General features: G+C 46.6%; 49 protein-coding genes and 1 pseudogene. 20 read left to right on the top strand and 30 right to left on the bottom strand.

Annotated elements, in window-relative coordinates:
• The 4 genes and pseudogenes from DWZ67_RS20410 to DWZ67_RS10855 all read right to left on the bottom strand — a co-directional run.
• Positions 1-359 (bottom strand): annotated as a pseudogene (locus DWZ67_RS20410) (KamA family protein); the annotation flags it as partial.
• Between the two features lie 163 nt (positions 360-522).
• Positions 523-1,149 (bottom strand): hypothetical protein, encoded by a 627-nt coding sequence (locus DWZ67_RS10865; RefSeq protein WP_120138830.1) that lies wholly within the window; start codon positions 1,147-1,149, stop codon positions 523-525.
• Positions 1,150-1,235: 86 nt separating this feature from the next.
• Complete coding sequence (locus DWZ67_RS10860) at positions 1,236-2,624, bottom strand: alanine/glycine:cation symporter family protein (protein ID WP_005826443.1); 1,389 nt, start codon at positions 2,622-2,624, stop codon at positions 1,236-1,238.
• Positions 2,625-2,846: 222 nt separating this feature from the next.
• Positions 2,847-3,488 (bottom strand): helix-turn-helix domain-containing protein, encoded by a 642-nt coding sequence (locus tag DWZ67_RS10855; protein WP_035457939.1) that lies wholly within the window; start codon positions 3,486-3,488, stop codon positions 2,847-2,849.
• Between the two features lie 149 nt (positions 3,489-3,637).
• Here DWZ67_RS10855 and DWZ67_RS10850 point away from each other — a divergent pair, with 149 nt between their 5' ends.
• From DWZ67_RS10850 to DWZ67_RS10840, 3 genes are all read left to right on the top strand, one after another.
• Positions 3,638-3,814: a histone H1 gene (locus DWZ67_RS10850; protein WP_005826447.1), complete on the top strand. Its 177-nt coding sequence runs from the start codon at positions 3,638-3,640 to the stop codon at positions 3,812-3,814.
• Between the two features lie 94 nt (positions 3,815-3,908).
• A complete protein-coding gene (locus tag DWZ67_RS10845; protein WP_117703729.1) occupies positions 3,909-5,174 on the top strand; it encodes a putative DNA modification/repair radical SAM protein in 1,266 nt (421 codons plus the stop codon).
• The gene (locus DWZ67_RS10840) at positions 5,171-5,944 is read left to right on the top strand and encodes a TIGR03915 family putative DNA repair protein (protein ID WP_117749315.1); all 774 of its coding nucleotides are present in this window, start codon (positions 5,171-5,173) and stop codon (positions 5,942-5,944) included. Before DWZ67_RS10845 ends, DWZ67_RS10840 begins: the two co-directional genes overlap by 4 nt.
• A gap of 6 nt (positions 5,945-5,950) precedes the next feature.
• On the opposite strand, the gene DWZ67_RS10835 is transcribed toward DWZ67_RS10840, so the two are convergent.
• From DWZ67_RS10835 to DWZ67_RS10815, 5 genes are read right to left on the bottom strand one after another with little or no spacing between them, the layout of a single operon-like run.
• Positions 5,951-6,619: an MgtC/SapB family protein gene (locus DWZ67_RS10835; RefSeq protein ID WP_009036622.1), complete on the bottom strand. Its 669-nt coding sequence runs from the start codon at positions 6,617-6,619 to the stop codon at positions 5,951-5,953.
• Positions 6,620-6,644: 25 nt separating this feature from the next.
• Positions 6,645-7,625, bottom strand: coding sequence for a lytic transglycosylase domain-containing protein (locus DWZ67_RS10830; RefSeq protein WP_120138828.1), 981 nt, complete (start codon positions 7,623-7,625; stop codon positions 6,645-6,647).
• Positions 7,626-7,667: 42 nt separating this feature from the next.
• Positions 7,668-8,393, bottom strand: a complete 726-nt coding sequence (locus tag DWZ67_RS10825; RefSeq protein WP_120138826.1) for an SDR family NAD(P)-dependent oxidoreductase — start codon at positions 8,391-8,393, stop codon at positions 7,668-7,670.
• Between the two features lie 12 nt (positions 8,394-8,405).
• Entirely contained in the window at positions 8,406-8,816 is a 411-nt protein-coding gene (locus DWZ67_RS10820) for a secondary thiamine-phosphate synthase enzyme YjbQ (RefSeq protein WP_005826454.1), read from the bottom strand.
• A 23-nt stretch (positions 8,817-8,839) separates the two neighbouring features.
• Positions 8,840-10,711, bottom strand: coding sequence for a PAS domain-containing sensor histidine kinase (locus DWZ67_RS10815; protein WP_117878001.1), 1,872 nt, complete (start codon positions 10,709-10,711; stop codon positions 8,840-8,842).
• 212 nt (positions 10,712-10,923) lie between these two features.
• Between DWZ67_RS10815 and DWZ67_RS10805 the strand changes: the two genes are divergently transcribed.
• The 3 genes from DWZ67_RS10805 to DWZ67_RS10795 are packed head-to-tail and all read left to right on the top strand — an operon-like array spanning position 10,924 to position 12,366.
• Positions 10,924-11,670, top strand: a complete 747-nt coding sequence (locus DWZ67_RS10805; protein WP_009036626.1) for an SGNH/GDSL hydrolase family protein — start codon at positions 10,924-10,926, stop codon at positions 11,668-11,670.
• A gap of 22 nt (positions 11,671-11,692) precedes the next feature.
• Positions 11,693-12,157 (top strand): MaoC family dehydratase, encoded by a 465-nt coding sequence (locus tag DWZ67_RS10800; protein ID WP_120138824.1) that lies wholly within the window; start codon positions 11,693-11,695, stop codon positions 12,155-12,157.
• Positions 12,158-12,159: 2 nt separating this feature from the next.
• Positions 12,160-12,366 (top strand): hypothetical protein, encoded by a 207-nt coding sequence (locus tag DWZ67_RS10795; protein WP_009036627.1) that lies wholly within the window; start codon positions 12,160-12,162, stop codon positions 12,364-12,366.
• On the opposite strand, the gene DWZ67_RS10790 is transcribed toward DWZ67_RS10795, so the two are convergent.
• The 3 genes from DWZ67_RS10790 to DWZ67_RS10780 are packed head-to-tail and all read right to left on the bottom strand — an operon-like array spanning position 12,312 to position 13,444.
• Positions 12,312-12,668, bottom strand: coding sequence for a nitrous oxide-stimulated promoter family protein (locus DWZ67_RS10790; RefSeq protein ID WP_009036628.1), 357 nt, complete (start codon positions 12,666-12,668; stop codon positions 12,312-12,314). The two genes, DWZ67_RS10795 and DWZ67_RS10790, sit on opposite strands and share 55 nt — an antisense overlap.
• Before the next feature lie 2 nt (positions 12,669-12,670).
• Positions 12,671-12,949: a zinc ribbon domain-containing protein gene (locus DWZ67_RS10785; protein ID WP_005835861.1), complete on the bottom strand. Its 279-nt coding sequence runs from the start codon at positions 12,947-12,949 to the stop codon at positions 12,671-12,673.
• A gap of 36 nt (positions 12,950-12,985) precedes the next feature.
• On the bottom strand, positions 12,986-13,444 hold the full coding sequence (locus DWZ67_RS10780) for a GNAT family N-acetyltransferase (RefSeq protein WP_057089174.1): 459 nt from the start codon (positions 13,442-13,444) through the stop codon (positions 12,986-12,988).
• Positions 13,445-13,589: 145 nt separating this feature from the next.
• On the opposite strand from DWZ67_RS10780, the gene DWZ67_RS10770 reads away from it, so the two are divergent.
• The 3 genes from DWZ67_RS10770 to nfo are packed head-to-tail and all read left to right on the top strand — an operon-like array spanning position 13,590 to position 15,295.
• A complete protein-coding gene (locus tag DWZ67_RS10770; protein ID WP_005835865.1) occupies positions 13,590-14,072 on the top strand; it encodes a PepSY-like domain-containing protein in 483 nt (160 codons plus the stop codon).
• Between the two features lie 58 nt (positions 14,073-14,130).
• The gene (locus DWZ67_RS10765) at positions 14,131-14,448 is read left to right on the top strand and encodes an MGMT family protein (protein WP_005826471.1); all 318 of its coding nucleotides are present in this window, start codon (positions 14,131-14,133) and stop codon (positions 14,446-14,448) included.
• A 4-nt stretch (positions 14,449-14,452) separates the two neighbouring features.
• The gene (nfo, locus tag DWZ67_RS10760; RefSeq protein ID WP_057252739.1) at positions 14,453-15,295 is read left to right on the top strand and encodes a deoxyribonuclease IV; all 843 of its coding nucleotides are present in this window, start codon (positions 14,453-14,455) and stop codon (positions 15,293-15,295) included.
• A gap of 4 nt (positions 15,296-15,299) precedes the next feature.
• Here nfo and DWZ67_RS10755 read toward each other — a convergent pair whose 3' ends face one another.
• The 3 genes from DWZ67_RS10755 to DWZ67_RS10745 are packed head-to-tail and all read right to left on the bottom strand — an operon-like array spanning position 15,300 to position 17,839.
• On the bottom strand, positions 15,300-15,689 hold the full coding sequence (locus tag DWZ67_RS10755; protein ID WP_005826473.1) for a VOC family protein: 390 nt from the start codon (positions 15,687-15,689) through the stop codon (positions 15,300-15,302).
• Positions 15,690-15,701: 12 nt separating this feature from the next.
• Entirely contained in the window at positions 15,702-16,172 is a 471-nt protein-coding gene (locus DWZ67_RS10750) for a GNAT family N-acetyltransferase (RefSeq protein WP_035449481.1), read from the bottom strand.
• A 38-nt stretch (positions 16,173-16,210) separates the two neighbouring features.
• Complete coding sequence (locus DWZ67_RS10745; protein ID WP_165852470.1) at positions 16,211-17,839, bottom strand: RluA family pseudouridine synthase; 1,629 nt, start codon at positions 17,837-17,839, stop codon at positions 16,211-16,213.
• Positions 17,840-18,290: 451 nt separating this feature from the next.
• On the opposite strand from DWZ67_RS10745, the gene DWZ67_RS10735 reads away from it, so the two are divergent.
• Complete coding sequence (locus DWZ67_RS10735) at positions 18,291-19,886, top strand: sensor histidine kinase (protein ID WP_120138822.1); 1,596 nt, start codon at positions 18,291-18,293, stop codon at positions 19,884-19,886.
• A 58-nt stretch (positions 19,887-19,944) separates the two neighbouring features.
• A complete protein-coding gene (locus DWZ67_RS10730) occupies positions 19,945-20,802 on the top strand; it encodes an MBL fold metallo-hydrolase (protein ID WP_044467747.1) in 858 nt (285 codons plus the stop codon).
• A 90-nt stretch (positions 20,803-20,892) separates the two neighbouring features.
• Here DWZ67_RS10730 and aat read toward each other — a convergent pair whose 3' ends face one another.
• From aat to DWZ67_RS10680, 9 genes are all read right to left on the bottom strand, one after another.
• Positions 20,893-21,543: a leucyl/phenylalanyl-tRNA--protein transferase gene (gene aat, locus DWZ67_RS10725; protein ID WP_117749309.1), complete on the bottom strand. Its 651-nt coding sequence runs from the start codon at positions 21,541-21,543 to the stop codon at positions 20,893-20,895.
• Positions 21,544-21,547: 4 nt separating this feature from the next.
• Positions 21,548-23,788 (bottom strand): AAA family ATPase, encoded by a 2,241-nt coding sequence (locus DWZ67_RS10720; protein WP_117749308.1) that lies wholly within the window; start codon positions 23,786-23,788, stop codon positions 21,548-21,550.
• Positions 23,789-23,803: 15 nt separating this feature from the next.
• On the bottom strand, positions 23,804-24,115 hold the full coding sequence (locus DWZ67_RS10715; RefSeq protein WP_008663802.1) for an ATP-dependent Clp protease adaptor ClpS: 312 nt from the start codon (positions 24,113-24,115) through the stop codon (positions 23,804-23,806).
• Between the two features lie 31 nt (positions 24,116-24,146).
• On the bottom strand, positions 24,147-24,836 hold the full coding sequence (locus tag DWZ67_RS10710; protein ID WP_034528603.1) for a hypothetical protein: 690 nt from the start codon (positions 24,834-24,836) through the stop codon (positions 24,147-24,149).
• 42 nt (positions 24,837-24,878) lie between these two features.
• Positions 24,879-25,736 carry an SDR family NAD(P)-dependent oxidoreductase gene (locus tag DWZ67_RS10705; RefSeq protein WP_057252729.1) on the bottom strand — a complete coding sequence of 286 codons (858 nt, stop codon included), beginning with the start codon at positions 25,734-25,736 and terminating at the stop codon, positions 24,879-24,881.
• 67 nt (positions 25,737-25,803) lie between these two features.
• Positions 25,804-26,877, bottom strand: a complete 1,074-nt coding sequence (locus DWZ67_RS10700) for a YhcG family protein (protein WP_044467751.1) — start codon at positions 26,875-26,877, stop codon at positions 25,804-25,806.
• Between the two features lie 526 nt (positions 26,878-27,403).
• Positions 27,404-27,838, bottom strand: coding sequence for a DUF6078 family protein (locus DWZ67_RS10690; protein WP_008663796.1), 435 nt, complete (start codon positions 27,836-27,838; stop codon positions 27,404-27,406).
• Positions 27,839-27,998: 160 nt separating this feature from the next.
• A complete protein-coding gene (locus tag DWZ67_RS10685; RefSeq protein ID WP_005826499.1) occupies positions 27,999-28,478 on the bottom strand; it encodes a copper resistance protein NlpE N-terminal domain-containing protein in 480 nt (159 codons plus the stop codon).
• A 44-nt stretch (positions 28,479-28,522) separates the two neighbouring features.
• Positions 28,523-29,815, bottom strand: coding sequence for a hemolysin family protein (locus DWZ67_RS10680; protein WP_005826501.1), 1,293 nt, complete (start codon positions 29,813-29,815; stop codon positions 28,523-28,525).
• A 94-nt stretch (positions 29,816-29,909) separates the two neighbouring features.
• On the opposite strand from DWZ67_RS10680, the gene DWZ67_RS10675 reads away from it, so the two are divergent.
• Positions 29,910-30,722, top strand: a complete 813-nt coding sequence (locus DWZ67_RS10675) for an alpha/beta hydrolase (protein WP_005826503.1) — start codon at positions 29,910-29,912, stop codon at positions 30,720-30,722.
• Between the two features lie 8 nt (positions 30,723-30,730).
• Here the strand turns inward: DWZ67_RS10675 and DWZ67_RS10670 are convergent, their stop codons facing one another.
• Positions 30,731-31,636, bottom strand: coding sequence for a DUF4595 domain-containing protein (locus DWZ67_RS10670; RefSeq protein WP_005835902.1), 906 nt, complete (start codon positions 31,634-31,636; stop codon positions 30,731-30,733).
• Positions 31,637-31,649: 13 nt separating this feature from the next.
• Entirely contained in the window at positions 31,650-33,071 is a 1,422-nt protein-coding gene (locus DWZ67_RS10665) for a S41 family peptidase (protein WP_120138820.1), read from the bottom strand.
• A 184-nt stretch (positions 33,072-33,255) separates the two neighbouring features.
• On the opposite strand from DWZ67_RS10665, the gene DWZ67_RS10660 reads away from it, so the two are divergent.
• Together DWZ67_RS10660 and mnmA are read left to right on the top strand one after the other, a co-directional pair.
• The gene (locus DWZ67_RS10660; RefSeq protein WP_120138818.1) at positions 33,256-34,542 is read left to right on the top strand and encodes an O-acetylhomoserine aminocarboxypropyltransferase/cysteine synthase family protein; all 1,287 of its coding nucleotides are present in this window, start codon (positions 33,256-33,258) and stop codon (positions 34,540-34,542) included.
• A gap of 22 nt (positions 34,543-34,564) precedes the next feature.
• Positions 34,565-35,629: a tRNA 2-thiouridine(34) synthase MnmA gene (mnmA, locus tag DWZ67_RS10655; RefSeq protein WP_005835905.1), complete on the top strand. Its 1,065-nt coding sequence runs from the start codon at positions 34,565-34,567 to the stop codon at positions 35,627-35,629.
• Here mnmA and DWZ67_RS10650 read toward each other — a convergent pair.
• The 4 genes from DWZ67_RS10650 to DWZ67_RS10635 all read right to left on the bottom strand — a co-directional run bounded on the left by DWZ67_RS10650 (position 35,620) and on the right by DWZ67_RS10635 (position 39,810).
• The gene (locus DWZ67_RS10650) at positions 35,620-36,282 is read right to left on the bottom strand and encodes a response regulator transcription factor (RefSeq protein ID WP_005826511.1); all 663 of its coding nucleotides are present in this window, start codon (positions 36,280-36,282) and stop codon (positions 35,620-35,622) included. The two genes, mnmA and DWZ67_RS10650, sit on opposite strands and share 10 nt — an antisense overlap.
• A gap of 90 nt (positions 36,283-36,372) precedes the next feature.
• Positions 36,373-36,963, bottom strand: a complete 591-nt coding sequence (locus tag DWZ67_RS10645) for a DUF4251 domain-containing protein (RefSeq protein ID WP_005826513.1) — start codon at positions 36,961-36,963, stop codon at positions 36,373-36,375.
• Positions 36,964-37,029: 66 nt separating this feature from the next.
• Positions 37,030-38,466, bottom strand: a complete 1,437-nt coding sequence (nhaC, locus tag DWZ67_RS10640) for a Na+/H+ antiporter NhaC (protein ID WP_016273307.1) — start codon at positions 38,464-38,466, stop codon at positions 37,030-37,032.
• Positions 38,467-38,634: 168 nt separating this feature from the next.
• Positions 38,635-39,810 (bottom strand): MFS transporter, encoded by a 1,176-nt coding sequence (locus DWZ67_RS10635; protein ID WP_087332714.1) that lies wholly within the window; start codon positions 39,808-39,810, stop codon positions 38,635-38,637.
• Positions 39,811-40,217: 407 nt separating this feature from the next.
• On the opposite strand from DWZ67_RS10635, the gene DWZ67_RS10630 reads away from it, so the two are divergent.
• The 6 genes from DWZ67_RS10630 (at position 40,218) to DWZ67_RS10605 (ending at position 46,986) form a co-directional block, all read left to right on the top strand.
• Positions 40,218-41,918, top strand: coding sequence for a response regulator (locus tag DWZ67_RS10630; RefSeq protein WP_120138816.1), 1,701 nt, complete (start codon positions 40,218-40,220; stop codon positions 41,916-41,918).
• Between the two features lie 674 nt (positions 41,919-42,592).
• A complete protein-coding gene (locus DWZ67_RS10625; protein ID WP_120138814.1) occupies positions 42,593-42,796 on the top strand; it encodes a helix-turn-helix transcriptional regulator in 204 nt (67 codons plus the stop codon).
• A 2-nt stretch (positions 42,797-42,798) separates the two neighbouring features.
• Positions 42,799-43,470: a GIY-YIG nuclease family protein gene (locus tag DWZ67_RS10620; RefSeq protein ID WP_120138812.1), complete on the top strand. Its 672-nt coding sequence runs from the start codon at positions 42,799-42,801 to the stop codon at positions 43,468-43,470.
• Positions 43,471-43,484: 14 nt separating this feature from the next.
• Positions 43,485-45,407, top strand: a complete 1,923-nt coding sequence (locus DWZ67_RS10615) for a class I SAM-dependent DNA methyltransferase (RefSeq protein ID WP_120138810.1) — start codon at positions 43,485-43,487, stop codon at positions 45,405-45,407.
• A 2-nt stretch (positions 45,408-45,409) separates the two neighbouring features.
• The gene (locus DWZ67_RS10610) at positions 45,410-46,459 is read left to right on the top strand and encodes a Fic family protein (protein ID WP_317126635.1); all 1,050 of its coding nucleotides are present in this window, start codon (positions 45,410-45,412) and stop codon (positions 46,457-46,459) included.
• Positions 46,456-46,986, top strand: coding sequence for a restriction endonuclease subunit S (locus DWZ67_RS10605; protein WP_120138806.1), 531 nt, complete (start codon positions 46,456-46,458; stop codon positions 46,984-46,986). Before DWZ67_RS10610 ends, DWZ67_RS10605 begins: the two co-directional genes overlap by 4 nt.
• Positions 46,987-47,018: the final 32 nt, after the last annotated feature.

Raw genomic sequence — 47,018 nt, 5'->3', positions numbered from 1 at the left:
GGGGCGGGTTGGTGGAGGCGTTTGAACTGCTGGAACAAGTCGATGAACAGGTCCGTTTCCGTTTCCTCTTCCCATTGTCCCGTGAGGAAGGAATGCAGCATTGATAAAGTTGATATGGGCAGCTGTTCTCCGATGGAGAGCTCGTGTACTTCCTGCCCGTCAAATTCAATCAAGAGTCGAATTTGCTTACCGGCCTCGCTGTCCACTTCCGGATGTCCGGCAATGTACTCCGCCAGGTTGGCCTTGAAGGCTTCCGCATCGTCGCTTTGAACGGCGATGCTGACCAATTCAGGGAGTTCGTGCCGATAAAGTTGTTCCAGTTGTGATAGAGTGAGTGCAAGCATTTTCTTTTGTTTCATAAGCGGTTGTTTTTTTGAAGTTAATATTTATGATGGTTGACGCGGGGTGCGTCCTTGTGTTCCGTGAGGGGAAAATGATTTCATTTGCTAAAAATAACAAAAAAAAGCGGGAAATTTCTTTCCCGCCTTCTTGTTTCTAAAGTTCTTTAGAATTCTTTTTCTTTTATTTCTCTTCGTTGGCTTTCTGTTTCGGTTCCTTTTTGGCCAGCATCACTACGTTGTAAACGTACTCGGTCATCCATTGTTCCGAATATCCCAGACGCTCTTTGTACTGGCGTACTGCCGCTGCCGTCTTGTGTACATCGTCCTTTTTCCATACGGTTTTTGTACAGACGTCGTGTACGGTTTTTTCGGTCATGCTGCGCAGTGCTTCCTTGAAGATGGAAGGCATGCGGAATTTCCACTGCATCAGGTTTCCCATCAGCATCATCAAGTCATTGGAGAATCCTTGATACATAAAGAGATAACCTTGTACGTCGTTCTGCGTACGGCAGTGCTTCTTGACGGAAGTATCAATTTCCTTGAAGAAGTTTTCACTGATGCCGTAGTCCTGCATCAGCATCTTGCGCGAAGCGGCCTTTTCCGCTTGTCCCAGGCGGCCTCCCTGCGTGGGGATTTTGAACAGACGCTTGAAGTTGGCTACATCCGGCACAAAGCGGATATTGGTGATGCCCAGGTTGGCGGCTATTACAGACTGGAAGTAGACGCGTGTCAGTGACACGAAGTCTTCCACATTCTTCGAAGATACTTCTCCGGTATTCTTGTTGAATAGTTTGGCAAATAAACTCATATCAAATTACGAATTACTGATTACAAATTACAAGACCGCAGGTCATCCGGCGGTTCCGGCTGCAAAAGTACGAAATAAGTTGGTTATCACCAGCACTCTATGTCTTTTTCTACCTCTTTCAGGCGGTTCTTGGTGAAAACGGGGTCTTTGATACCGGCGCTTTTCTGTGCGCGGTAGTCTTCAAGCAGCCTGAAAGCGTATTTTCCGAGCAGGCTGATGGCGATAAGATTGCAGAGCGCCATGAGTCCCATAGTGACGTCGGCAAGGCTCCATGCCAGGTCGAGGGTGGCAACAGCACCGAACATGACCATGCCGCCCACCAGTATACGGTAGATGTTGAGCACCCATTTACGGTGGGTAAGGTAGCGCACATTGGCTTCTCCGTAATAATAATTTCCCAGAATGCTGCTGAATGCGAAGAAGAACAAGGCTACCGCAACGAAGATGGCTCCCAAAGGTCCTATCTCGTTGGTCAGCGCATGCTGGGTAAGCTGTACGCCGTTTGTGGAACCATCCAGTGGAGCACCGCTGAACAGAATGATGAAAGCGGTGCAGGTACATATAATCAGCGTATCGGTAAATACTCCCAGCGTCTGAATCAAGCCTTGCTTCACGGGGTGGCTGACGTGTGCGGTTGCCGCCACATTGGGGGCGGACCCCATACCGGCCTCGTTGCTGAACAGCCCGCGTTTGATGCCCTGCATCAGCGCCATGCCGACACCCCCTCCCAAAGCCTGCTCCCATCCGAAGGCGTGGCCGACAATGAGTGCCAGGACTCCCGGCAGCTCTTTGATGTTCAACAGAACGATGATAAGTGCCAGTGCAATGTATCCCAACGCCATGATGGGGACGATGATGCTGCTGACTTTGGCTATGCGCTGTACGCCTCCAAAGATGATTGTCAGCGTGAGTGCGGTGATGATGCCTCCCACAACGGCATGGTCGAACCCGAAAGCGCCTTCGAAAGCGGCACACAGTGTATTGCTCTGTACCGAGTTGAATGCAAATCCGAAGGTAATGGTGATAAGTACGGCAAACAGTGCCCCCATCCACGGCTGTTTCAGTCCCTTACGCATATAGTAGGCCGGGCCGCCGATAAAGGAGTCTTTGCCCTTTATCTTATACAATTGGGCCAGTGTAGATTCTACAAACGAGCTGGAAGCACCCAGGAGGGCAATCACCCACATCCAGAATACAGCGCCCGGACCGCCTACTGCAATGGCGGTGGCAACCCCTGCAAGATTGCCCGTACCTACACGGCTGGCAATGGAGATGGCAAATGCCTGGAACGATGAGATATGCTTTTCCTTGGCATCGCCTTTCCCGCCCGAGTCGCCCAGCAGACGTACCATTTCCTTTATCATCCGGAACTGTACAAAGCGGGTTCTCAGCGTAAACCATACGGCGCATCCCAACAGCAGGGCAACGAGGATGTAGGTCCAGAGCAGGTCGTTTATCAGATTTATTATTCCCATAATGTATATGTACAGTTATCTATTTGTAGTAAAAAAAACTCACACAAAACAAGTGCTACCCTCTGTCGTTACTTTAGGCTGCTTCTGTCGTTATTCAAGGCTACCTCTGTCGTTAACTGAGATAGATTTCTTGCAAGTCGGTGATAATCAACGTGGTATGAGCTCGTGTGCTGCGATTTGTACCATGGACAAATCTGGACAAACCTGACGGAATCTCCTTGCCTATTTCAGCTTGAAGTGAAATTTGTGTCCTTCAAACACCGGTTCCACTATGTCATAACGAACAAACTTTGCCAGCAGATGTTCGGCGGCGCGTCGGGAAAGATGCGCCAGGCGGCAGTAACGGTTCAGTGAAAGGCGGTCGTTTTCTTCCAGCAGATTGAGCAACAGTTGTTCCCGTTCGGTATATTCTATCAGTTCTCCTTTCGGACTTCCGCTTTGCTGCCAGACGCGCAGATGGACGGGAGTAGCCAGGATGTTTTCATCCTTGATGCGGAGATAGGCCAAGTATTTTCCTGTTTCGTCCTTGGCATATACCGGCTTCCGGTCACTTTCCTCGATTTGTACCACCAGCACACTGCGGCCTTCCACCAGATAGGTCTGCATGGTGTAGTTCACTTCGGGGCTGCAATAAAGTCCGGCAGCCGCTTCTATCATATATTGTTCTTCGTCCGAACGGACACCGGCAATTTTCCCGTTATCTTTCACTCCGATGAGCAGTTTTCCACCGTCTGTATTGGCAAAGGCTGAAAGGGTTTTGGCTATCTTGCGGGCGTCGGATATTTCGAACTTGAAATCCTGCTGTTGGTGCTCTCCTTCGGCTATGAGAGCGTGTATATATTCGGTGTCAGTAAGCGTTTTCATGCTTGCAAAAGTAGATAAAAAACGCGTAAGAGCCCCTTTTTGCGGCGATTTTACCGAATATTTCAAAAAAAATATCGTTTTTCTGCATTTATTTCAAGAAAGAATGTATTTTTGCCAGACATTATTAACGAAGTAATTTAAAAAGGATTATGAAAGAATTAGTTGAAAAAGTAGCTGCATTGTATGCAGACTTCTCAAAAGATGCAAACGCTCAGTTGGAAAACGGTAACAAGGCAGCAGGAACTCGCGCTCGTAAGGCTTCTTTGGAAATCGAAAAAGCTATGAAGGAATTCCGCAAAGCATCTTTGGAAGCTTCTAAGAAGTAAGAAAAAAAGCATATTTGATGCTGCGAAAGACTGCCACTACTGGCGGTCTTTTTTGTTTTTGAAAAGTATTATTGTTACTTTTGGCGCAGGTATTATGGATGAAAACGTTCTCAATAAATTGAAGATACTGGCAGAGTCGGCAAAGTATGACGTCTCTTGTTCCTCCAGTGGTACGGTGCGCTCCGGCAAGGCGGGTATGCTGGGGAACACTGTGGGCGGTTGGGGTATCTGTCACAGCTTTGCCGAGGACGGTCGGTGCATTTCCCTGCTTAAAGTGATGCTTACCAATTATTGCATCTACGACTGCGCCTACTGCATCAACCGCCGCAGCAACGACCTACCGCGTGCCACGCTGTCGGTGACCGAGCTTGTGGACCTCACCATGGAGTTTTATCGCCGCAACTACATCGAAGGGCTTTTCCTGAGCAGTGGGGTGGTGCGCAATCCCGATTACACGATGGAGCGTCTGGTGCGTGTCGCCAAGGACCTCCGTACTATCCATCGTTTCAACGGATATATCCATCTGAAAAGCATTCCCGGCGCCAGCCGCGAACTGGTGAACGAGGCGGGGCTTTATGCCGACCGTCTCAGCGTCAATGTAGAAATACCGAAAGAGGAGAATCTGAAACTGCTTGCGCCGGAGAAAGACCATAAGAGTGTATATGCGCCGATGCGCTACATCCAGCAAGGGGTGCTGGAAAGTTCGGAAGAACGCAAGAAACACCGCCACGCTCCCCGTTTCGCTCCTGCCGGACAAAGCACACAGATGATAGTAGGCGCTACCGCCGAGACGGACAAGGATATTCTGTATCTTTCGTCAGCTCTCTACAAGGGACCTACGATGCGGCGTGTCTACTATTCGGGCTATATTTCCGTCAATACCTACGATAAGCGCCTGCCGGCATTGAAACAGCCCCCTTTGGTGCGTGAAAACCGCCTTTACCAAGCCGATTGGCTGATGCGCTTCTATCAGTTCAAGGTGGAGGAAATAGTGGATGATGCCTATCCTGACCTTGATTTGGAGGTTGACCCCAAGCTGTCCTGGGCTTTGCGCCATCCCGAGCAGTTTCCGATTGATGTGAACAAGGCGGATTATGAGATGTTGCTCCGCGTGCCGGGCATCGGCGTGAAGTCGGCACGGCTGATAGTGGCTTCCCGGCGTTTCTCCAAGATAGGTTTCTACCAGTTGAAGAAGATAGGGGTGGTGATGAAGAAGGCGCAGTATTTCATTACCTGCTGTGAGTTGCCTATGCACACGGTCAACGAACTGACCCCGCAGGGGGTACGCAGTCTGCTGCTGCCCAAGCCTAACCGTAAGAAGGTGGATGAGAGACAGTTGGTACTTAATTTTGAGGAATGAATATTTTCCTGTATGACCATACGTTTGAAGGATTGCTGACTTCCGTGTTCGAAGCCTATTCCCGCCGTACCTTTCCCGATGCGCTGCTTTTGGAAGGAGAGCCGCTTCCTTTGTTCTACGACGGGCTGTTTACCGTGGTGACCGATGAGGAGAAGGCTGGTCGTGTCTGGCGGGGATTGCAGAAGAAGCTGTCGTCTACGGCACTTGCTTGTCTGGCCCAGTGCTGGCTGGCCGAGGAGCCGGAAACTCCCATGCTCCTTTTCCGCTATATCCGCAAGGCAATAGATGCTCCTCGTTCCATTGAAACAAACTTTGCCGACCCTGATGTGCTGGAGTTCTCCCGTATGTGGAAGCGGGTGGATTGGGAGCGTATACGCCTGCTTCAGTTTGTCCGCTTCCAGAAGGCTGCGGACGGTACTTTCTTTGCTGCCGTCGAGCCCGAGAAGAATGCCCTTCCCCTGGTGACGGGGCATTTCAAGGACCGTTTTGCCGACCAGCGTTGGCTGATTTATGACATCAGGCGAGCCTATGGGTACTATTACGACTTGAAAGAGGTGCGCCAGGTGACCTTTGGTGAGGACAGCCGCGAAGGACATCTTGTCACCGGCATGCTCGACGAAAGTCTGATGGACGGAGACGAACAGTTTTTCCAGTCTCTCTGGAAAACCTATTTCAAGGCAATCTGCATCAAGGAACGCCTCAATCCCCGGAAGCACAAGCAAGACATGCCCGTGCGCTATTGGAAATACCTGACGGAAAAACAGCAGTGATTCCCTTTATTCGATTTTCTCCACTGTCACCTCGGGAAATTCCTGCATCAGTTGCAGCAAATATCCCTCATCATAGCTTTTCTTGGATTTGATTACCATGGTCACTTGATAGTTGGTGTACTCTCCCTGCACTTGCCGGTCCAGGTTGTAGGACACCACCAGATAGTCTTTGGAGTTGAATCGCCGGGACACTTGCGGCAGTATCTCTTTGCTGGAAGTGGAAAAGGTTATCACGGAACTTTTCATGCCAATGCTTTTGAAAATAAGGCTCAACAGTTCGAGCCCCGCCAGAGTCAGCAGGGTGGCGGCAATACTGATGGTGTACATTCCTGCACCTACTGCCAATCCGATGCCTGCAGTAGCCCATATTCCAGCGGCTGTTGTCAGTCCCCTGACTATCTGTTTCTGGAAAATGATGGTACCCGCACCGATGAATCCGATACCGCTGACTACTTGTGCGGCAACACGGCTGGGGTCCAGCGTCACACTGCTTTCCTTGATGATTTCCTGAAAACCATATTGGGATACAATCATGATGAGCGCACTTCCCAATGATACCAGGAAATGGGTGCGGTAGCCTGCTTCTTTGGCACGGTATTCCCGGTCCAGTCCGATAATGGCACCCAGTATTCCGGCTACCAGCAACCTGAGCACAAAATCAAAGTTTAACATCATCATCGTATCCTCTCTTTCTTTTTTATTAATTGATGACCCAATTCTTATTGTGGGGCACTGTTTTCTTGGGGTTGTAATGCATTCCGGCTTGTGTCGGTATTTTTAGTATGTATGTGCGTCCGCTTTTATTCATCAGCGAGGTATCCCGCAGCCACGGATTGGCGTCTTTCAGTTGGGCATAGGTGATGCCTTTATCTTTGGCAAACTGTGCCAGGTTGCCGATGCCCGTTGTGACGGTCACTTCCGTGTAGGGGATGGGTGGATAAAGATGTTCCCGTTTCAACAGAAAGCCGTACTGCTGCGGATTGCTGATGACTGCTTTGGCTGCCAGCAGGCGGAACATGTAGCGCGAAGTCTCTTCTACCAGCCATAAGTCGATAGCCTGGTCTACCATTTGCTTCTGCAGTTGTGTGGAGATGCGTCCTTGCCCGGCATTGTAGGCGGCGGCTACGCACAGCCAGTTCCCGTATTTCTGATAAGCATCTTTCAGGTACTTGCAGGCTGCTTTGGTCTCTTTCTCGATATGGTATCGTTCGTCGATGTTGCTGTTCACCTCCAGTCCGAATTCGCGTCCGGTGGCAGACATGAACTGCCATAGGCCGGCGGCACCCGCAGGCGATTTGGCAAGCGGGTTCAGGTTGCTTTCTATCACAGCGAGGTACTTGAAGTCATCGGGAAGGCCGTTGGCTTTTAGTATAGGCTCTATGACGGGGAAGTAGCGGTTGGCACGCTTCACCATGAGCATGGTGGTGGAGTGCATGTAGGTGAAGGACATCAGTTCGCGGTCCATACGTTCGCGGTGGTCGTAGCGAAGCAGGTCAATAGCTTGTCCGGCAAAAGTGATCTTGTCCGGTACGCTGGGGGAGGTCACGCAGTAGGGAACTTCGGATTTCACGGAATCGCGTTCGGGATTCAGCGTACTGCTGCCTGCGAGGAAGGGGAGGCTGGAACCTGCGCACAGTGCAATGGCAGCGGTAAGCACGATATATTTTGAATTTTTCTTCATGTCTGTATGTATATTTCTGTTTGGAGACGTGAAGATACGAAATCAATTCGTTATAGGCAACCTTTCCCATAGCCATCGTGGAATCATACGCCAAAAAAACACCAGTACCCGGTAGCGTCCGTCAATGACAACTACCCGTCTCTTTTCTCTTAAAGCCTTGATTATGTGCTGTGCTACACGGTCTGCTTTCATCAGCATCGGGTATTTTCCGCTTTTCAGTAAATCGGTGGCAACAAATCCCGGACGGATGTCGGTGAAGTGTATATCAAGATGCTGCATCCGGGCAAGTTGTGCCAGCGCTTCGATATAGGTATTCTGGAAGCGTTTGGTGGCAGAGTAGGCCGGTGCAACGCCTAGTCCTTTAGTGCCTGCAATGGAACTGATGACAGCAATATGTCCGGAGCCTTTTTCCTTGAAATAGTTGAAGGCGGCAGTCACCATGCGGGTAAATCCCTCTACATTGGTACGTGCCGTGTTCAGTTCGATGTCCGGTTGTAAGTCCCGGTTTTGATGTCCCACGCCGGAACTGAGGAAAAACAGGTCTATGCCTCCCAGCTTTTTTATCAGGTTATGGAGGTGTAGAGTCGCTGTCTCTTCCGTAACGTCCAGCTGTTCCGTGACTATCCGGTCGGGTGCGGTGGCTTGCAGGGCATGCAATGCCTCTTTCCTTCTGCCGGCAATACCTATATGCCAGCCTTGTTGTACAAGTATCCTGGCTACTTCTTGTCCGATGCCTGAAGTGGCACCGATGATGATGGCTTTCTGCATGATGATAGGGGATTATCCGATGACGGTTGCTACAATTCTTCTTCCTCCGCCCCGGTTGCGGAACTCGCAGAGATAGATGCCTTGCCAGATACCTATGTTCAGACGCCCATTGGTGATGGGGATGGTGAGGCTGGTTCCGCTGAGGGTTGCCTTGGCATGGGCGGGCATATCGTCATCGCCTTCGCATGTATGTTGGTAATAAGGTTCCCGTTCTTTTACGAGGCGGTTGAAGATGGCTTCCATATCTGTCTGTACGTCAGGGTCTGCATTCTCGTTGATGGTGAGGCCTGCGCTTGTATGCTTGATGAACAGATGCAGGATTCCGGCAGACGGAAGCGGTGGAAGGTTGCGTATAATCTCCTCTGTCACCAGGTGAAAGCCACGCCGGCGAGGGGTTAGGGTAAATTCTTTCTGTGCGGTCATAAATCATTGTTTTTCGTTTGTTGTCAGGATGGTCTTGTCCGGCAGGGCAGTTCCACGGTGAATGTGCTTCCCACTCCCATTGTCGAATCTACGGTAATCACTCCATTCATTTTCTCAACGATGGATTTGCAGATGGAGAGTCCTAATCCGGCACCTTGGGCAAAGGAGTCCACCTTTTCGAACCGTTCGAATATCATTCCCAGTTTTTCGGGGGGAATACCGCATCCAGTATCGGAAACACTGATTCTTATTCCGTCTGTGTCCGTTTCGTAGTACACTTCGATATGTCCCTGCACGGTGTTTTTCAGTGCATTCGATATGAAGTTGTTCAGTATCTGTTTGATGCGCATCGGGTCGTGCTCTATCTGGCCGGGGGCTGCCGGATACCTGGCAAAGAGTTTCACTCCTGCCGGAACGTTCCGTTCGTACTCGGTAATACTTTCCTCGATGAGTTCTGCCGGATTGAACCATTCGGAATGGAGCTCTATGTGTCCGGCCTCTATCTTGGAAAGGTCCAGAACGTCGTTGATTAGTTTGAGCAACAGTTGGTTGTTGTGGTTTATCAAAGAGATGTACTGTTCCCTTTCCTGCTCGTTTTCCACGTAGTGCAGCAGGCTGGAGAAACCGATAATCGCATTTAGCGGCGTGCGGATTTCATGGCTCATATTGGCAAGGAAAGCGGATTTCAGCCAGTCTGCCTCTTCGGCCTTTTCCTTGGCTTGTATCAGCATTGCCTCCGTCTGCTTTAATTGGGTGATGTCGTAATTGATGCAGATAATCTCTATGATGTTCTGTTCAGGCATGTAGCGTTCTACAATGATGTTGACGTGGGTCCACATGAAAGAACCGTCTTCTTTAAGAACACGTACTTCCCGGCTGAGCTTGTGTGCCAGTCCTCTCTTTACGTTCTGTAGGAAGTCAAGCATGATAGTACGGTCGTCTGGGTGGAGATGATTGTAGGTTCCGATGATTTCGGACAACGGTGTTTCTGTTTTCTCACCCAAGTTCTTGTACCAGCTGCGTTGGGCATAGCCTTGCTCATTAAGAAGGTCATAATTGGCATATCCCACTTTGGCATAGTCACCTATAAGCTCAAAGTGGCTCTCGAACTCTTGTATTTTGTTGTAAGCGACGGTCGTTTCCGTTTTGTCTGCGTTGATTAGCAGATAGTTGGTCAGGTTGTGATTATCGTCGTAAAGGCTTGTGACTTTGGTTACAAGGTCTATGGTGCCCGTCTTCTTCTGTGTCTTGTAGTAATTGCCTATTTTAGAGAAGTCATACCGGAAAGTGAAGTCTGCATTTTCATGTTTTCTTAACTTGCTTTTCATCTCTTCCGGGAAAATCGGATTCTCGAAAATATTAATTCCAAGTAGATCTTCTTTCTGTTTGAGATGGAACATTTCCTGCTCTTTGTCATTCATATCTATCAATATTCCCTCTCGGTTATAGAGCTCAATTCCTACCGGAAGATATTTATAAATATTATGGAGGAGACGGTTACGCTCTTGTAAGGCTTGGGATGCCGATGACATGTCGGGACCGTCTTGTGTTTCGGCAATGCCGTAGATTTTGACATTATCGTTTTCGTCGGTTCTCTGTAGGCATACCTTGCTTCTTATCCACGTTGGTCCTTTTGTTGTATTGAGCAGATATACGGCCTCTTGTGTCTGTCGGATGTCGTCGAAGGAATGTGTGGTAGTATGCCGTTGTTCCTCTTTCAGGATACGTTTGTTGAAATCTTTAAAGCTGATGGTTCCATCCTCATCCAGTCCCAGCAACCGGGAGATATATTCGGAGCAAATGTAGCTTTCGGTCTTTAAATCAGCTTCCCACCATCCCATATTGGCATTGGTCATCATTGCTGACAGTAAGTCATAATCAAATTTAGAATTCATACCGGAATCTTTAATAGTGATGTTTTTGTTCTGCCACAACAATTAAGATATTGACAAAGATACATTATTTCCAAATTAATCTGTGATGAACGGAAATAAAAATAAGGGTTATATGTGTTTTTGGGAAATGGGAAAAAGGTACCCGAGTTTTTGTACTTGCCGGAATAAGACGTATATTTGTTGCAATTTTTACATTCTAACAAGAAAATGCCATGAAGCGTATTGGACTCTTTGTAATAGTTTTTTTCTGCATATCACTCTTACTCCATGCAAGCGGCCCGCGTGTCTTGTTTATCGGAGATTCTATCACGGACGGTAACTGGGGAAATGCCTGCGGGATGCCCAAACCGACTGCGGAACGAAGCCTTTGGGATATGAACCATATTTACGGTAGCGGCTATATGTATTTGTGTGCAAGTCGTTATCAAGGAGATTTTCCGGAAAAGGAATATGCTTTTTTTAACCGTGGCATCAGTGGAAACACTCTCCGGGATTTGGAGAAACGCTGGGAAGAGGATGTCATTGGAATGAAACCGGATGTGCTTTCCGTCTTGGTGGGGACAAACGATGTACATTACTATCTGCAGGGTGACAAAAAAGAGCCTTTTGATTTTGAAGGATGGGAGAAGTGTTACCGTTCCTTGCTTGACCGTTCTTTACAGGCCAATCCGGAATTGAAGATAGTGCTGGGCACTCCTTTTGTTGCCAATGTCGGCAATATGCGTAAGAGTGAGGACTTTGCAGAACGTGATAGTCTGGTGCGTCGCTGTGCCGCCATCGTAGAGAGGATAGCGAAGGACTATCAGACGGTATTTCTTCCTTATAATGCGATGTTCGATGAAATTCTCGGCACTGCTCCGGCTTCTCAAGATACCTATTGGATTTGGGACGGTATCCACCCCACTCCTGCAGGGCATAAACGAATGGCGGATATGTGGATAAAGCGTGTGAATTTATAATTTATCAATAAAATAGAGAGTAATGGAAAAAGTGATTATCAACTCGTACGAGGATTTTGAAAAGCTGGTAGGCCAGCAAATCGGTGTTTCGGAATATGTAGAGCTCCCTCAGGAGCGTATCAATCTGTTTGCTGATGCGACATTGGACCATCAGTGGATACACGTCGATACGGAACGCGCCAAAGTGGAAAGCCCTTTTAAGAGCACTATTGCACATGGGTATCTCACCTTGTCCATGTTGCCATATCTGTGGAACCAGATTATTGAAGTGAACAACCTGAAGATGATGATTAATTATGGTATGGACAAGATGAAGTTCGGTCAGGCGGTATTGTCCGGACAGAGCATCCGACTGGTTGCCTATTTACAATCTCTGTCGAATCTGCGCGGCGTAGCAAAGGCAGAAATAAAGTTTGCCATCGAAATACAAGGTGAAAAGAAGAAGGCATTGGAAGGGGTGGCTATATTTTTGTATTATTTCAATTGATTATGCGTAAGATGGTATGCCCCCAATGCAAGGTGGGGGCATTTTTTGTGATGAACGGACAAGGTGAGCGCCTGCCGGTCTACATCTCTGACAAAGGCGAGATTGTGCCTAAAGACAGCACCTCTTCATTGGAAGGATACGACCTGGATACGGTTTATTGTTTGTGCTGTTCCTGGCGCGGAACTCCGAAACGTTTGGTGAGATACTGATGGACATATTCCTGCCACAAATGGCAGAGTGCCGCCACGGGATGGTATAACAGCATCCGTGGTCCGGCATACCGCATGACTTTACGCATCCGTTCTTTCATTTCGGGCTTGTAGCAGTGAATGCTGCATTGCCTGCAGGTGGATTTATTCTCACCGAAAGGACAGCGTGAAAGACGAATGCGGGCATATCCCAGCAATTCCTCGCATCGGGGACACAATTGCTTGTTACCTTCCTTTTTCCGGCAGTAGAGGCGGACCATCCGTTCTACTGTCTGTTTTTCCTGCTCGATACGGGATGGCATGTTTATTGTTTGGACTGCCAGCGTTTCAAGGTCGGGAAGAATTCTTTCATACCGGCAATGGCTTCCTCTTTAGTGAAATTCATTCCGGAATCCTTGTTGAATTCGTCGGTGAACTGTGCACAATGTTCTATCATTTCGTCCATAGTGCAGTCTTGTGCAAAATTGCCGTGCTGGTAGCAATAGGTGCAATATTCCTCGTTGAGGCTACCGTCGGCATTGGTTCCGAGTACTTCTGCAGATGACAAGGGCATTCCGCAGCTTTGGCAAAGTTTAGCTTCCATAATGTGTGGAGTTAAGTGATATGCAAATATAGGATATTATTTTGGTTGAAGCGTCCTTTTCAGATAAATCATGTCTTTCAGTTGCTTGCCTCCTTCAAACATGGGGTAGTCGTAATTATCGATAAAGAAATCGGGTACCCGGTGTGAGTATGCAAATCCGCAGCTTTCATAGAAGGGGATGGTCAGCGGACTGTCTCCAGTGCCGACAAGCATGGTATGGCACCGGTCTTTATAATGTTCAAGAACGAATGCTATCAGTTGTCTTCCATATCCCTGGCGCTGGTATTCCGGATAGACAGCTATGCTCTTTATTTCGTAGATTCCTTTATCCTCGCAGGTGATTACACAAGACGCTTTGACTGTATCATTATCGGATAGGATGAACATCTCTCCCCGTTCCAGATAACGGTCAATCATGGACTCTTGTTCGTCGGCAAGCAGCAGCAGGTCAAGATATTGCTTTTTGTTGCCGGATATGGGATGTATTCTTATCATATTTCTGAATTTCTGGTGTGAAGTTAGTCATTTTCTATTGAATTACAATGGATATCTCTTTTTAACTGTTGAATGGTTGAGAGTTGCCGGTGAACAAAATCTGCCATACGCCGTTCTTCTCATAACATGATAATCTGATGAAGTTATGAGTAAGTTGAAATTCTCTTTTCTGGTTTTGATGCTGATGGTATCAGTCTCGGCTTCTGCCGATTGGGCACCTGCTGATGTACAGGCTGCACTGAAGAAAATGTATCCTACGGCAGATGATGTTGCCTGGTCGCATGATGAATCTTATTATGTGGCAGATTTCCTGATGAACGGTTTTGATACGAAAGTCTGGTTTGACGGGCAGGCGCAATGGGTAATGCAACAGACGGACTGGGAGACAATGGACGAAGTGCCCCCTGCCGTTTACAATGCTTTTGCCGCCAGTGAATATTCCGGAGGGATGGTGCAGAATGTCACTTGGGTACAGTTTCCCAAATGGCAGTCCATCGTGGCGGTAGAGGTAGGGATGGCAAATCTCCAGACGAAATATCAGATATTGTTTACCCCGACGGGCGAAATCATCCGTGCCCGTAATGTCACCTATACATACAATCCGCTCGGCGCAGCCACTTTCTTGTAACGTCTGTTCGCATACCTGCTGAATTTATCATATCTTTGCCTTCCCAAACCAGACTTTTATGGACAAAGACACTTTTCAGCAGGAGGTTTATAATGTAGTGGCCGCAATCCCTCCGGGGCGGGTGGTGACGTACGGACAGATAGCCTATCTTGTCGGAAGACCTCAATGTTCGCGCATGGTGGGACATGCTATGCACGATGTGCCCGACGGCATGTGTCTGCCCTGCCATCGGGTAGTGAACAGCCAGGGCAGGCTGGCACCGTGCTGGGCGGAACAGCGTGCTTTGCTGGAGGCAGAGGGCGTGACGTTCAGAAAGAATGGGTGTGTGGACATGAAAAAATGCCAGTGGGAATTCATGAAAGAGCAAATACAATAAGATTATGAAATTTATAGGTGCACATGTATCGGCCAGTGGGGGAGTGGAAGCGGCTCCCGTCAATGCCAGTGAGATAGGGGCAAATGCTTTTGCCTTGTTTACCAAGAACCAGCGTCAGTGGGTGGCAAGGTCGCTGACGGAGGAGAGTATCAGGGTGTTTAAGGAAAATTGTGGGAAGCTTGGCTTCGATTCCCGCTATATCCTGCCTCACGACAGTTATCTGATAAATTTAGGGCATCCCGAAGAAGAAGGGTTACAGAAAAGCCGTGCCGCTTTTCTGGATGAGATGCAGCGCTGCGAACAATTAGGGCTGAAGTTACTGAATTTTCATCCGGGCAGCCATCTGAATAAGATTTCCGTGGAAGAGTGTCTGGACAAGGTCGCTGAATCCATTAATCTTATATTGGGCAAGACGCACGATGTGGTGGCTGTCATAGAGAACACAGCCGGGCAGGGTAGCAATGTGGGAAATGAGTTCTGGCAGCTGGGACATATCATTGACCGGGTGGATGACAAGTCTCGCGTTGGAGTTTGCCTTGATACCTGCCACACGTATACAGCAGGCTATGATATAGTGAATGAGTATGACAAGGTGTTTGAGGAGTTTGACACAGCGGTAGGTTTCGGCTATCTGCGCGGTATACACCTGAATGACTCCAAGAAAGCACTCGGCTCCAGAGTAGACCGTCACGACAGCATCGGCAAGGGGCTGATAGGTATGGATTTCTTCCGGCGCTTTATGCAAGATGTGCGTTTTGACGGTATACCTATTATTTTGGAGACGCCCGATGAATCGCTTTGGGCAGAGGAGATAAAACTGTTGAGAAGCTTTGTCTCCTCTGATTGAGAGACTATGCCCTGAATACACATTCTATACGGTTACCGTCCGGGTCGAGGACGACACTTTCAAAATATCCGTCGCCGGAGGTACGGGGCTCTCCTGCGATGGTATATCCCGCTGTACGTAGCCGTTCTGTCTGTCGGAGGACAGCTTCCTGGCTGTCGAAGGCAAAGGCAAAGTGGGTCAGTCCCAGTCTGTTTTCCTCAATAGGGGTATTCTGTATGTCCGTACGGCTCATCAGTTCCAAATCCGTTCCTTCATCGAAGTGAAGGAAATAAGATTCGAATCCTTTTTTGGGGTTGATGTACTTTTCATTGCTGCTCCCGTTGAAGTAACGTGTGTAGAACTCTTTCATCTCTTCCAGTTGGAAGGTCCAGATGGCGATGTGATGTATCTTCATAAGTTTGCTAAATTATAATCTGTGTTCAATCTGAGTAATCTGTGGTGGGGTTGGTAATTGCAGGTGCAGAATAGGGAAAGGCTTTCCCGTCGGGTCGGTTTCGTCCCAGCCGGCCACTTGGAATCCCATATGTTGGTAAAATCGGCAAGCTTGTCCGTTCTGCTCGTTTACATCCACTTTGTGGATGTGTTTTTGGTGGACGGCGTACTCCATGAGCCGTTTTCCGTATCCCTTACCTTGTTGGTCGGGACGGACAAACAACATCTCGATGAGTTCATCGCTCAGTCCCATAAAGGCGGCAATTTCTTCTTTTTCGTTGCGGATGATGTAAAGCTCTACGGCAAGAAAGTACTGCTCTCTTATCAGCGGTTTGTAAAACTGTATATCCTTTTCTGCCAGGAAGTGGTGTGTGCTGCGGACAGAGGCTTCCCAGACGGTCAACAGTTCGTCATAATCTTGTGGGGTAGGTCGGAGTATCATCATTTATTGCATTACTTTGCTGGTTATTAATCAGTAGACAGTCAGAATTCGGCTTCTTTGGTAATCCTTACGGTTTCTCCCGTTATAGGGTGGGTAAATTCTAAGTATTCGGCATGCAGATAAAGCCGGTCTGCTTTCTCCCCGTAAAGTTCATCACCGATGATGGGGCAGTGCAAGCCAAGCGGGTGTGCTGCATGTATACGTAGCTGATGGGTTCTTCCCGTGCGCGGATAGAAAGCGATACGGGTCCGTTTCCCGTCCAGACGTTCCAGAACTTGATAATCGGTGATGGCGGGCTTTCCGTGTTCGGTGTGTACCATTTGCCGTGGGCGGTCAAGTGGATTCAGGCAAAGCGGGAGGTCGACCGTATCTTTGTCCTTTGGGACAATACCCTCGAGCAATGCGACATAACGTTTCCTGACCAGGCGGTTCTTGAACTGGGCCTGCAGGTTCTGGTGTACACGCTTGGTCTTGGCAATGAGCATTAAACCGGAAGTGGCCATGTCGAGACGATGCACCGTCAGGGGACCGTCAGCTTCGGGATATTGCTCACGCATCAGGCTATAGACGGAGACTGCATCTTCCTTGCCGGGAACAGACAGCATTCCTGCCGGTTTGTTGATGACCGAAAGCCATGGGTCCTCATAAACAATCTCCAAATTTTGGGAGGGTACCTGCATTCTTTTCAACATGGGGTTTTCCTCTACTTGTAGACCTTGCAGCATGTGTTGCAGTATAGGTTCGCACTTTCCTTTGCAAGCCGGATAATAGTGGCCGTGATGGCGTATCTCTGTCTTGGGGGAATCACCCCACCAGAACTCGGCCATGGCAATAGGTTTCCATCCGTGCAGATAAGCTTGTTGCAGCAGTTTGGGGGCCGCACATTCACCCGCGCCGGCAGGAGGTGTCTTGTGCACGGTCTGCCCGAATATCTCACAGAGATTCTTGACTTCTCCCCGGTAATTCAGCATCCCGAACTGTTCGAATAGCTTTTGCTGCAATGCTGCAGAGCGGGTTTTACGTTCAGACTTCAATGCTGAAATCCGTCTTTCCCAGTCTTCTGTCTGCGTTTGCAGTGTGGTAATCCTTGCTTTCCATGAACGTTCCAGGCGTTTATATTCTGCCTTTTGGAACTGGCTTTCCCGTATCAGTTCGGCTTCTTCCTGCGCATTGAGTTCTTTTTCTTTTCTGCGCTGTTCTCTGGCTGTTTTGGCTTCTTTCAACTGTGCTTTGGCTGTTGCCAGTATGTTTTCTGCTGACTGAATGGTCCGGGCAAGCTCTGCTGATAAGGCGGCATATGCTTTGTCATTTTCCAGTTGCCGGATGTTGCGGTTGATGGAAGAGATGTTCTCTTCTTCTATCTTGAAAAAGCCTTGTGGCTGTAGCAAGTCATATACGGGAGGAACAAAAAAGGGATGTAGGTTCTTTCCGGCCAATATGCCTGAGAATGCAGCTAAATATCCGGTTTCTCCATGCTCGGTTTGTACAATCAGTACCCCGAACATTTTGCCTTGGCGCAGTTCGTCCTTCCATGCAGTTTGTCGGGTAAGATAGCTTTGTACTTCTTTGGCTGCCAATATACATAATGGGTGCGGAGTATAGCAGAAAGGATAGGTGAACCTTTCCGGAAGCGGAATGTCGGTTATGGAAGTAGTAAAACGGTGCAACATGATGTTGCAAAGATACTATATTTCTCTTATAACAGACCGTTTGTACTGCAAATCTTTATTTCGTTGTATATAGGTTGTAGCGCTTATGAAGAGAAAAACATCTTTGGGAAAGTTTTACTTATTCTCCGTTTATACAAATATGTATATATGTGTGAATTAACTTTGTTTTTGATAAATTGGCAACTCTGTTATCCTTAAAAAATGACTATTAATCTGTTTCGGATATTTTCTTCTTCCATAGACTTCTTTTTGTATACTTTAGATGTTATGCCGTCGTATGAATACGGATGAAGAGCTTTTGTCTTAGTGATACTTGTAAAATAAATTAAGTTATTGCCTTTTTTGTTTTATTGGAGAATGGTTGTTTTTTAAACTTCCTGGATATATAAAAGAAACTTATTTCTCTTTAAAAAGTTGTATATTAGTGCCTTAAAGCTTTTCAAAAGATTATATGGGCAAAAACAAAGAGAACTTAAACATATTCTTGCTTCATTTTTTAGAACGGTTGAATAGCAATGAACCCAATGAAAGGAAAGTTATTGAATCGTTGACCGATTTCTGCAACTACTATGACTTTACGAAAGGGTTTATCTATCAGACTGACGGATTCCGTTATTTCTTATTGAAAGAAACGATTGGAAATGAAGGTGGGACTATGAAACCCCGTTTCGATATGGGAGAGTTGAAAAAGGAGCATGTCGATGCCATGAAAGCTCGGGATAAACCTTTCTATGGAAACAGAAATGCGGATGCTTCATGGGATGATATTGACATTCTTGATTTCTACGGTGAGGATTCTTTGTTAATCAGGCATTTTGAAGATACTGAGGGTAAAATCATCGGATTCATAGGTTTTGCAGGCAGGGAGGAAGAGACTTATCTCACGGAAGAGGAGTTGCAAATCATTCATCTCTTGCTGGGCTCGTTCTCTAAGGAAATTGCGGTCAGGGAATATAAGGAAAGGGAAGTGAGGGCCAGCAATACATTAGGCAGTATCATGAATAATATGGGCGTTGATATTTACGTCAACTCTTTCGATTCCCACGATATGTTGTATGCCAATAGGTCTATGGTGGAACCATATGGCGGTATCGAGCATTTCTGGGGGAAAAAATGCTGGGAGGCCCTCTACTCGGACAAGACGGGGGAGTGTGAGTTCTGCCCAAAGAGGCATTTGATAGATGAAAACGGACACCCCACCAAAGTCTATTCGTGGGATTATCAACGGCCATTTGACAAGTGTTGGTTTCGCGTGTTCAGTGCAGCCTTTGCTTGGGTGGACGGGCAGATGGCGCATGTCATTACCAGTGTGGATATCGACCATCAGAAAAAGATAGAGGAGGAATTGCGGGTCGCCAAGGATAAGGCAGAACATCTGGACCGCTTGAAGTCTGCTTTCCTGGCCAATATGAGTCATGAAATCCGTACTCCGCTCAATTCCATTGTCGGTTTTGCAAGCATCATTGCCGAACTGGACGATAGGGAAGAACGCCAGGAATACCTTGCCATCATGCAGGAGAATACGGAACTGCTCTTGCAACTGATATCCGACATTCTGGATTTAGCAAAGATAGAAGCGGGAACACTCGATTATAATATGGGGTATGTGGATGTCAGTGACTTCTGTAAGGACGTGATGCGCAACTATGATATAAAGGAAGACAAGGCTGTACCGGTTCTGTTGGCTCCCGACTTGCCCGATTACCGTATCTATACCGACAAGAAACGTCTGATGCAGGTGGTCACCAATTTTATAAACAATGCTTTGAAGTTCACCAGTGAAGGGCAGATCCTTTTGGAATATCATCCGGTGGAAGGTACCGGTCAGATAGAGTTTTCTGTGACGGACACCGGTATGGGTATTGCTCCGGATACCGTGGCTACTGTGTTCGACCGTTTTGTAAAGCTCAATACCTTTGCGAAGGGCACGGGTTTAGGCTTGTCCATCTGTAAAAGTATCATTGAGCATCTTGGCGGGACTATCGGTGCTGAGTCGGAATTGGGAGTCGGCAGCCGTTTTGGGTTCAGGCATCCGTGTGCCGAATGATTTTATTTCACTATATTTGTGCGAACTTCAATATTTATGGATAAAAAACTCTGTACCGATGAAAAACAAGACATGGACGTGCCTGGTTGTTGTGTCAGCAGCATTGCTGATGGCGGGTTGTGGCAGCAGGACAAAGAAACAAACAAATGAAGATGTAAGTATGGATAGTGTCGGTGTAACATGCAGTGGCGTAAAGACCTTGCAACTAGAGGGAGTGCAGGCCACTTGGATTCAGGATAATGCTGGTGAGCATTTGATGCCGAGAACGATTTTCCCGGATGCAAACGATGAATTGATGGAAAGTTTGTCGCTTCAAGGCGGTATTCCTTCTTCCATGAGCACCTTCCTGGTAGATACGAATGGTATCCGTATCCTTTTTGATACGGGAATGGGAGCTCCCGGCAGTCGTCTGTTGCCCGGATTACAATCTTTGGGTATCTCTCCGGCAGATATTGGATATCTGTATCTTACCCATTTCCATGGCGACCATATCGGTGGAATGATGAAGGGAGACAGTGTAGTCTTCCCGAATGCCGAAGTGTACGCATCAAAAGTGGAATATGATGCCTGGATGGCAATGCCTGCCGAAAGGAAGGCGCAGGTCGTAAAGACGATGGATGCCTATAAGGAACGGCTGCATCTGTTTGAGTTTGGCGATACCTTGCCGGGCAATGTGGTTGCCATGGAGGCAGTCGGTCATACTCCCGGTCATACGGTTTTCCAGAGTGGCAAGTTACTGGTGATTGGTGACCTCATCCATGGTGCGGCCCTTCAGTTGGAGCATCCGGAATACTGCGCTTCCTATGATATGGATAAGGAAGCTGCCGTGAAAGCACGCAAGTATTTCCTCCAATATGCCAAGGACAACCAATTGACGATGGCAGGTATGCATCTTCCTGCTCCGGCCTTCAAATAGAATGGGAGAGTGTCAAAAGTATATGAGTACTTTCATTATGCTATATTTAGGCGCGGATAGTTCTGAGCCCCTCGTTATTCCTTTTTACTTTTAGAAGCGGCAGTCTTGTTCGATGTATGTCATATATTCGTCGTAACTGATGTGCCTGCCTCCCATTGTTTTGAGGTGAGGGGTTTCGAACTGGCAATCTATTATGACGCCTCCATGTTCCTTGAAGAATTGGGCCAGATGGATGAGGGCCAGCTTCGAGGCGCTGGGAACGAGTGAGAACATGCTCTCTCCAAAGAAACAATGTCCCAGGGTCACTCCGTACAGCCCACCTACCAATTGCTCTTCTTCCCATACTTCCACGCTGGCGGCGAATCCTTGTTCGTGCAGGTGCGTATAGGCTTCCATCATCTTCGTTCCGAGCCAGGCGCCTTCTTGTTCCATCCGCAATTCTCCGCAGGTTTGTATGACGTCTTGGAAAGCTTCGTTGAAGGTGATTTCGTACTTTCCTTTGTTGATGAGCGTACGCATGGAGTGGGAGATATGGATTTCGTCCGGAAAGATGACGAAACGGTCCATCGGGCACCACCATTGTATCAGCTCTTTCCGAAATGCGTACCAGGGGAAGATGCCGTTGGAGTACGCCAGGATGAGGCGGTCAATGGATAGGTCACCGCCCACGGCGAGCAACCCGTCGGGATCACCGTAGTGAGGGTCGGGGAAAGCAAGTTTATCCGTCAGTTGAAAGACCATATCGTTATTCGGTTGCGGGTTGTAGTTTCAATGCTCCGTTTTCCACTTGCACGCGGACTTTTCCTCCTGCCTTCAATGTGCCGAACAGAATTTCGCGCATCAGCAAGGGTTTCAAGTGGGCGGCTATCACGCGGTCCATCTCCCGGGCGCCGTATTCGGGAATAAAACCCCGTTGGAGCAGCCATTCGTGTGCTTCCTGGCTCAATACCATTTCCACCTGGCGGGAAGATAGCTTGCTGCCTAGTTCTCCGAGTTTCTTGTCGAGGATAAGTGATGCCATTGGGCGGTCCATGTCATGGAAGACCACCGTGGCAGAGAGGCGGTTGATGAATTCGGGCTTAAAGGTTTTCTTGACTTGTTTCAGCATGGCTTCTCCGGCGGTGACCTGACTGTTGAAGCCGATGGACGCTTGGCGGGCATATTGTGCTCCGGCATTGGAGGTCATGATGAGGACCACGTGTCGGCAGTCGGCTTTCCGTCCTTTGTTGTCAGTCAGTACGGCATAATCCATTACTTGCAGCAGGATGTTGAATACGTCGGGATGGGCTTTTTCTATCTCATCGAGCAGTAGCACGCAGTTTGGGGTCTTGCGTATGGCGTCGGTCAGCAGGCCGCCGTCCTCGTAACCCACGTAGCCGGCAGGCGAGCCAATCAGTTTGGCTACGGTATGCTTTTCGGTATATTCGCTCATGTCGAAACGTTGCAGGGCGATGCCCAGCTCGGCGGCGAGCACTTTGGCAACTTCGGTCTTTCCTACTCCGGTGGGGCCTACAAAGAGCAGGCTTGCCAGCGGTTTGTTTTCGTCCAGCAGTCCGGCTTTGGACATTTGCACAGCTTCCACCACCTGACGGACGGCTTCTTCCTGCCCGTAGATGCGGGAGCTGATGCGTTCGTGCAGGCTTTCCAAGGCGGTGGTGTCGTCCTCTTTCATGGCGAGGGCATTGACTTTGCAGGTACGTGCCAGTATGTCGGTTATCAGTGCCTTGTCCACGGTCTGTTCCTCGGAGCCTGTGGGGTGTATTTCCCGGTAAGCTCCTGCTTCGTCCACCAGGTCGATGGCTTTGTCGGGCAGGAAACGGTCGCTGATGTAGCGGGCGCTTGCCTTTACGGCATAGGGGATGACGTCGGGCTCGTAGGTGACGCCGTGGTAGGTTTCGTATTTCTCTTTCAGGCCTTCTACGATATGTATGGCTTCTTCAATGTTCGGTTCCAGTATGTCTATCTGCTGGAATCGGCGTACCAGTCCCTTGCTGCGTGCGAAGTAGCGGTTGTACTCGTCGTAGGTGGTAGAGCCGATGAAACGTATTGCCCCGGTTTCCAGATAGGGTTTCAGCATGTTGGAGGCATCCATAGAGCCTTCGCCCGTGCGTCCGGCGCCTATCAGGTTGTGTATCTCGTCGATGTAGACGATGGCATTTCCCTCACGACCGATGCCTTCCATGATACTTTTCAGCCGCTTCTCGAAATCGCCGCGATATTGTGTGCCTGCCAGTAGACTGCCCAAGTCCAGCTCATAGATGCGGAAGCCGGCAAGCCGTTCGGGGACGTTGCCCGCTTCGATACGGGCGGCAAGCCCATAGGCAAGGGCTGTTTTGCCTACACCGGGTTCGCCCACATGCAACGGGTTGTTCTTTTCTTTGCGGCAGAGCACTTGTATGGTTCGCTCCAACTCCATCTCCCTGCCGATAAGCGGGTTGTGGTCTGCCAGATGGTCGTTGAGGCAGGTCACGTAGTTACGCCACGGTTCTGTTTTCTCTTGTTCATCGGGAGATGGCATACCGCCTGCTTCTTCTGCCAGCTCCGCTTCTTCGTAGTGGGTAATGAGCAGACTGAGGAATTCGGGCAGGTCGCCGCCGACTGCTTCCTTCAGGAAATGGCATGCCCAGGAATCTTCCAGTTGCAGCAAGCCTTGTATCAGATGAGGAACATCCAGCTCTTCGGCGCTGGAATACTCTGTCACCGTATAGGCATGTTGCAGGAGTGAGCTGAGCTGGACGGAAAGTCCCAACTCGTATTCCACATTGTCGGGGACAGTGTCCACTTCTTCCGTCAGATAGTTTTCCAGCGAGATGCTGAGCTCCACATAATTGTAGAAGGTATCTTGCAGGGTGTGGATAAAGGGCTCCTGCTCTATAATGGCGCTCAGCAGATGTTCGGGCATGATGAACTCATGCCGGTAAGACTCGGCCTTTCTTTGTGCGGAAGCGAATGCTTGGTTTACGAATATCGTATTTTTTATATCCATATTGTTTCTTTCTTCTTATTCTTCTTCCTCCGGGGTGACGGTGAGCCGGAGGGGGAAACCTTCATTGCGTGCCATGCGGGTGGCTTTCTGTACTTTGGAGTGGGCGATGTCGTATGAGTAGATGCCCACTACCGCGGAGTTGCTCTTGTGCACCTGCAGCATCAGTGTTTCCGCTTCTACCGATGATTTGTAAAAGACGGTGGTGAGTACTTTTACCACAAACTCCATGGTGGTGAAGTCATCATTGTAGATGGTGACTTTAAAGCGTCGGGGTTCCCGTAATTCTATGCGTTCTTTTTCTTTGAAAGAAGATTGCTGTTGTTCCATTTCTTTGAAAAACTACTGTTAAGACATTGTTCTACCGTTGTGTGGGCAACGAAAACTCCTGCCAGTCATATTCGTCTCCGTACTCGTCGGCTATGGCTATGCGTATGGTGACGTTACCCGTCTTTATCCGTTCTCCGGCACTGATGTTGGCGGTGTATTTCACACCGTTGCGCGGAGTTATTTGCTCTATCATGACCGACGGCGATATGTAAATACGCTTCATGCCCGTGGTTTCCACCACCACCGGCACTACGTTGTAGGCTGTTTTGTTTCCTTCGTTCATGATTTCAAAAATCACTTTACAGTTTTCGCCCGAATTGATGACGTGGTTGCGGCTGTCGTCAATGAAACGTATATTCCGTATCCTCAAGTGGTCGATGGCCGATGCTTGCGGCTGTCTTCCGGATTGCGGGGGATAGGGCTGTGTCCTTTCTATCCGGTAGCTGTACTCCTCCTGCTTTTTGGGGGCTGTGGCTGCATTGGCAATGGCAGCTCCCGCAATGGTTCCTATGATGGTGCCGATGGCGGAACCCCGGTATCCTCCCCGCCAGCCTCCGTTACTGTCACCTATCAGCCCGCCGATGGCACCGCCTACATTACTTCCGATGGCAGCTCCTGCGAGCACTGCGTTAGGGTCGCCTGCAGCCATCTGGCTTGTGCCGCATCCGCTGAGGATGATGGTTGCTGCCAGGATTCCTATAAAAGACTTTTTCATGTTCATATCCTATAATTATTATGTTGGGCAGATTGTTTTATAAAAGGGCTATTCCCAGTAAATCATCTTTTTGGTCATGCCTCCGTCAATGGTTATGTTTTCGCCATTGATGAAGTCGTTTTCGTCTTGACATAGGAATACGCACATACGGGCAATATCTTCCGGTTTACCAACCCGTCCGGAGGGATGTTGCGAATGGTCTTCTGCCCGTAATTGTTCATAATCGTGTGTCTGAATCCAGCCCGGAGAGATGGAGTTGACCGTGATGTGCCACTCTGCAAGCGATAAAGCCAACGCATGCGTCAACGAATAGATGCCTCCTTTGGAAGCTGCATATCCTTCACTGCCCGGTTCACTCATCAGATAGCGCGTAGAACAGAGATTAATGATTCTTCCGTAGGTATTCGTGTTGTTTTGACTTTTGCGGTGTACTGCCAACGCATGTGAAGTAATGAACACCGGACGTAAATTCACAGACAATATTTTATCGAAAGTCTCCACACTCGTTTCTGTGATGGGAGAGAATTCACTGATGCCGGCATTGTTTATAATGATGTCAATATCCCCCCATTCCTTGAAAATATTTTGCAGGCAAAGTTCCAATGCTTCTTTGCTGTTTAGGTCGACGGGATAGAACTGTGCTCCGGTGGCTTGGGCGGTTTGCTGCCCTTTCAGTTCATTCTTGTCACAAAAGGCTACTTGGTAATTAAGCTTGCAGAAAGCTTCTACAATGGCTTTGCCAATACCCCCTGCACCTCCGGTAACGAACACTTTCTTTCCACCTTTTTTGAGGGGAAGTGTCGGCTTATGTAGCGTTTGTGCCTTACCGGATTTTTTCGCTTTCTCCCAAGCTGCTTTGCGTGCCCGGTATTGCTCGTACTGATTTTCAAGATAATTATCGGCCATATATGTTTCCGGTTTTATTGTTTAACTGCCTTTTCTCCGAATAAGTTCACTATATTGATACAAGCCTTCATCTCTCTTCCTCCTTTTTTCCTTGAATTCTCTTTACTTGTTCCTCTATTTCCTCAATCGAAGGCAGTTGACTTTTAATATCTTCGGGAATCAGCTTAGACAGCTCATACTCTGATATGCCGATAGGCTGATTTGTTGATTCCAGTGCATATTGCGCCATTACTTGGTTTTTTGTCTTGCAGATAAGCAAGCCGATGGTGGGGTTATCGCCAGGTTTACATTTTAGATGGTTTACGGCACTGATATAAGTACCGAGTTGACCTATAAATTCAGGTTTGAACTTCTGCACTTTTAGCTCGATTACGCAATAACAACGCAGTCCCAAGTGGTAAAAAAGCAAGTCGGGATAGATTGTTTCATCGCCTACTTCCAAAGGCATTTGACGTCCTACGAATGCAAATCCTTTACCCAATTCAAGCAGAAAACGAGTGATATTTTGTGTCAAAACCTTTTCTAACTCTAATTCTTGAAAATCTTTGGTAATGGTCAGGAAATCGAAGTTATAGGGGTCTTTGAGTGTCTGTAGAGCTAGGTCACTTTGCGGTTTTGGTAGCAGACGACTGAAATTGTTTACCGCTTTGCCTTGCCGCTCATAGAGATTGGTATCAAGAAAGTTGAGCAAAACGGCACGACTCCAGCCGTTTTCTACAGTTTCATTCAGATAGAATAGAGCCTTATCCACTTCCTTGCATTGGGAGATGATATAGAGATGATGCCCCCAAGGGATGGAGAAAAATTTCTCTTCACCTAATTTGGAAACAACTTGTTGCCAAATTGTATATGGCTCATTATAAAATAGATACCACTGCTTTATACTGCGTATGTTTCTATATGAGAACCCTTTCATATCAGGAAATTCTGCCATCAGCTCACGACTCAACTCTTCGAGAAATCCGCTTCCCCAAGTCATTTCTTTCTGCCGTTCTATAATTTCTGCCCCCAGTTGCCAGTAAAGGTGAAGCAGTTCGCTGTTCACGCGTACAGCCGCTTTAATCTGTGCACTACGAATGTCTTGTTTTAGGTGGTTTACCCAATCCTTGAACGGTTGATTTATAGATAGTGCTGTTTTCATATTTTTATTTTCTTCATCGTCATATTCGATGTTTCTATTTCACAAAGTTAAGAAAAAGAATTTATTTCAACTGTAATCCTTTCCGTCTTTTCTACCTCTCCACTTTTACCACACAATATACCATCTCCCCCTCTCTTTCCTTTACCTCATCCCGTGTTGCTGCAATATCCTCCCGAACACGTTCACCCGTTTTGCAGAGAATAGGTATCGCACTATGTCACTGTATTTCCTCCTATATTTTCGCAGGCGATAATTATTCCCCTTGTAGGGCTTCAAAAGGGAATCCGTCTGTTTCCCTAAGGAGAACGGTTTGTTTCAATATGGAGAACAGTTTGTTTTATTAGTAGGAAACTGTTTGTTCCGTTAAAGAAAACAGTTTGTTTTATTGAGTGCGAACAGTTTGTTTCATAGTATGTGAACACTTTGTTTCTTACTGTTGTAACAAAGTGTTCACCGTTGTGAACTAAAGTGTTATCTATATTTTCAGTGATAAAATGACATGAAAAGGGGGCTGAAGATTACCTTTCTACCATTTGTATTCTTCGCTGTAGGAGTCGAAAGCCGGTTCTCCCGGAATGTTGTATTGGTGGAAAGTTCTGCGGATATAGTTCTGGTCTTCGGGGGAAAGGTAAGATTCTTCCCGGTAGAAGCGGTAGTATTTTCCGCGGCCGAAATGGGCTATCAACTGGCTTTTCAGAGGTTGGAGATTCTTGTAGGGAACTTCATCGAGCAAGTGGCTGATTCCCCATGCGACATGTATCTTTTGTGTCGATTGGAAATAGGCGCATTGGCTGCTATCCTCTGGAATACACAGTGGATTGATGATGCGGATGGACGGGTACTCGGGGGTATCGCGAAGGGCGGCTAAGCGATGCAGGCAGTTGTCGGCTTTCGGGCATTGGTTGTTGAAACAGCGTGAGTAGTTGGCAGGTGCTAAAGGTTTCTCGGAAGAATGTTTCATGTTTATATATACTTTGATGAAGCGACAAAGATAGCACTAACTTTTTGATATAGCCTTCTGTTCTCTTGTTTGAAATGCCCCCTCATTGAAAAAACAGCAGCCGGAACCACTGAATTCAGTAATTCCGGCTGTACCGTTCTTTCTTATAAGTATGGATGGACTATTTCACCTGGATGATGTCATAATTCAAGTCACTCACAGCTTCCTGCAGGCTGTCGTTGACAAGGCGCAGGGTTGTGTCGTTCACTACTACGAAGTACACCGGAGTGTCCCCGTCGTTCGGAGTCAGCTTGATGGCTGTTTTCTTCTTGTTGTCGACGTCTTTCTGGATAACTTCTTTCTTTCCTTTGGAAGTAAAGCTCTTGTTCTTTCCGGGGCCTTCGGCATCCAGATAAGTTGTTACCAGCGTGTAGCCGCTTTCTCCGTCGGGACCTACACTGTCTACGCTCAATACATACTGGATGCCCGGACCGTCGGCGGCGGGAAGGATTCCTTCGTATACGGCTACGGCAGACGAGTCATTGCCGGTAACAGCCATTACACTTTCGTCCATGGCGACGGCGTCATTGTTCTGAGTTCCTTTTGATTGGCAGGATACCAATGCAGCGGCAAGGGCTGCAATCATCATTACTTTTTTCATTGCTTTAATGGTTTAAGTTAATTATAAAGACGCAATAGCGTTTGTTATTCATCTTCTTCTTTCTTGATGACGAGCAGCTTGTCCACCCGTCCGCGGTCCATATCCACCACTTCGAAGTCCAGGTTTTTGTAGCTGAACAAGTCTCCGGCTTTCGGCACCCGTCCTATCAAGAACATGGCAAGACCGCTCAAGGTGGTGAAGTCTTCTTCTTTCAGGTCATCATAGTTCATAATGCCCATCGCCTCCATAAAGTCATCCAGATTCATGGAAGCTTCCACCAGCATGGAACCGTCTTGACGGACAACGATTTCCTCTTCTTCCGTTTCATTCTCTTCGAGGATGTCTCCGAAGATACTTTCCGTCAAATCGTGCAGGGTGATGATACCTTCTGTATTTCCATACTCGTCTACAACAACTCCGAACTTGTTTTTGTTCTTCTTAAACAGCTCTAAAACTTTCTTTGCATACAAACTTTCCGGAATAAACAAAGCAGGGCGTGCAATACTACGTAAGTTGAAGGGTTGTTCGCCGCCCATCATCAAGATGATGTCCTTTACGGAAACCACACCGATAATCTCGTCCTTTCCCCGCTCCACCAGGAGATATTTGCTGAAGTGTTCTTCGTGGATGATACGCAGCACCTCTTCCGGTGTGTCTGTGGGATGGAGCACAACGATGTCGCGGCGATAGGTCATCAGGTCATTCGCTCTTTTGTCCGAGAAGCGGAACACGTCACGCAGCATTTCCGTTTCGTCTTTGTCGATGACGCCTTGTTCCGAGCTTTGGTGCAGAATCATCTTCAGTTCGTCTTGTGTCATTTGGCGTTCCTCGCCACTGTTCAGTCCGATGAGTTTGTTCATCAGTTTGGTGGAAGCGCTCAACAGGCATACAAACGGATAGGAAATCTTGGTCAGCACAATCATGAAGGGGCTGAGCATGGTGGCCCATCGTTCCGGGTTGTTCAAGGCGATGGACTTGGGCACCAGTTCGCCTATGATGAGCGACAGATAGGTGATGATGGCTACTACGGTAATCATGGCGAGAGTCTTGGCATAGGCGGCTACTCCCGGAATGAGGGCGAACAGCGGTTCTACGTCATCAGCGATGGTGGCACCACCATAGGCACCGGATACGATACCGATAAGAGTAATACCGATTTGGATGGTGGAGAGGAATTTTTCGGGTTCTTCCAGTTGTTTCAATACTCCTTTGGCTCTTTTGTTCCCTTTTCCGACAAGAGTTTCAAGGCGTGCTTTACTTGAGGAGACTAAAGCGATTTCATACATGGCAAAAATGCCGTTCAGAATAAGTAAAAGTAGAATGATAATAAACTCCATAGTGGATTTTGAATAGTTTGTGAGGCAAAGATAATGATTTTTCAGTATTTATTGTTAATATTGCCATCCGTTAGAAAAAATAAACAATAAATAGATGAAAAAAAGAATTATTGCCTTGGGGCTTTTGTGGTGTCTGTCTGCCGTAATGTTGCAGGCGGCACGTGTAGACACGGTGTTGGTGAGAAGTGCAGCCATGAATAAGGATGTAAAAGTTGTGTATGTATTGCCTGATAAGGCTATCGGCAAGCAGGCTTGTCCGGTGGTTTATCTGTTGCACGGTTATGGCGGCAATGCGCGGAGCTGGGTGCAACTGAAGCCGGAATTGCCGCAGATGGCAGATGAGAAAGGGATCATATTTGTATGTCCGGACGGCAAGAACAGTTGGTATTGGGACAGTCCGGAGAATCCTGCCTACCGTTATGAGACTTTTGTCACCTCGGAATTGGTGAAGTATACAGACGGGAACTATGCTACCATTCCCGATAGAAAGGCGCGTGCCATCAGTGGATTGAGTATGGGCGGCCACGGTGCTTTGTGGAGTGCTATCCGTCATAAGGATGTGTTCGGTGCGGCGGGCAGTATGAGTGGAGGAGTGGATATACGGCCGTTTCCCCAGAATTGGGAAATGAACAAGCAGTTGGGAGAGTTTGCTGCCAACAAGGCATCTTGGGATGCGCATACGGTGGTCAACCAGCTGGATAAGATTGTAAATGGAGACTTGGCGCTAATCATCGACTGCGGTGAGGCCGATTTCTTTCTTGAAGTGAACAAGGACTTGCACAACCGGCTGCTGGCAAGGAAGATAGACCATGACTTCATCACCCGTCCCGGTGGACATACCGGAACGTATTGGAACAACTCCATAGACTATCACGTCCTTTTCTTCGACAAGTTCTTTAAGAAGTAAGTAGTTTATTATTCGATGGTATAGTTCACGGTGCGTGTGTAGTCCTGCTCGTAGCCGTTCCTTATATGCCTGACGACTGCATGGCAGGAAGTGACGATACCCCGGTTATCTAACGTATAAGTATAGGTGGTGGTCTCTTCACTTTCTCCGTTGCTGTCCGGGATGAGTTGGGTAATCAGATAGTTTGCAGGTTCTCCCAATATCTTCCCGTATATGGCAACCGCATGCATGGAAAGCGGATACATGTCCGTAATGAATAGGCTTGGTATTTCGGAGATATTTGCAATTTCATTGCCTGATGGTGTGGTAGCCGTACTGTTGTGCTCAAAAGTGTCAACCTTTTGCTGTATGCGCAATGCCCGGAAGTTGCTGTAGTCTATTGTAATGAATGAGTATTCTTTTCCGTCGTCCAGCTTTTCTGTGATGTTTTCCAGATAGTATTTGTCTTCGGTGTTGATGAGGTAGGAGAAGGTGTAAGTACGGGTATTTCCTGCCATATCCTGACTGGTACAAGTGGTGGCATAACCTTTGTCATTCAGCGTGTAGGTTGATACTGTACCTGCTTCGTCGGTTATCACGGCTTGATGGTCCTTGTATTCGACAGTAGTGGTATTCTCTATCTCGAAGAGTTCGTCTCCTGCTGTAAAGCTCTGTTTGCCGGTGTAGCTGGTCAGCCTGCCTGCACTGTTGTAAAGGTAGGTGTGGGTGGCAGTAACCGGTTGCGCATCGCTCTCTATCACTTCTTTGAGTTCGATTTTGGAGAAAGGAGTGGTGGGGTAGGTTGACGGCTCCGGTTCTGGCGTATCATTGCCATTGTTATCATCGCTGCAAGCTGCCAGTCCGCCGAGCAACAGCAGGCTGAACATGATTCCCGAAAATCGGGTGATGATTGTAACTCTTCTGTTTAGTTTCATCCTATTGGTCTTTTTATTTGATGCGTACGGCATGGCTTGCCCGGCGTTCAATGGAGTTTGCGAGAGTGGTCACTCTTAAAGAACGGGTATCTTCTTGTGCGGGCGGTTGTATGCTTCCGTCGATGGCGCCGAGTGCAGTGCTCAATAAGGCTTCGTTGGTATCTCCAAAGGGCAGGAAACGTGACATGTCGCTCATCTCATTCACTACATATCCCGAGTAGGCCGGTTGGAATCCGGATTCATAATCAGATTTCCCTTCCGAATTGTATATCTTGCAGACGATGGGATTCATCGTTATCATCAGTTCGGGGCTGGAGAAATTCCTGGAACCTACATTCTTGCCTACGGTAGTACCGCCGATGATGACAACATCCATATACGGGTCGAGGCAGTTAATCACCATTTCGGAGGCGGAGGCAGTCTGGCTGCTGGTAAGTACGTAGAGAGTATTCAGGTTTAGGTTTGCTCCGTTTCCGATGAGTCCGGAGTTCAGGGTGAACGGTACTATCTTCGGATTGAAGCGGTTGTTGAATTCCAGGTACCCCAACTCTTGTCCCAAGGCGGAGGAAGGTGCGAGCATGGTACACAGCAATTCTGCGCAACTCAGTAATCCACCGTTGTTGTAGCGCAAGTCAAGGATGAATTCGTTGACTTGCTGTGATGCGAAATATTGGAATGCGCTGCGCAGGTCGTTGTCATATTCATTACTGTTGTCCGTGGGGCCGGAACTGAAGTGGTTGTAGACCAGATAACCTATTTTCTTGCTGCCTGATGTATATACATTCTTATAGTGCACCGGGTTGTCGTTGACGGGACGCGCCGATGCTATCTGTCTGGGTTTGTCGTAAGCAACGATGACATTTTTCTCCACGTCGTAATAACCTACTGTAAGTTCCATGGCACTACTTCCATACAGTTTCTTATAATTCTGTTCAGTAATAAAGTTCCCGTCCATCTTCATAATCCAGTCACCCCGTTTCAGCCCGATTTCCGAGGCCGGGCTTCCGTCGGCAACGTAAAGAATCTGTGCAACAATGGCATTCTCTTCTCCTTCTACTTCTATCTGGTTGGTAGTGAACTGGAATCCGTAGCTGTAATCCGTATAGGGGATGCTGCGGGTAGTGGTGATGCTGACCAGACTGTCGATGGTGGAGAATTTGTCTTCTTCGGATTTGAGCGAGGCAAAGAAAGTGAAAGGGGCTTGAAAATAGTTCAGGTCGTTGGTATGGGGGATAGCGTCTACCCAATAGTACCACACACGCATGGTATCGTCAATCCAGCGGTCTGTCTGGGTCTGTCCGGCATACTTTTTCCAGCGGTCCACCCCGCAGGAAGTCAGATAAATGGGAAGAATCAGGGTTCCCAATATGAGTATCAGTATATTTCTTGCTTTCATGGGGGCAAAGATAGTGCAAATTGAGTGCAGAACTTTCATGCTTGCATGAAAAAGTTTTGCCGAAATGCAGTCTATCTTATCTAAAGATAGAAAATAGCTTGCTTATCTACCACAATTGTGGTATAAAATTCCCTAATCTGTGTCATTGTCTGCCCCGGCTTATCGCTCTATCTTTGCAACATCCGAATGAGAAACGGTTTATTCACCTAAAATACAAACGACAATGGAAACAAAGAAATTGCACTTTGAGACTCTACAACTTCACGTTGGACAAGAACAACCCGACCCGGCAACTGATGCCCGCGCCGTACCTATCTATCAGACAACTTCGTATGTATTCCGTAATTCGGCCCATGCGGCAGCCCGCTTTGGCTTGCAGGACCCGGGGAATATTTACGGGCGGTTGACGAATTCCACCCAGGATGTGTTCGAGAAACGTGTGGCGGCTCTGGAAGGCGGTGTTGCCGGATTGGCCGTAGCCTCGGGTGCGGCAGCCATCACTTATGCCTTTGAGAATATCACCCGTGCAGGCGACCATATCGTGGCAGCTAAGACCATCTACGGTGGAACGTATAATCTGCTGGCCCACACATTGCCTGCCTACGGGGTTACCACTACTTTTGTGGACCCGGGCAATCTGGACAATTTCGAGAAAGCGATTCAGGAGAATACCAAGGCAGTATTCATTGAAACGCTGGGAAATCCGAATTGCAACATCATTGACATTGATGCCGTTGCTGAAATAGCACACCGTCACCGGATTCCTCTGATTATAGATAACACCTTCGGTACTCCTTACTTGATTCGTCCCATAGAGCATGGGGCAGATATTGTAGTCCATTCGGCAACGAAGTTCATCGGAGGGCATGGTACGTCCTTGGGTGGTGTTATTGTAGATAGCGGCAAGTTCGACTGGGTGGCCTCGGGGAAGTTTCCCCAACTGACGGAACCGGACCCGAGTTATCATGGAGTACGTTTCGTCGACGCTGCCGGTCCTGCTGCCTATGCCATCCGTATCCGTGCCGTATTGTTGCGTGATACCGGTGCCACAATCAGTCCTTTCAATGCTTTCATTCTGTTGCAAGGATTGGAGACGTTGTCGCTTCGCGTGGAACGTCATGTGGAGAATGCCTTGAAAGTGGTTGAATTCTTGAAGAAGCATCCCAAAGTGGTTGCCGTGAACCACCCGTCCCTGCCCGAACATCCTGACCACGCGCTTTACGGGAAATACTTTCCGAATGGAGGCGGTTCTATCTTTACGTTTGAGGTGCGGGGCGGTATGAAGGAAGCGCAGACGTTTATTGACAGTTTACAGATATTCTCGTTGCTTGCCAATGTGGCTGATGTGAAATCCCTGGTTATCCATCCTGCCACCACTACCCATTCCCAATTGAGTGCACGGGAATTGGAAGAACAAGGCATCAAACCGGGCACGGTCCGCCTCTCCATCGGGACAGAACATATCGATGATTTGCTGGACGACTTGTCCCAGGCATTTGACAGAATTTAAAAGAATAACAGTATACGATAGAATGAATATTGCTGTATTATTGTCGGGAGGTGTAGACAGCTCCGTGGTGGTACATCTCCTTTGCGAACAAGGTTACCGTCCTTCTCTATTTTATATCAAAATAGGGAGGGACGATGCCGATTATATGGACTGCTCTGCGGAAGAGGATATGGAGATGGCTTCTGCCATTGCCCGGCGTTATGGATTATCGTTGGAAGTAGTGGACCTGCACCGGGAGTATTGGGACCAGGTGGCGGCTTATGCCATTGATAAAATAAGACGTGGCTTGACTCCCAATCCGGATGTGATGTGCAACAAGCTGATAAAGTTCGGGTGCTTTGAGCAACGTGTGGGGAAGGATTTCGATATCACGGCAACCGGGCACTACGCCACTACGGTGTTGAGGGATGGAAAGACATGGCTCGGTACCGCTGCCGATTCCGTGAAAGACCAGACCGACTTTCTGGCACAGATAGATTATCTGCAAGTTTCCAAACTGATGTTTCCATTGGGCAGACTGATGAAGAATGAGGTTCGTGACATAGCCCTGCGTGCCGGATTGCCCAGCGCCAGACGTCGTGACAGTCAGGGCATCTGCTTTCTGGGAAAGATTGATTATAATGATTTTGTGCGCCGTTTCCTTGGCGAAAGGGAAGGGGATATTGTGGAGTTGGAAACGGGTAGAAAGTTGGGCAAGCATCGGGGCTATTGGTTTCATACCATCGGCCAGCGTAAAGGATTGGGGTTGGGTGGAGGACCGTGGTTTGTTGTCCGCAAGGATGTGGAGGAGAATGTGATTTACGTGTCCCGCGGATGTGATACGGCATTGCAATACGGCTATGAATTCCGTATGTACGATTTTCATTTCATTACGGATAATCCCTGGAAGGGAGCGCAGGAAGAGGTGGAGGTGACTTTCAAGATACGCCATACGCCGGAGTTTGTCAAAGGCAGGTTGCAAAAGGAGGCGGAGGGTTACCGCATTGTTTCGGAAGAAAAGCTGCAAGGCATTGCTCCGGGCCAGTTCGGAGTGGTGTATGATGCTGATGCCCGGCTGTGTGTCGGGAGCGGGGAGATTTATATATAATATTCCACCAAGTCTACGATGCCTGCCTTCATGGCATATTTGGTGGCTTCGTGCGCATTGTTTACACCCAGTTTCCGGAAGATATTCTTCCGGTGGCTGTTTACCGTATGGAAGCTGAGGTTTCGTTCGGCGGCTATTTCTTTGGTTGTTTTCCCCAGGGCTATCTCTTTTAGGATGCTCCGTTCGGCAGTAGTCAGTAAATCATCTTTGATGGTAGGATGAGTGGGGGAGGAGGAACCGTTGCCTGCGAGCAGCAGGTTACTGACGTGATTACAGATGAATCGCTCCTTGCGTGAGGCGCATTGTAGTGCGGTCAGTATCTCTTCTTTGGAATTATCCTTCAGCGCTACGCCGAATGCCATGCTGCTGAACAATACCTGGCGCAGGAACGGTAGGCTCAATTCGTCGGAAAAGAGTAGCCAATCGGCTTCCTTGAAGCGTTCGTGAAGTACCATTAGCTCTTCGGCTCCCGAAAAATCAAAAAGGGTATAGTCCAGAATGACAACGGCGGTGGGATGCAGGCGTAGTTGCTGTATCAGTTCTGCCTTGTTGTCGGCTTCCAGCAGCAGGGAGGTGTCTTTCTGTCTGCCCAATAGGAACATCATGCCTGCTTTGGTGATATCTTGATTGTCTGCAATGATAAATTCTCTCATGACATTGGTATATAAAAAACTCCGCTACAAATGTACACTTTTTAGTGTGATTTGTGGCGGAGTGGGAATATATATATTTATATAAGGGTTTTACCAGGAACGTCCCTTGAATATGTTGGATTGTTCCAGCGGAACCAGGTTCCCGCTCAAAGTCATGGTGTTGGAGTTGAAGTTCGGGCTGATGGTTACGGTTGCGTTGTTCCCGCCATCGGTCAGCGTAAGGAATATCTGGGCGGAAATGCCGATACCCTGGATGCTGAAGTTACAATTCACGTTGCCCCGTTTGTCGGTAGTCATTTGGATGTCCGATACGGTTCCGTCTACTGTTACACCGCCAATGCCGTTAGGACCTGGGTATACGGTGTTGAAGGCTACCTGCACGGTGCCACGTCCTTGGTTGACCAATACGAAGTTGGTGTTGGAGTTTACAAATGCGGTCTGTCCGTTGCGGAACATCACTTGGTCTGCCTCCATTACGAACTGGTGAGCTTTCAAGGCCGCCATTGCGTCATCGTACGAAATGGCATCCTGTGCTTGTTCTTCAGCTTTCAGGCGTGCACGTTCTGCGTCTCTTTGGGCTTTACGGTCTGCGCGCTTTTCAGCTCTACTCTCTTGTGCATACATGGTCGTTGTTGCCATGCTTACCAATACTACTGCTGCTAATGCAATAAACTTTTTCATAATCGAATCTTTTTTTGTTTAGGTTTAAATAAATTGTTCGTTATAAGTTTATTGCAAGAACAATGCCTATCCAGGATTGTTCACCGGTTTTTTAATTATTTTATATCCGATAGCAGCAATAAAGATACTCATTACCGGACTGATAAGGTTGAAGAAGCAATAGGGAAGGTAGGTCAGTGTGGGTACACTCAAAATGGTGGCTTGCGTCATGCCGCAGGTGTTCCATGGGATAAGCGGGGAGGTGACGGTAACGGCATCTTCCGTGGTACGGCTAAGTAGCCGGCTTTCGTAGCCTTTCTTTGCGTAAACGTTGCTGAACATGTTTCCGGTGAGGATAATGCTGATGTACTGGTCTGCCGTGGCAAGGTTCAGGAACAATCCGGAACATACGGTGGATGCTACCATGCTGGCTGTATTCTTCATGAAGCGGACGAATAGGGAAGTGATGCTTCCTAGCATGCCGCTTGCCGTCATGGCTCCACCGAAACACATGGCGCAGATGATGAGCCAGATGGTATTCATCATTCCTGCCATACCTCGTGTGGCAATCAGTTCTGTCAACATGTCACTGTCAGTTTGTAGACTGGTACTGCCATAGAATGTCATCATTATCCCTTTGAACATATTCCCACCTTCCGCTATCTCATTCAGTAGTCCCGGTTGGAAGATGAAGGCGAATATCCCTGCCAGCAGAGTGGAGAGAAAGAGTGTGATGACGGAAGGCACTCTCCGGGCAATCAGTATTCCCGTAATCACGGGAACAGCCAGTAACCAGGGAGTAATGTTGAATTTGGCGTCCAATGCTGCCGTAAATTCCGCGATCTGTTGTGTATTGTTCGTTTCGTGTGTGAGTCCCATTACTGTAAAGATGACAAGGGTGATGAGGAGAGAGGGGACGGTGGTGATCATCATATAGCGGATATGGCTGAATAACGGTGTTTCCGTTACGGATGAGGCAAGGACTGTGGTATCCGATAACGGTGAAATTTTGTCTCCGAAATAGGCTCCCGAAATGATGGCACCGGCTATCCATCCCTCTTCAAAACCTTGTGCCTTACCTATGCCCAAAAGGGCGATACCGATGGTGGCGATAGTGGTCCATGAACTTCCCGTCATTACTGATACCAATGCACAAATAATGCAGGTAGAAGCAAGGAAAAAATTCGGATGGATAATCTGCATACCATAATATATAAGGGTAGGTACCACCCCACTTATCATCCATGTGCCGCTCAAAGCACCGATAATCAATAGAATAATGATAGCTGTGGCAACACCTGAAATGTTGTTGGTGATGGCAAGTTCATAATCTTTCCAAGGGATGCGGTAGAAAGCCATGCCGATAAAGACACACATACCAGTGGTGGCAAGCAGGGAAATCTGGCTTCCTCCACTCAAGGCGTCACTTCCGAAAGTATGGATGGTGGCGAACAGCATTCCTACGAGAAAAGCGATGGGAAATAGAGAAACGAGTGGAGAGGGTATTTTCTTTGCTGAATTCATAGGGTTGTTTTTGACTATGCTTGGTTGACGAATCTATTATCAATCTGTCGTTTATAGTTTGATGCGACAAAGGTATAACAATTCTGTTCAATATCTTCCTTATCCTTTGCATGACAAATAAAAATTATCAAATCTTTGCGTTTGCTTGGAAAAATGATAGTATCCTTGTTATTTCTTGCTGTAAAGGGTGATGGACAACGATATTATTGTTAAAATAACGCCGGTGCCGACCACGCCACTCCATCCCCAAGTCTGCCAACTGCTTCCTGCAAGGAAGGTACCCAAAGAGCCGCCGATGAAGTAAGTGGTCATGAAAATCGTATTTACCCGATTGGAGGCAGACGGGTAGATGTCGAAAATACTGGTCTGGTTGCTGAGTTGGATGCATTGCATGCCTATGTCTATAAGAATGACACCGGTAATGATACCTGCATAGTTGTTTCCGCAGAAAAAGAGCGAGGCCCATGCAAGCAGAATCATTCCGCAACCGATAAAGTTGAAATTGCGTATGCCTACTTTTTTTACATATTTTCCTACAAAAGATGCGGTTAAGGCTCCGGCAATGCCGCAGAGCCCTAGTATGCCGATGACATCGCTGGATGCATGGAACGGGGCTTCTCCCATTTTGAATGCAAGGCAGGACCACATGGCAAGGAATGAGCCAAAGGCCAGTCCTGCACGTATCGAGTAGATTCGTAGAGAGGGGTATTCTCTTACTAATGAGAAAAGAGACTTCATCAGCCCGGAATATTTGCCTTGGAAAGTCGGTTGTATGTCCGGTAGTACCTTTAATACAACGATAGCGCATAGTAACATCATTCCAGCGGCGATGAAGTACATTTCACGCCAGCCAAGCACTTCACCCACAAATCCGCTGACAACACGTGATGCAAGTATTCCAGTCAGTAATCCTGAGATGACGACACCTACATTCCGTCCCTTGTTTTCGGGGCGTGAGAATTGCGAGGCAATCGGTACAAATATTTGGGGTATCATGGAGCAGATGCCGGTAATGAGTGATGCTGCCCAGATGATGTAGATGTTCGGTGCCATGGCAATGGCTAGAAGGGAAAATATGAGTAGGAAGAAATTCGTCAGGATGATATTCTTGCGTCGATAGAGGTCTCCTAATGGGACGATGAACAATAATCCCAGCGCATATCCGATTTGTGTAATCATGGCAATGAGGTTCGTTTTGAATTCAGAAACTTCCAATTCATGCCGCATGATATTAAGCAGGGGTTGATTGTAATACAAGTTGGCTACGGACACGCCAGCTACGATAGCAAGTGTCCAGAGTATATGTGCCGGTAATCCTCCGTTTTCTTTCAGTTCTAGTTTCATGCTGCAAAGATAATGTCTTTCTGTTTCATGCGCAAGATATGTGAGTATGATAAGAATATGTGTGAAGTGGTATCATCTTTTTAGCCTTTCCGTTTGTTATACTATTATTTTGTTTGAGAATAATTGATTGGAGCTATCTTGGATAAGCGGAATGTTGTATTGATATTTAAAGATACGTTGGGCATGGGAAATGAATGGTTTAGAGAGTTGCTGGGTATGAAATACAGGTGGACGAAATGCAGGCTCTTCTAGCAAACGAGGGTTGGTAAGGTGAATTCGATGACTCAAGGAACCTACCGTTCCCCCATTAGACCGCCTCCTGATGACATACTTGGGATTATCCTGCTATTGACTGAAAACTCGGGTATATATTAGTATGAATCATTATTACTTAAACTTATAATAGTATGAAACATTTATCGATAATAATAATAGTAGTGTCATTATGCGTTTTCCTGCTATCCATCGGTGTATATCATAAGGTTCCCTGGTCTGTTCTGCCAATAGTGGCTAGTGGAATCTGTATATTATGTTGGCTTTTGTTCCATTTGCTCTGTATCAGTGAAGAAAGAGATTTACTGAAAGAGGGAAATCAGTATTTCATTGATACCTTTCAAAACATACGTAATCCCATTTCTTTGATTAAGACACCGTTAGGGGCAGTTTACGAAGGAGACTGTCCGGAAGACATAAAGAAGGAACTGGCTGTTGCACTTCATCATATAGGCGGGCTGGAGCAGCACTTGATAGCGTTGATGGGGTTGAAACAACTATTTGGCAATTCTGGTAGCCTGGTAGTTGCAGAACATGAAATCGGCGCATTTATGAGGAAGAAAGTGTCTTTTTTACAGTCTCATGTGGATGGGTTGCAGATGAAGCTGGATTTGGTTCCGGATTTTGACTATGCAAGCGCTTGGTTTGATCCGGGAAAGATATCTCCGGTTATCGACCGGTTTGTATTGAGTGCCATCGAGTGTTCTCTGCCGGAAACGCACCTCTCGATGCAGGTTTCGTTGAAGGGAGATTACTGGGCAATCAGGATTAAGGATACAGGCAACAAGCGATTTCTGAAATGTTGCAGATGGTACTCGTCGCGGCTTCCTATTCTGCGACCTCTGCATGGCAAGCAGTATGGCATGGGCGGTGTGTTTTTTGACAAGTTGATGAATATATGTGACGGGAAAATACTGACTTTGGAAAAGGAGGCTCTGCTTCGATTTCCCATAAGATGTTCGTGTGCGGTTTCGGGGGGGTATACATCCTTAAATATTCCGGACACTTTTCAGGTGAATGAGTCGGAAATGGCTTTCCATGGTTTCTCGAAGAAAAAAAATATGGATAGACCTTTAGTGATACTTGCGGATAATGACAAGGGATTCAAGGATTATCTTGAGAAACGTTTATCGGAATGTTTTGTAGTGAGGAGCTTTGATGACGGTCAGGAAGCATTGGAGGTAATATGTGAAGAGTATCCGGATTTGGTGATTTGTGATATCATGTTGAAAGGTATGAGCGGTGAGGAACTTTCTTCTAAACTGAAGACGTCGAGGGACACCTCCTTTATTCCGGTGATATTGATGGGGGCGCACATTGATGTGAAACGGCGGGAAAAGCGTTGTTCTTCTCAAGCTGATCTCTTTGTATGTAAGCCCTTTAATCTGGAGGACCTTAAAGTGGAAATATCCATATTGATAAATAATAGCCGTTTTCTTCGGAAGACATTTCTTCAGAAAGTTTTTGGAGAAGATTTTTTAACGAAACCTATGGAGCGGGCTCAGCAGGATGTCAATCTGGCATTTTTGAATGAAGTGAAGCTTTACATTATGGAGAATATGGATAAAGAGGATTTGACAGTAGATGATATTGCCTCCAGGATGTGCATGAGCCGGACAACCTTTTATAATAAGTGGAAGTTGTTGACGGGAGAAGCACCCAAATATTTGATTTCGAGAATCAGGATGGAGAAGGCACGGGAACTTTTGGAAAGCGGAAAATTTTCTGTGACCGTGGTTGCCGAAATGGTGGGTATGCGAAATCTGAAAAACTTCAGAGGTAGGTATAAGGAGTATTTTGGAAAAACACCGAAGGAGTTTATGAAAAAAGTATGATATTTACCTGAAAAAAACTTTTATGGAAAGGCTGTCACATATTAGATAATGGACAGCCTTTGTTTTGAAATAGGAGATAGGAGAACTAAACATCCTAAGCTAGCTATAAAGAAAAATCTCTCATCGTTTTCGCTTTGGGGATAACTGGGTATATATGATTAGATTTATTTGCCGATGCAACATGTAGATATAATTGATAATCAAAAACTTATATTTTAAACGGTAGAAAAGTATTTTTTAGACCATAATGGGTTGTTTTTGAGCCTGGATTTACTGTTCCTACGTTTATTCTTCAACATAAAATTAGAACCGTGGAAAATCTAAATTTTCCAACTGAAGTTCACCTGTTTTCTATCTACTTACAAAGATACATATAATACGTGAGTTTTTCGCCAAGTATGTCAACTAAATGTAAGAGAGTTTCGCGAATATTGTTTTACTGAACAAAGGTAAAAATAAAACTATTCTCTCTTTTCCCTTTATTTGACTTTACTTTGATAGACGTATATATGAATACGGTAGTAAAGTCAAGGCATTTTCCACTATTAACGCAATATATAAAGTTCATCATAATTCAAGAAAATGTCAATTCTATCATTTTTTTGAATTATACCATCAATAATTTATTATATGTTCAAATATAATAGTATATTTGTGACAGTAATGTAATAGTTATGGAACGTAAACTTTTGAATCGTATAAAAGTTATTCTTGCCGAAAAAGGTAAAACTAATAAATGGCTTTCTGAACAGTTAGGAAAAGATCCTGCAATTGTTTCAAAATGGGTGACAAATACTTCACAGCCCAATGTGGAAATGTTGATTCAGATAGCTAAGTGCTTGGATGTAAAGGTTGATGATTTATTAAGAACCGAGTAATTATGGAAAATGAAACAGGTTATGTATATATATTGACAAACCCAAGTTTTAGAGAAGATTGGGTCAAGATTGGTAAAAGTTCACGTCCTGTAGATGTCAGAAGCAAAGAACTTGATAATACTGCTGTGCCTTTACCTTTTGAGATTTATGCAACTCTCAAAACAACTAAATATGCTAAAGTTGAGAGACAGATACATAAACAGATTGATCGTCTGACAGATTTGCGTATAAGACAGAATCGTGAGTTTTTCAATATAGCTCCATCTGTCGCTTTGGATATTATGCGTGATATTGCAGATTTGCTAGATGACGCCGAGCTATATGTATATGTTGATGGGAAGCCTGTTGTCAGCAAAAGTAAAGATGAAGATAAGAAGATAGAGGCTGAATCTAAAGAAAAACAACGCAAGACCCAAAAGCCTCCGTTTAAGTTTCATATGATTGGCTTGAATGTAGGGGATACGATTGTTTTTGATCCACTTCGAATGCCTGTCAGAATTGCCAGTGATGATAAAATTGAGTATGATGGCCGTCTGTATAGCCTCTCTGCGTTTACAGCTAATTTCTTGCCAGAAGAAAAGCAGAATACATCGGGAGCATATCAAGGCCCTAAATATTTCAGTTATAATGGGAAGGTGTTAAGTGAATTGAGAAAGGAAAAGGAACAGCATTAAAAAGTAAATTATATATGATAAATATACGAAAACTTGAAGCAGAACTTTGGGAATCGGCTGATCTGTTGAGACAAGGCAGCAAACTGACAAGTAACCAGTATTGCATGCCGGTTTTGGCTTTGCTGTTTCTCCGTTATGCTTATAGCAGATATAAATTGGTGGAAGCAGAGATATTGAAAGATCGTCCTTCGCGCGGAGGAAGAGTAATGCCTGTTGAGCCAAGCGATTTTGAAGCAAAAAGCGCACTTTATCTTCCTCGGGAAGCTCAGTTTGATTTTCTTGTCAATTTGCCGGACAATATCACTTCTGCCGGACTGAGAAACAAGGACGGTCAGCCGGTGAATTCATTGGGTGAAGCCGTAAACAACGCCATGCAATTGGTGGAAGAGCAAAGCGAACAGCTTACAGGTGTATTGCCCAAGACATATACGATGTTCGCCGATGATTTGCTCCGTGAATTGCTGCGCATTTTCAATAATAAGACAATTGATGAAATAGGTGGCGACATAATAGGTCGAATATATGAATATTTTCTTTCAAAATTTGCGAAAGCTGTAGCCAGTGACGATGGGGTTTTCTTTACTCCAAAGTCTTTGGTGAAAATGCTGGTCAATGTGCTGGAACCGGAACAAGGCGTAATGTTCGATCCTGCATGCGGTTCGGGCGGTATGTTTGTTCAGACCGGTGATTTTGTAAATGCGGCAGGAATGAACGCCAATACGCAGATGACATTCTTTGGTCAGGAAAAAGTGGAATACAACGCCCAGCTCTGTTTGATGAATATGGCTGTTCATGGTCTTAACGGACGTATTGTGTCTGGTGATGAAGCCAATTCGTTCTATCATGATGCGTTCAATCTCGCAGGCAAATGCGATTATGTGATAGCTAATCCTCCTTTTAATGTGGATAAGGTGAAATCGGAGTCGGCTTTCAGTGTGGGACGCCTTCCTTTCGGACTGCCTGGTGTCAATGCCAAAACCAAGGAGGTGGGCAATGCCAATTATCTTTGGATTAATTATTTTTACGCTTATCTTAATGAGCGTGGACGTGCCGGCTTCGTCATGGCAAGTTCAGCTACCGACAGTTCCAACAAAGACCGCGACATCAGGGAACAGTTGGTAAAGACCGGACATGTGGATGTGATGGTCAGTGTTGGGAACAACTTTTTCTACACATTGTCTTTGCCTTGTTCACTGTGGTTTTTCGACAAGGCTAAACGGGAAGAAAACCGCGACAAGGTGCTTTTTATAGATGCCCGTAAATATTATACAGTTGTTGACCGCACGCTGAACGAATGGACTGAATGGCAGCTGCTCAATTTGCAGGCAATCGTCCATCTTTACCGTGGAGAAACAGATAAATATCAGGCATTATTGAAAAAATATAATCATGATATAAGCGAGGCGGTAAATTCTATTTCGGAAGAAGCACTTTCATTTGTGTCTTTCCTTGATGACGAGACTGCCAATCAGTTCAACAGTTCATTGGCATGGCTTAGCAGTCCGTGGAACAATTATGATGAATTATCCAAGAACTTGAATGGACAGATAGAGCAAACCAAGAGTTGCGTCAAGTTGGCGGAAGAAAGGCTGAAAAAGCGTGAACTGAAATCCATGAGGCTGGCAGGAGATAAATTCTGCAAAGTGCTTGAGGAAATTCTGACGATTATAGAAGGACACGAATGGCTGACCGGAAAATTCGGTAAAGGCAAGTATAACGACATTGCCGGGCTCTGTAAGATTGCCACTTTGGACGAAATCGAGGAAAAAAACTATTCGCTCACACCGGGTGCCTACGTTGGTGTTCCGGAAGCAGAAGACGACGGTGTGGATTTTCATGAACGTATGAATGAAATCCATGCGGAACTGGCAAAACTTCATGAAGAAGCAAATGTGCTTATGAAGGAAATATTAAACGACTGGGAGACGCTGAAATGAGCATGAACAATAAGACGGAAACATTGCTTTCCCTGCTGGATGAATATAAGGCATTGGGTATTGCGGAGCAGATAGACTACAACAAGTTCTATCTGTATTCCCTTATTACCCATTCCACAGCCATTGAGGGCAGTACGGTTACCGAAATAGAGAACCAGTTGCTTTTCGATGAAGGTATCACGGCAAAAGGCCGCAGCCTGCAGGAGCAGATGATGAATCTGGATTTGAAAGCGGCATACGAACAGTCAATGAAGCTTGCCAAGGTGCATGCTGATTTTTCTGTCGATATGTTAAAAGGCTTGTCTGCTTTGGTGATGAAAAACACGGGGGGAGAATATAACACAGTAAGCGGTAGTTTTGACTCATCGAAGGGAGAGTTGCGTTTGCTTGGTGTTACAGCCGGTGTAGGAGGAAGTTCCTATATGAATTTCCGGAAAGTTCCTGCCAAATTGGAGGAGTTTTGCCGATATATAAACAGTCAGCGAAAGGAACTGCTGAATACAGACGATGTAATCTCCAAATATAGGCTTAGTTTTGAAGCTCATTACCAGCTTGTCACCATTCATCCTTGGGTGGATGGAAACGGACGCATGTCAAGGCTGGTGATGAATCATCTGCAATATGAATTCGGTCTTATTCCTTCGAAAGTAGTCAAGGATGATAAGGCAGAATATATCCAGTCGCTTATTGATGCACGCGAACAGGAAACGCTTCTTCCTTTCTATGAATTTATGTTCGACGAACATATTCGGAACATAAATAAAGAGATTGAAGTATACAAAAAGTCACAGGCTGCTGACCTGATAAAACCTGTATCTGACCCGATAAATGATATATCTGACCCGATAACAGAACGCTTGTATCAGGCTATTCTAAAGAATAATAAACTGAATTATGCTGAATATGGAGCGTTATTGGGCGTATCGGAAGCAACTATCAAACGTCGTTTGGGTGAGTTGAGGAAAGCTGGGATGATTGTGCGTGTGGGTAGTAATAAGAGCGGATATTGGGAAGTGATAAGTTTGAAGGAAAGAAAGGAGGGGAAGGTATGAGAGAATGGAAGAAGGTGAAGTTGGGAGAATTATATACAGTGCATAATGGACTGTCAAAAAGTAAAGATTTCTTTGGAAGTGGTTATCCTTTTTTAACTTTTTCTAACGTGTTTAATAATTGGTTTTTGCCAGATAAATTAGATGCATTAGTAGAGTCTACAGATAAAGATAGAGAGTCTTTTTCTATTCATAAAGGTGATGTTTTTATTACGCGTACAAGTGAAACTATGGATGAGTTAGGAATGAGTTCTGTTGCCTTAAAGGATTATCCTAATGCTACATTTAATGGCTTTACGAAGCGATTACGTCCAAAAAGTGATGATATATTGCCTGAATATATCGGTTATTATCTGAGGTCAAAGAAATTTAGAAATAAATTTTTGGCGTTTTCTTCTATGACAACTCGTGCTAGTTTGGCTAATAGTGATTTGTTGAATATGGAGGTGGAAGTCCCTGAAAAGAATGTTCAACGAAACATTGCAAATATTCTACTCCGTTACGATTCCTTGATTGTAGCTAACACTTGAAAAGGGACCCGGGTAGCATTTGAAACGTGTAC

The organism is Bacteroides sp. AF34-31BH (assembly GCF_003602795.1).
GTDB classification, from domain to species: domain Bacteria; phylum Bacteroidota; class Bacteroidia; order Bacteroidales; family Bacteroidaceae; genus Bacteroides; species Bacteroides uniformis.
This window is presented reverse-complemented; position numbering and strand designations above follow the sequence as displayed.

What these genes read in the sequence shown, in the direction of transcription:
- DWZ67_RS10865 (WP_120138830.1), bottom strand. Translation starts at nt 1,149, where the DNA reads ATGAGTTTATTTGCCAAACTATTCAACAAGAATACCGGAGAAGTATCT.
- DWZ67_RS10860 (WP_005826443.1), bottom strand. Translation starts at nt 2,624, where the DNA reads ATGGGAATAATAAATCTGATAAACGACCTGCTCTGGACCTACATCCTC.
- DWZ67_RS10855 (WP_035457939.1), bottom strand. Translation starts at nt 3,488, where the DNA reads ATGAAAACGCTTACTGACACCGAATATATACACGCTCTCATAGCCGAA.
- DWZ67_RS10850 (WP_005826447.1), top strand. Translation starts at nt 3,638, where the DNA reads ATGAAAGAATTAGTTGAAAAAGTAGCTGCATTGTATGCAGACTTCTCA.
- DWZ67_RS10845 (WP_117703729.1), top strand. Translation starts at nt 3,909, where the DNA reads ATGGATGAAAACGTTCTCAATAAATTGAAGATACTGGCAGAGTCGGCA.
- DWZ67_RS10840 (WP_117749315.1), top strand. Translation starts at nt 5,171, where the DNA reads ATGAATATTTTCCTGTATGACCATACGTTTGAAGGATTGCTGACTTCC.
- DWZ67_RS10835 (WP_009036622.1), bottom strand. Translation starts at nt 6,619, where the DNA reads ATGATGTTAAACTTTGATTTTGTGCTCAGGTTGCTGGTAGCCGGAATA.
- DWZ67_RS10830 (WP_120138828.1), bottom strand. Translation starts at nt 7,625, where the DNA reads ATGAAGAAAAATTCAAAATATATCGTGCTTACCGCTGCCATTGCACTG.
- DWZ67_RS10825 (WP_120138826.1), bottom strand. Translation starts at nt 8,393, where the DNA reads ATGCAGAAAGCCATCATCATCGGTGCCACTTCAGGCATCGGACAAGAA.
- DWZ67_RS10820 (WP_005826454.1), bottom strand. Translation starts at nt 8,816, where the DNA reads ATGACCGCACAGAAAGAATTTACCCTAACCCCTCGCCGGCGTGGCTTT.
- DWZ67_RS10815 (WP_117878001.1), bottom strand. Translation starts at nt 10,711, where the DNA reads ATGAATTCTAAATTTGATTATGACTTACTGTCAGCAATGATGACCAAT.
- DWZ67_RS10805 (WP_009036626.1), top strand. Translation starts at nt 10,924, where the DNA reads ATGAAGCGTATTGGACTCTTTGTAATAGTTTTTTTCTGCATATCACTC.
- DWZ67_RS10800 (WP_120138824.1), top strand. Translation starts at nt 11,693, where the DNA reads ATGGAAAAAGTGATTATCAACTCGTACGAGGATTTTGAAAAGCTGGTA.
- DWZ67_RS10795 (WP_009036627.1), top strand. Translation starts at nt 12,160, where the DNA reads ATGCGTAAGATGGTATGCCCCCAATGCAAGGTGGGGGCATTTTTTGTG.
- DWZ67_RS10790 (WP_009036628.1), bottom strand. Translation starts at nt 12,668, where the DNA reads ATGCCATCCCGTATCGAGCAGGAAAAACAGACAGTAGAACGGATGGTC.
- DWZ67_RS10785 (WP_005835861.1), bottom strand. Translation starts at nt 12,949, where the DNA reads ATGGAAGCTAAACTTTGCCAAAGCTGCGGAATGCCCTTGTCATCTGCA.
- DWZ67_RS10780 (WP_057089174.1), bottom strand. Translation starts at nt 13,444, where the DNA reads ATGATAAGAATACATCCCATATCCGGCAACAAAAAGCAATATCTTGAC.
- DWZ67_RS10770 (WP_005835865.1), top strand. Translation starts at nt 13,590, where the DNA reads ATGAGTAAGTTGAAATTCTCTTTTCTGGTTTTGATGCTGATGGTATCA.
- DWZ67_RS10765 (WP_005826471.1), top strand. Translation starts at nt 14,131, where the DNA reads ATGGACAAAGACACTTTTCAGCAGGAGGTTTATAATGTAGTGGCCGCA.
- nfo (WP_057252739.1), top strand. Translation starts at nt 14,453, where the DNA reads ATGAAATTTATAGGTGCACATGTATCGGCCAGTGGGGGAGTGGAAGCG.
- DWZ67_RS10755 (WP_005826473.1), bottom strand. Translation starts at nt 15,689, where the DNA reads ATGAAGATACATCACATCGCCATCTGGACCTTCCAACTGGAAGAGATG.
- DWZ67_RS10750 (WP_035449481.1), bottom strand. Translation starts at nt 16,172, where the DNA reads ATGATGATACTCCGACCTACCCCACAAGATTATGACGAACTGTTGACC.
- DWZ67_RS10745 (WP_165852470.1), bottom strand. Translation starts at nt 17,839, where the DNA reads ATGTTGCACCGTTTTACTACTTCCATAACCGACATTCCGCTTCCGGAA.
- DWZ67_RS10735 (WP_120138822.1), top strand. Translation starts at nt 18,291, where the DNA reads ATGGGCAAAAACAAAGAGAACTTAAACATATTCTTGCTTCATTTTTTA.
- DWZ67_RS10730 (WP_044467747.1), top strand. Translation starts at nt 19,945, where the DNA reads ATGAAAAACAAGACATGGACGTGCCTGGTTGTTGTGTCAGCAGCATTG.
- aat (WP_117749309.1), bottom strand. Translation starts at nt 21,543, where the DNA reads ATGGTCTTTCAACTGACGGATAAACTTGCTTTCCCCGACCCTCACTAC.
- DWZ67_RS10720 (WP_117749308.1), bottom strand. Translation starts at nt 23,788, where the DNA reads ATGGATATAAAAAATACGATATTCGTAAACCAAGCATTCGCTTCCGCA.
- DWZ67_RS10715 (WP_008663802.1), bottom strand. Translation starts at nt 24,115, where the DNA reads ATGGAACAACAGCAATCTTCTTTCAAAGAAAAAGAACGCATAGAATTA.
- DWZ67_RS10710 (WP_034528603.1), bottom strand. Translation starts at nt 24,836, where the DNA reads ATGAACATGAAAAAGTCTTTTATAGGAATCCTGGCAGCAACCATCATC.
- DWZ67_RS10705 (WP_057252729.1), bottom strand. Translation starts at nt 25,736, where the DNA reads ATGGCCGATAATTATCTTGAAAATCAGTACGAGCAATACCGGGCACGC.
- DWZ67_RS10700 (WP_044467751.1), bottom strand. Translation starts at nt 26,877, where the DNA reads ATGAAAACAGCACTATCTATAAATCAACCGTTCAAGGATTGGGTAAAC.
- DWZ67_RS10690 (WP_008663796.1), bottom strand. Translation starts at nt 27,838, where the DNA reads ATGAAACATTCTTCCGAGAAACCTTTAGCACCTGCCAACTACTCACGC.
- DWZ67_RS10685 (WP_005826499.1), bottom strand. Translation starts at nt 28,478, where the DNA reads ATGAAAAAAGTAATGATGATTGCAGCCCTTGCCGCTGCATTGGTATCC.
- DWZ67_RS10680 (WP_005826501.1), bottom strand. Translation starts at nt 29,815, where the DNA reads ATGGAGTTTATTATCATTCTACTTTTACTTATTCTGAACGGCATTTTT.
- DWZ67_RS10675 (WP_005826503.1), top strand. Translation starts at nt 29,910, where the DNA reads ATGAAAAAAAGAATTATTGCCTTGGGGCTTTTGTGGTGTCTGTCTGCC.
- DWZ67_RS10670 (WP_005835902.1), bottom strand. Translation starts at nt 31,636, where the DNA reads ATGAAACTAAACAGAAGAGTTACAATCATCACCCGATTTTCGGGAATC.
- DWZ67_RS10665 (WP_120138820.1), bottom strand. Translation starts at nt 33,071, where the DNA reads ATGAAAGTTCTGCACTCAATTTGCACTATCTTTGCCCCCATGAAAGCA.
- DWZ67_RS10660 (WP_120138818.1), top strand. Translation starts at nt 33,256, where the DNA reads ATGGAAACAAAGAAATTGCACTTTGAGACTCTACAACTTCACGTTGGA.
- mnmA (WP_005835905.1), top strand. Translation starts at nt 34,565, where the DNA reads ATGAATATTGCTGTATTATTGTCGGGAGGTGTAGACAGCTCCGTGGTG.
- DWZ67_RS10650 (WP_005826511.1), bottom strand. Translation starts at nt 36,282, where the DNA reads ATGAGAGAATTTATCATTGCAGACAATCAAGATATCACCAAAGCAGGC.
- DWZ67_RS10645 (WP_005826513.1), bottom strand. Translation starts at nt 36,963, where the DNA reads ATGAAAAAGTTTATTGCATTAGCAGCAGTAGTATTGGTAAGCATGGCA.
- nhaC (WP_016273307.1), bottom strand. Translation starts at nt 38,466, where the DNA reads ATGAATTCAGCAAAGAAAATACCCTCTCCACTCGTTTCTCTATTTCCC.
- DWZ67_RS10635 (WP_087332714.1), bottom strand. Translation starts at nt 39,810, where the DNA reads ATGAAACTAGAACTGAAAGAAAACGGAGGATTACCGGCACATATACTC.
- DWZ67_RS10630 (WP_120138816.1), top strand. Translation starts at nt 40,218, where the DNA reads ATGAAACATTTATCGATAATAATAATAGTAGTGTCATTATGCGTTTTC.
- DWZ67_RS10625 (WP_120138814.1), top strand. Translation starts at nt 42,593, where the DNA reads ATGGAACGTAAACTTTTGAATCGTATAAAAGTTATTCTTGCCGAAAAA.
- DWZ67_RS10620 (WP_120138812.1), top strand. Translation starts at nt 42,799, where the DNA reads ATGGAAAATGAAACAGGTTATGTATATATATTGACAAACCCAAGTTTT.
- DWZ67_RS10615 (WP_120138810.1), top strand. Translation starts at nt 43,485, where the DNA reads ATGATAAATATACGAAAACTTGAAGCAGAACTTTGGGAATCGGCTGAT.
- DWZ67_RS10610 (WP_317126635.1), top strand. Translation starts at nt 45,410, where the DNA reads ATGAACAATAAGACGGAAACATTGCTTTCCCTGCTGGATGAATATAAG.
- DWZ67_RS10605 (WP_120138806.1), top strand. Translation starts at nt 46,456, where the DNA reads ATGAGAGAATGGAAGAAGGTGAAGTTGGGAGAATTATATACAGTGCAT.